This window comes from Paenibacillus plantarum (assembly GCF_013141695.1).
GTDB classification, from domain to species: Bacteria; Bacillota; Bacilli; order Paenibacillales; family NBRC-103111; genus Paenibacillus_E; species Paenibacillus_E plantarum.
In genome coordinates this window covers 1-57,671 of sequence record NZ_WHNY01000054.1, presented here as the reverse complement: position 1 = coordinate 57,671, position 57,671 = coordinate 1, and the positions used below count along the sequence as shown (strand labels likewise).

The following is a 57,671-nucleotide window of genomic DNA, read 5'->3' as shown; positions in this document are numbered from 1 at the left end:
TGAAGTGGACACCTTACCCGTCGTCAAGGCAATGGAGGGCAGGGAAGGGCTGGAAGTTGTAGGCCGAATTACGAAAACAACAATGACCAAATTGCTGCTGGATGTAGCGCTAGGTACGTAAATCAGGGGGAATTTACATGGGAGAGAAGCTGCATACCATTTTCGTATGTTCGGATTCGGTAGGAGAAACAGCAAATACGGTTGTTCAAGCAACGATTCGGCAGTTTAATGCAAGTCAGGTTGTCGTGAAGCGACATGGTTCCATTCGAACGGAAGATGAAGTAAGAACGATCGTAGAAGAAGCATCACGAGTGAAGGGGTTTATCGCCTACACGCTTGTATTGCCTGAACTAAGAGAAATGATGCGGCAAGAAGCTATCCGAGTGAACGTGAATGCCATCGATATTATGGGCCCTATGATGCAAGCCTTTATTGACACGTTTAAGGATTCGCCTAAGCGTAAAGTCGGGCTGCTCTATCAGTTAGATGAACAGTATTATCAGCGGGTTGAGGCGGTAGAATTTACAGTCAATAGTGATGATGGCAAAGATCCTAGCACAATGAAACAGGCCCATATCGTCCTGATCGGACCTTCACGAACATCTAAGACGCCGCTTAGCATATACTTGGCGCACAAAGGATTTAAGGTATCGAATTATCCTTTAGTTCCAGAAGTTAAACCACCTAGTCTCTTATTTGAGCTAGACCCGAAGAAGCTTGTCGGACTGACGATGAGTGTGGATAAATTGATTGGTATTCGTACAGAACGGCTGAAAGCCGTTGGTCTCCCTTTCGGAGCTAAATATGCGACGAAAGAGCGCATAGAGGAAGAATTAGCTTTTGCCATGAATCTGTATCGTGATCTGGGTTGTTCGATTATTGATGTGAGCGAGAAAGCGATTGAGGAAACAGCAGGTTTAATTTTGGCGGAACGATCATAACGTTTCAGACAACGAATCAAACCAATTTCGAGAGGGTGGATCGCTTATGCACAGAGACTTATCTTTGGAAATCGTACGGGTAACAGAGGCAGCAGCCATTGCATCATCTAGCTGGACAGGGAAAGGGAATAAGCATGATGCGGATGGAGCCGCAACTTCCGCGATGCGGGAGTATTTCAGTGCTGTTCCTTTTCGAGGGACGGTTGTTATTGGTGAAGGGGAAATGGATGAAGCGCCAATGCTTTACATTGGGGAAGAGGTAGGCAGTGGCGTTGGACCTGAATATGATGTGGCTGTTGATCCATTAGAGGGAACTGATATTGTGGCAAGCGGTCGGAATAATGCCCTTTCTGTTGTGGCTATTGCAGAGAAAGGCAGTCTCCTCCATGCCCCTGATATGTATATGGCGAAGCTGGCGGTTGGTCCGCGATTGGCTGGCAAGCTGAGTCTTGAAGATCCACTTGAGGTGACTATTCAGAAAGCGGCAAGCATTCTGCATAAGGAAATTTCAGAGCTGACGGTCTCCATCCTGGATCGCAATCGACATGCCGAACACATTATGATCTTGCGTAAACTCGGAGTCAAAATTTATTTACTAAGCGACGGCGATGTGGCAGGCGCGATAGCGGTGGCGTTCCCAGAAACTGGGATCGATCTGCATGTAGGTTCAGGGGGAGCTCCCGAAGGTGTCCTTGCAGCAGCAGCATTGCGTTGTATGGGTGGCGAACTGCAAGGGCGTTTGCTGCCTGAGAATGAAGAAGAATATCAACGTTGTCTAGCCATGGGGATTTCGGATCCATCGAAAGTGTTGAGAATGCAGGACCTTGTGGGCGATTCCGATATTATTTTTGCGGCAACTGGGGTCACATCAGGCGATTTCTTACATGGTGTCAAATATGGCTGGGGCGGTCGTGCGCAAACCCACTCGGTAGTGATGAGAGCGCAGACGCAGACCGTGCGTTTTATCCAATGTGTTCACCAGTTGCATGAGGAGCAACGCGGGAGTGCTTAATTCTAAAGAACAACGAAACTAGGAAGATCAACTTAGACATGTGCCAAGTTCCCCTCTGCATATACTTGTGTTGAGAAGATGCGAAAAGAGGGATAACATGAGCTTGTCTTCAATTGATTTTCTTTCCGTCGTCCGCAGTTGCATACCTGAGGAGGCCGAGATTATCGTGCTGAAGCAGGAGGGAGATCCCGCGGCGATTCTATACGCCGATGTGGATGGTGATGGGTTTCCAGAAATCACAGCCCTATATAGATATTTAGACCATCAATATTTGTTTTCCTTGAAAGAGTACTCCGGTAATTGGTTTCCAATCGGGTCGGCATCAACAGGGAAAGATCTTGCTGTGAAGGACTTTGCTGCAGCGCCAGTTTCACGCAAAGAAGGCTGGGATGTCCTGATTGGTTGGGAGCGGGCGGATGAACCGATAGCAGAACTGGATATTATTCAATGGACGCAAACAGGTTTTCAGCGCGTGATTCCACCTGGTACGACCTATTCTCATTTGGAAATCGAAGATATGCCGACACGGAATGGTCCAGATGGCTTGTGTGAAATTGCCTTGTGGACGCAGGAGCAAGGTCAAGCGTACCGGGTAGAAACGTATCGCTGGGATCCCTATCGGCTTGTGCCGACAAGTGATGTGCATGCCTACTATTTCCAAAAAGTTGCTCGCTACTACGAGAATTTAACGCAGGAACAACCGAATGAGGGGCTGTATCGAAGTTATTTGGAGGATGCTCAGAAGCGGGCAGGCGGTATTTAGGGAAGTCTATTATGTGCCAGGAGAAATTTCCTCCTGGTTTTTTTGTCGTGTTTGAGGTCTAGGGGAAGCGGAGTTTACACCCTTGATTAATAGGTTGAGATGATATGTGAGAAGCTGGTTGCGAGTAGAATTGGTTTGAGTGGAGTAGGAGTAGTGTGCTCGATTGAGTAGCTAGCTTTCAATTAACTGTAAAAAATACGGTTAAAATTGGCGTTTTATCTAAGATTTAACGAATAGATGGAAAACATACAGCTAATATCAGGGAGATTGGCCATTTGGTGGATTATTGCGGAAATTAACTGTAGGAAATCCATCTAATGCTCCCAGTTGGGGAGAAGCAGTAAAATTAACAACATAAAATCCATTAATTTGTTTAGTGCGGTGGAAAAGGCTGAATGTGAGCGCTGAGATCCAGCATCCACCCCCGTATCCGATGTCCATAATCAGTATCCCAAGACGTGTCGCAATTTCTGAGTGTCATTGTCCGAATGTTAGACTTAAAATAAGCGTTTTCATGTGCTACATTTAAGAAAGTTGTCTAAATATCATATATTTGCATGCAAGGAAAAAACCTACTGGAGGTCTTCACATGTCACGTAAGTATCGTATTGGTATTATTGGTTGCGGTGGAATTGCAAATGGTAAGCATTTGCCTAGTTTGAGCAAGCTGTCAAATGTTGAATTAGTCGCATTTTGTGACATCATCCAAGAGAGTGCAGCAACAGCTGCAACGAAATATGGGATTGAAGGCGCGCTCGTTTGCGAAGATTATAGAGAAGTATTGCAAGATGCTACGATTGATATCGTGCATGTATTGACACCGAATATTTCACATGCGGAAATTTCAATTGCTGCTCTTGAAGCTGGCAAGCATGTTATGTGTGAGAAGCCGATGGCCAAAACAGCTGAAGATGCGAAGCGCATGGTTGAAACAGCGAAACGCACTGGCAAAAAGTTGACCGTTGGTTACAACAACCGTTTCCGTCCGGATAGCCAACATTTGAAAAACGTATGTGCTGATGGTGAGCTTGGTCACATTTATTTTGCTAAAGCACATGCCATTCGTCGTCGTGCTGTACCGACATGGGGTGTATTTCTTGATGAAGAGAAGCAAGGTGGCGGTCCGTTAATCGATATCGGTACGCATGCCCTAGATCTTACGCTTTGGATGATGGACAACTACAAGCCGAAGGTTGTATTAGGTACGTCCTACCATGAATTGTCCCAAACGGAAAACGCTGCTAACGCATGGGGGCCATGGGATCCAAGTAAATTTACCGTTGAGGATTCCGCTTTTGGGATGATCGTGATGGAGAATGGTGCAACGATTATTCTTGAATCCAGCTGGGCGTTAAACACACTTGAAGTAGACGAAGCGAAATGCTCGTTGAGTGGTACGGAAGGTGGAGCAGATATGAAAGGCGGCCTTCGCATCAATGGTGAGAAGCACAGTCGTCTTTACACAACCGAGGTTGATTTGAAAGCAGGCGGAGTTGCTTTCTACGATGGCAAAACCGAAAGCGCTGCTGACGTGGAAATGCGTACTTGGATCAACGCGATTGATCAAGATATTGATCCGGTTGTTACGCCTGAGCAAGCTTACGTTGTTTCGCAAATTCTTGAAGCTATTTATGAGTCCGCTCGTACGGGTAAAGCTGTTTATTTAAACCAATAGAACTGGAAATGGAAAACCATGAGGATGATACGTCCTGATGGTTTTTCTTTACTTTTATTTTAGATGATATTTGAAAAATAGCGCAGTGATGGCGTATGCTTATCAATAGATTGCTATTATTTTGTTATTGAGGGAAAGGAAGCGAACCATATGCAATTAGGCTTGCAAAATAAGGTGGCTTTAATCACCGGGGGAAGCAAAGGGATTGGACTTGCTACCGCCATTTCTTTGTCCCGCGAAGGGGCGAAAGTGGCTATACTTGCGCGAAATGTAGAGCAGCTTCAGGAAGCTGCGATTCAAATTGCTAATCTAACCGAAGGCGAAGTTCTCACGATTGTGGCGGATGTGACATCGGAAGCTGATTGTCAGAGAGCAATTGAAGAGACGGTTCAACGTTTTGGCGGTTTACATATCCTTGTTAATAATGCAGGGACTTCCGCTGCTGCACCTTTTGAACAAGTAGGTTCGGCTGTGTGGCGCCAAGATTTGGAGTTGAAATTATTCGGGGCTATCCATTGCTCGCAATTTGCGATTCCATATATGCGAGAAGCAGGCGGCGGCTCGATCGTGAATGTTACAACATCCGCTGCCAAGACACCTCCAGCCTCATCGCTTCCGACTTCGGTTAGCAGAGCGGCTGGATTGGCTTTAACGAATGCGATGAGCAAAGATTTGGGATCGGCACAGATTCGGGTCAATACCGTGTGTATTGGAACCATTCGCAGTGACCAAATCGAGAAGGCTTGGAAAAAGCGTGCTCCAGAGCTTACATGGGAGGAGTTCGCAAGTGATCCGCGGCATGATATTCCATTAGGCCGTATTGGGAATGCAGAGGAAGCGGCGAATGTGATTACCTTTTTAGTCTCAGATGCAGCTTCTTATGTAACAGGGACATCTGTGAATATTGATGGTGGAAAAGGCGCAGCCTTATAGAAGTTCAAATAGAACAAAGCCTATGTCTCTCCGTTAACGGAAAGCCATAGGCTTTGTTCTTTCTTCTATGTTTTTTAGGGCATGGTGCTAGGATTAAATTCTACGTTTCTTTCTTAGATACCAGATGATCTCAGAGATAGCATCCCGTATTGAAGTGTTTTGGTGAAAAGCTAATGTCATTGTCATAAGCAAGAAACCTCCCTAACCCTGAAAGAATGTCATGCATGAATAGTATTACGTAAGAAAATCGACGTTGGTTCTATTTTTTTTTAGTGGGTTAAGCCTATTTTTAAAAATAAAGCACCTTACTAATTCACTTCACCGATCGGTAGTATTTGGGCATCAACGCCTCTTGTTCAAAAAGGACGTGAAAATCATTAATTTTGCTTGACAGGTTAAACGTTTCAATTTAATCTAAATATAAGTGTTAAACGTTTAACACGTTCGTGAATTTGAAGCAGGTACTGAGCAACCTATAACAAGGGATACGGAGTGATTCTATCATGTGGAAACAAGCTATTGAGGATGCTTTGCAGAAGACGAAAGTGAATATTGAGCGTTTCGGGGATCAGTTCCCTCATGTCAGTGAGAACGATATTTATCATTTGAATCCAAATACCGATTGGACGGATGGCTTCTGGTCAGGGATTTTGTGGCTGAGCTACCAGTATAGCGGTGACAAAGTATTCCAAGATGCTGCACAGAAAACGGTAGCAAGCTTTAAACAAAGACTTGAAAATAACGTTGGCTTGGATCACCATGATATTGGCTTCCTATATTCCCTTTCTTCGAAGGCGCAGTGGATTCTTGAGAAAGATGAGAACGCGAAGCAACTTACTTTGCAAGCTGCTGATGTTTTGATGAAGCGTTGGAGACCGAAGGGCCAGTACATTCAAGCTTGGGGACCTGAGGGTGACGAGCATAACGGTGGACGGATCATTATCGATTGCCTATTAAACCTACCGTTGCTTTATTGGGCATATGAACAAACCGGAGATACGAAATATAAAGAAGTAGCGATCATCCATGCGGATCTGTCACGCCGTTACTTGGTGCGTGGCGATGATTCCTCCTACCACACGTTCTACTTCGATCAAGAAACAGGGGAACCACTTCGCGGTGGAACGCATCAAGGTTATCAAGATGGATCGACATGGACAAGAGGACAAGCGTGGGGAATTTACGGCTTTGCGCTTTCGTACCACTATACGAAAAATCCATTATACTTAGAGACAGCCAAACGTTTAGCGCGTTATTTCTTTGAGCGTTTACCTGAAGACGATGTGGTATATTGGGATTTCAATGCACCAATAAATGCCGAGACGAAACGTGATAGTTCTGCTTCTGCGATTGCTTCTGCAGGGGCTTTGGAGATTCTTGAGCATTTGGCAGCAGATGATCCGGATCGTGCGTATTTGGAAAATGGCGTTCAGCGCTCGATGGCTGGATTGGTGAAATCCTACGCTACAATTGGCAAGCCGGATGCACAAGGTTTACTTGAGCGCGGTTCATACAGTGTTCGCGGCGGGGCTGCACCGGATGATTATGTTATTTGGGGAGACTACTATTACTTAGAAGCTCTGCTTCGTCTAGAAAAAGGATTCAAGGGGTATTGGTATGAGTAATTCACAACCGGCTGTGGCAACTGATCGCGCCTATTGGGTTCAGACGATGCTTCGCATCGCTGAGCCTGTCCTTCGGGCGTTAGCAAGTAGACAACTTAGAGCCACCATGCCAGTTGAATGTAAAAGAGAAGAGCAACGCGCGTTCACGCATCTCGAAGCGTTCGGTCGTACCCTCGTCGGGATGGCACCTTGGTTAGAGACACCAGCATTAGATGCCGAGGAGGAACAGCTTCGTCAGGCGTACGGTAATCTCGTTCGAGAAGCGATGGATGCGGCAACGGATCCGGAATCACCGGATTTCTTGAACTTTGCTCAGGGGATGCAGCCAATCGTAGATACCGCATTCTTAGCGCATGCTATTTTACGTGCACCGAATACGCTATGGCATAGCTTGGACCCTCGTGTTCAAAAGAATCTAGCTGCCGCGATGAAATCTTCACGGACTCGCAAGCCAGGCTTCAATAACTGGCTGCTTTTCGCGGCGATGACGGAAACCGCGCTTGGTGTTATGGGCGAGGACTGGGATCATATGCGTGTTGATTTTGCACTAAAGCAGCATGAACAATGGTATCTAGGCGACGGCATGTATGGTGATGGCGTGGATTATCATGCGGATTACTACAACAGCTTCGTTATTCAGCCGATGATGGTGGATATCATTGAGCATGTGCATACGTATTATGCCGATTGGGGCAATATGCGTGAGAATATCCTGAAGCGAGCGCAGCGATATGCGGCGGTTCAGGAGCGCATGATTTCACCAGAAGGCACTTTCCCAGCCATTGGGCGTTCGTTAGCTTACCGCTTCGGAGCTTTCCAATCGCTGGCGCAGACCGCACAGCGGAACGAGCTGCCTGTCGGCGTTCAACCGGCTCAAGTACGCGGAGCTTTAACTGCTGTCATTCGCAGATTGATTGAAGCACCAGGCACCTTCGATGAAGGTGGTTGGTTGCGGATTGGACTTTGCGGACATCAGCCAGAAATTGGCGAGCCGTACATCTCAACAGGAAGCTTATACTTATGCTCTGCGGTCTTTCTACCACTGGGCTTGGCAGCGAATGATGAGTTCTGGCAAGGTGCGGATGTACCGTGGACCTCACAGCAAGTTTGGTCGGGTCAGACGGTTGCCATAGATAAAGCGTTATATGAATAAATACCAAGCACGTACTTGTCCCGATGGGATGGGTACGTGTTTTTTTTGACAGCATAACGCTCCTTCGAAGGGACATAGGTACTGCGAAAGGGAACCACGTTCCGTTACTTTTTGAATTTGAGCTTTTTGAGGTAAATAGCGGAACCACGTTCCTCTACTTTGGCGAAGTGCATGAATGATGTAAGTACCGTTCGATGTCTATGTAAATCGGGAGATTGCCTCATTGTTTGATTCTCAGACCACCCATACAATTAGAATTATGAAGCAGGGGCAACTTCCCTAAGACCACTAAACCAAGGAGAGATCTTAATGGGCTTATTGGATGGTTTGTATCGATTTCAGGATTGCCGAACACTTCGGGTTTCGAGCTACGACCGATCGGGAGGAAATGACGATTATATCAGTATTAAAGCTGGAGAAACGGCGGTGCTTGCCCATCTTCAAAATGCGGGGATCATCAAGCATATCTGGATTACAATCAATGCGAAGGATCCTATGTACAATCGCAATCTGATTGTGCGCATGTATTGGGACGGGGAATCGGAACCGAGCGTACAAAGTCCGATCGGAGATTTCTTCGGGCAGGGTTGGGGTGAGAATTATCCATTTATCTCCTTACCAATGGCTGCGGCTCCTAGGGGAGGAAAGGGATTGAATTGCTACTTCCCCATGCCATTCGCCCAAGGCGCAAAAATTACATTAGAGAACGATTCGGAGTTTGATGTTCCTTCTTTTTATTATTACATCGATTATGAGCAGCATGCTTCGATACCGGATGATGCAGGACGGTTTCACGCCTGGTGGAATCGGGAAATAACCGAACCGTCAGGTGAGCAAGAGAACGAGTGGGGACTTATGGGTGAACCACCGAAAAATCAAACGGATGAAAGCAATTATTTGTTTGCAGAAATTGAGGGACGTGGGCATTTTGTCGGCGTTAATTACTATGTCGATAGTCCAGGACCAATGTGGTATGGAGAAGGCGACGACATGTTCATGGTGGATGGTGAACCTTGGCCGGGATCCCTACATGGCACTGGGACGGAGGATTTCTTCAATTCCTCGTGGTGCCCGAACGAGCTGTATGCCCATCCTTATTTCGGGTACGCCCGAATACCTGATAAGCTCGGCTTTATGGGACGGACCCATTGTTACCGCTTCTTATTGGAGGATGCCATTCATTTCCGCAAATCGCTCCGGTCTAGTATTGAGCATGGGCATGCCAATGTACTGACATTAGATATCGCCAGTGTGGCCTATTGGTACCAAAGTGAGCCACACAAACCGTTTCCAGCGATTCCGCAGAGATCATTGCGTCAAAATATGCCGGTTATTACGGCGAGTGACGTTCACCGTTGGCGAGATGCGTGGAGAAAGTCCAAAGGTTCTGGCAAGTTGTGGGGGAATGAGTTGGAGTGAGTTAGGCCCATTCGTAGGAGTAATCCAACCCTGATCTGCACGGCATGACACGCTTAGGCGGTTATGTATACATGAAATCACGATGAGGAGGTAAGTAGTGGATGAAAAGAATGGTCACTAGTACTTTGATCGGTATCATGATGTTGATTGCGTTATTGCTTGTTGGAAGCGCTGCAATGGCAAGTGGAGAGGGGCAGATTATTAAGCCTGCTGGAGCTGGTGCGGCGACCGGTAGCTTATTTTTCCCGTTGGATTATGCCTTTGACAGTCCGGATATCGCTCTCGATTCTACCGGAGTGCCAGTAGGCGGTGCGGGAACGAACAATGCACCTGCGTACTCCACAAGCCGGGTTGGTTATCTGGATCTAGGACCGAATTGGGCGAATGTACGAATCACGTCAACTTGGACGAAGTACAGAGCATCAAGCATCGGCGATATGACTCCTTACACCGAAATATGGTGGGACAATGATATCGACATGACGAATGACAGTGGGTTAACGGAAACTCGTATTAACTTCAACAGCGTACAAGGTCTTCCCAACACAGGAACGACAACTCCTTGGATACGTGACAATGATGTCAGCAGCAGCCCCGTTGAGCCATTGGGACGGTATATGATGCTCCGCTCTCCGATCAACATGACAAACAGAGCAAGTGAGTATGCCATAGTCGGATATCTTTTTGAAGAGTCCATCAAAGTCATTACCCCTCCCTTAGCTGGGCAGGCGAGCGGAAGTCAGTTTTTCCCAATGGACAGATCTTTTGATGGACAGCCGACGCTCAGTCCGTTAACTGGGGATCCTACGGGAGGCGTAACAGGCATAGATTCACCAGCATATGCAGACAGGGTCGGTTATATTGATTTTGGAGCGGACTGGAGCAAGGTACGAATAACTTCAACGTGGACCAAATACAGAGCCTCAAGCACAGGGAATCAGACCCCTTATGCATCACTTTGGTGGGATGATGATATAGATACTACGAATGATAATGGGTTTGCGGAAACTCGGATCAACTTTAACAGTGCGCAAAACCTTTCTACAGGATCAACTACACCATGGATAAAGGATAGTGATGTTAGCAGCAACCCTGTGGCACCACAAGCCAGATACTTGTTAGCCCGCAGTCCTCTTACGATGACCAACAGAGCTAATGAATACGCAATTGTCGGGTGGATCGACGAAAATGGTAACGGGATCCAAGACTCGCTAAATCACCCTGTTAGTGGAATAACGGTTACGGGAGCCAGTGGAGCAACCAGTATATTGACGGGAAGCACGCTACAGATGTCAGTTGCTGTACAGCCTTACAATGCGACGAATAAGAATGTTACCTGGTCGGTTGTCAACGGAACTGGAAGCGCTACCATTAATGCGAGCGGTTTACTCACAGCGGTAACGGACGGGAATGTAACGGTAAAGGCAACTGCACAGGATGGATCGGGTGTATTCGCAACTCTCGAGATTGCTATTTCACAATACAGTCAATTGATATTGCCCGTTCAAGGAGCAACATCCATCTATTATATTGATTTGCAAGCTTCTTTCCCGAATGTGAATTGGCAGACACTTGAACGTCTTTACATTCCTGCAGGTAATTATCAATACATCAAACTTGGTAATCTTCCGCAACGAACTGCCAGCAATCCTCTGATTATCAGCAACTATGGCGGGCAAGTCAAAGTCAGCGGCACGTACTCGTATACCTTATCGATCGAAGGTGGTAAGCACTGGATATTAACGGGCAAATATGACAATGCGCTCAAAACCGGAAATATCAATTTCCAAGGGCATCTGAATGGAAATTATTCGACTTCAGATGGTCAATATGGCATTGAAGTTGGTCGCAACACGTCCAACGGCATCAGTGTAGGCAAGAATGCCACGAATTTTGAGCTATCGCATATGGAGGTCGCCAATGCCGGTTTCGCTGGTCTATTGATTAAAACGGACGGTGTTCCTACAGCGACCATGGATGGCGTTAAAATCCATGATATGTACATCCACGATTCGGAATCGGAAGGCATGTACATCGGTAATACCAGCAGTGATATCAGCAAGCAGCATATCTTTACCAATCTGGAAATCTATAATAACAGAGTCTTGAGGGCGGGGACAGAAGGCATACAGCTGACTAATATGGGTGATGGCGTGAAGGTCTATAATAACGTTGTCATCATGAACGCGTTGGATTGGAAAAATCCGTTCCAGCAATGGCAGGACGGTACGTTCCAATATGGCCAAAGAACCGGCAGTGCAGAGATCTATAACAATGTATTCATCGGAACTGCGAGCACTCTCTTTACGTTACGCTTTTCTGCGGCTCCCGGCGAGACGCCGGATCCTACGGATGAAGTGGTGATGCATGATAATTACTTCTCCCATAGCAGAGATATTCTTGCCTATATTCATGATACGCCTTCCAATTATGCATCCAAATTCAGGTTTGAAAATAATGTGATTCGGCAAATCAATTTCCACTATGATGAAATTCCTGGCGGACATGTGAATTCGAACAAAATGTTCTATGTTTCGGACAATACGCACAATCCGATGGTCTTCACGAACAATACGCGAGATGGAGGTCAAGTGTTTATTGACACCCTTGCTGGAAACAATGGGACCGTAGGTAATATTTCCGCATCGGGCAATACCACAGTAACAAACTTGGCTCCAATTAAATTCAAGGATGTGGCGCCTTTCACTTCCACTTTTGACTGGAGCTTGGTGGAGAGATGGGATGACTATTCGGATTTATACGCGGTCCCGATCTATTTTAATTATGGTGATTATGTGTATGATTTCCCGACAGGCAATCTGTATCAGAACATAGAAGCGGGGACCCATACGGGTAAAAATCCTGCCACGAACCCTGCCACATGGAGTCTTCTGACACCGATGAAGAATGATTTCAGGCTGGATCCGACATCGCCTTACCAGGGAATGGGCCTTCTGCCTTAATGAGCTGGGATAATGCTGCCTCCATGTAAGATCAAGCCGTTCTGCATATGCAGAACGGCTTGTTTTGTAATAAAATCATGCTATCCCTATGCAATTCGGAAGATCTCCTCATTGTTGGGTGCAGGCAACGGCCATAGAATAAAGATAAGTGAACGTCTATTATTAGTAGGAGACATTCATGTAGGAGGAATAAAGACAATGACTAAAGAAAAACAAACGCTAATCTACGAAAACAAGCTGGCATCGATTGAGGATATTCGGGGCTTTCAGTTGGAGGGACAAGCCAAAATCTCATTTCCAAACGGCAGGATGCGGATGGAGAACGCTCTCGACCCCAACTTGGGGCAAATGGCCAACTATGTGTTCTGGTGCCCGGAGGAATTTCCTGGAGACATTCAGGTAGAGTGGGATTTCTGGCCAGTCAAGGAGCCGGGGCTGAGTATGATGTTTTTTGCTGCAGCCGGAATGAAGGGTGAAGATTTGTTCGACCCCATTCTGAACGAAAGGTACGGACAATATGAGCAGTATACCCATGGAGACATCCGCACGCTGCATATCGCGTATTTCCGACGAAGGTACCCGGAAGAAAGAAGCTTTCATATCTGCAACCTAAGGAAAAGCTCCGGCTTTCATTTAGTGGCCCAAGGAGCCGATCCGATCCCGAATGTGGAGGATTGTATGCCGCCCTATCATCTGATGCTCAGGAAGCAGGGGGCGAAGGTCCATTTTGCAATTAACGAATTGCCTATATTGGAGTGGGAGGACGATGGCAGGTCACTCGGTCCCATTCTGGGCAGTGGCAAAATTGGTTTTCGCCAAATGGCGCCTTTAATCGCCGAATACGCGAATTTACAAGTTTACCGTCTGGATGAAGACGGAACAACCCGCAAGATTTAGGAGGAGAGAAGCCTATGTATTTCGGTGCATGTTATTATCCGGAGCATTGGCCGGAAGAACGTTGGGAAACAGATGCCCGGTTGATGAAAGAAGCGCATTTTAATGTGGTTCGGATGGCTGAGTTTGCTTGGTCGAGGTTGGAGTCCTCAGATGGCGAGTTCGATTTCTCCTGGCTGGACAGGATTATGAGCATCATGGAGCATTACGGAATAAAAACCATACTCGGGACTCCGACTGCGGGTCCGCCGAAGTGGCTGATGGATAAGCATCCCGGTATTTACCAACAGGATATGTACGAACGAATGCGAGGCTTCGGTGCTAGAAGGCACTACTGTTTTAATAACTTGGATTTTCGAATGTATACAGAGCGTATCGTCACTCAGATGGCCAGTCACTATGGAACGAATACAAACGTAATCGGATGGCAGATCGATAATGAATTTGGAATGATCGATACAGCCCGGTGCTATTGCAGCAGTTGTCGCCAATCCTTCATAGGATGGCTGCAGCGGAAATATGGATCTATAGAAGCAGTGAATGAAGCATGGGGGACCGTTTTCTCCAGTCAAACTTATCGCACATGGGATGAGCTGCATCTTCCTGCATATGCCGTGCACCAGCATCACAATCCTGGCCTTGCCTTGGATTACCGCAGGTTCTCATCTGATTCGGTTAACGAGTACCAACGCCTACAGGTGAATATTCTCAGGCATTACACGACGGGTCAGTCTATTACACACAATGCGATGGGCAAGTATAACCAAGTGGATTTCTACGACATGTCCAAGGAACTGGATCTGATTTCCCTGGATGTGTATCCGAATATGAAATCGGAACCCAAAGAACGACCTGCGTATGCGGCAGAGCAGCATGATATGACCCGTGGCTTCAAGGGTGGTCGAAACTATTGGGTTCTGGAGCACCAAAGCGGAGCTCCTGGTGCTGTTGAGATGGCCCCAACTCCGATCCCAGGGGAGCTGCGCAGATGGACATTCCAATCTGTCGCCCGGGGTGCGGATGCCATCGTCTATTTTCGCTGGAGGACACTGCCCTATGCCATCGAGGAGCTTTGGCATGGCATCTTGCAGCATCATGGTGAGCCTGGACGTAAATTTGAGGAAGTGAAGCAGGTGGGGGTGGAGCTCAAGAAATTGGCTCCGCTCCTCACCGGAACCTCACCTTGTGCGAAAGTCGCACTCATTCGCTGCTACAACAATGAGTGGGCATTCGAGCTTCAGCCGCATATGAAAGGGTACGAATATATCAAGCATTTTGAGATGTATTATGCCTACTTTTACGACCGGGGCATTCCCGTTGATATTGTATCTCCGGAAGCGGACTTCACTGGCTATGAGCTGGTCGTTGCTCCTAACCTGATGATGGCCAAAGAGGAGTCCGTTCAAGCTTTGTACCGTTTCGTGGAGGACGGCGGCTATTTCATAACGGATATTCGCACTGGAGCCAAGGAGTGGAATAACCAGATCACACAGAAGCGGTTGCCGGGACAATTTCGTGATCTGCTAGGGATTGGCATTGAGGACTACGGTATTATCGAGGGAGAACAGAGGATCGGAATACATAATCTGAACAATGGTAAAATAAGTTCCGCCACGATGTGGTATGAAGTGATCGATTTACTTGCGGTAGAATCGGCTGCTGAACCGATGGCGGTATATACCAGTAATTACTTTAGGGAAACTCCGGCTGTTACTCGTAGAGCTTACGGTAAAGGCTGTGGGGTTTACATTGGCACAATTCTTGATAAGGAAGGGTTAAATAGCATCATGGATCAGATCGTCAGCGAAGCGGGCATTACGCCGATCTTGGACGGATTACCTGATGGAGTCGAGGCAATGGTCAGAGTAGGAACCGACGATAGCGGAAGAAAATTGTTATTTATCATCAACCATACCGAAGATGTAGTAACCGTTAACCTTGATACCACATATACGGATGCGATGTCGGATAGATCTGTCAGTGGAGCGATCGTATTGGCATCTCAAGATGTGCGGATACTGTGTGTTCAGCGATAAGATCTTAACAACCTAAGACGATTCCTATGCTTTTCGGTTGATCCCCTTATTGTTTCGTGTAAACGCTTCACTTACAATTTAAGTAAGAAGACATCAAGGTACATCTCAGAAAAGAGGGAGGCGAACTTCATGAGTACTGCACCGACAAGTGCGAAGGATGCGGCGCTTCAGAATAAGCACACGCGACTTGCCGGTACCCCAACATTTCGTTATATGAGGCGTTTTTGGCCATTCTACGCGATGTTGACGCCAGGTATTTTATACTTTTTAGTATTCAAGTATGTTCCTTTATTAGGAAGCATTATAGCGTTTCAAGACTACAACTTGTATGGCGGCTTTTTCCAAAGCGAATGGGTAGGCTTCAAATGGTTTCAACAGTTTTTCGAGTTTGTACACTTCCGACGGCTGTTATGGAATACGTTGGCCATAAGCTTCTATCAACTGATCTTTGCTTTTCCAGCACCGATTATACTAGCCATTCTTTTGAATGAGATCAGAAGCATGGCGATGCGCCGGACCATACAGACCATCGTTTATCTGCCTCATTTTCTATCGTGGATCATTATTGCGGGCTTCGGTTACATGCTCCTGTCCCCCCAGATCGGACTTATTAATCACATGGTAAAGTCCTTCGGTTACGAGCCCGTCTTTTTCTTGCAAGAGCCGAGTTGGTTCCGTACGATAGTTGTCAGTTCTGGCATGTGGAAGGAAGCGGGGTGGAGTGCAATTGTTTTCCTAGCAGCTATTGCAGGGATCAACCCTTCGTTGTACGAAGCTGCTCGAATCGATGGAGCTAGCCGCTGGAGACAGCTCTTGCATGTAACGTTTCCGGGTATGATGCCGGCGATCATGCTGCTTCTGCTATTGAAAATCGGGCATACTCTCGATCTGGGCGTCGAGCAAATCTATGTCTTCCTGAGTCCCATTACCTATGAAGTTGGGGACATTATCGATACGTACGCTTATCGGGAAGGCATTCTCAAAGGTGAATACAGCATGACAACGGCGATTGGATTGTTTAAGTCAATTGTCGGGTTCGTACTATTGATTGTTGCTAACCGGATCAGTCGCAGCACGACTGGCGAGCGTCTATTCTAAGAGAGGAGGAACAAGCGATGCGCTATCGTCTCACATTCGGAGAAAAAGTCTTCGATGCGCTTAACTACATCGTACTGCTCATTGCGTGCGCTGCTGTTATGCTGCCTTTCCTCTATATCATCGCAAGCTCGCTTAGTTCGCCAGAGGCGCTGATCCGGGGGGAAGTCACTTTTTGGCCCAAAGGTTTAAATGTTACGAATTATCAAGTTGTGATGGAAAATAAAGTGTTTTGGAGATCATTTGGCATCACCCTATTCATCGTCGTGGTTGGAACGGTTGTCAACATGTTCATGACAGTCGTAACCGCATATCCACTCGCTAAGCAGGGTCTTAAAGGAAAGAATATCATTCTGTTGCTGATTGTCTTCACGATGATTTTCCAAGCGCCAATGATTCCGACGTACTTAATTGTAAAAAATCTTCACTTGCTAAACACGGTATGGGCATTAATCATTCCTGGTGCGATTTCGGCCTTCAATATGTTCATATGCTTGACTTTCTTCCGGTCGCTGCCAGAGGAACTGTTCGAGGCAGCGCGTGTAGATGGGATGAAGGAGTTCTCCATTTTGTGGCGAATTGCAGTTCCTCTATCAACGCCAATCATGGTGACTTTGATTCTCTTTTATGCCGTCAGTCATTGGAATAATTACTTTTCCGCACTGCTGTACATCAACGATTTCAAACAGAGGCCACTACAGCTGTATCTTTACAATTTGATTGCACAGTTTAACATGAACGAAGAAATGGCCTCTCTTGTTGAATCCAACGTCGTCCTTTCACCGCAAGGTCTGCAGATGGCAACGATTCTAGTCGCGACAGTTCCAATCCTTTTGATTTACCCTTTCATCCAGAGGCACTTTATCAAGGGCGCACTCATCGGTTCGATTAAAGAGTAACACGCTTTGATTTATAAACAAGATCTGAGAGGAAGGTTTATATGAGAAAAGGGTTTAAGCAAACAGCATTTATATTGTCCGCTTTCTCGCTACTAGCTGCAGGGTGTGGAAACGGGGAAGAGAATACGGTCAGCACGCCAGCAGCAACTAAAACGGCAGAGGCAACGCAAGCACCTACAGCAACGCCAACGGCCCCGGTTAAAATCCGGATGTTTGCTTCCGATCAGTCTCTTCCTCCATTGGATGCGAATGATCCCAACATTCTCTTCATGGAGAAGAAAACGAACACGGATGTGGACTTGGTATCCCTACCCCATTCGCAGTATGAAGACCAGCTTAAATTGAAATTTGCATCCGGCGATTTCCCAGATGTCTATCAATCCTGGTCTGGTCCTGAAGCCGACCTGATTGCCGCAGGCAAAGTTCTCGAACTGAACGATCTGATCGATAAATTTGGTCCTAACTTGAAGAAAAATATTCCCCAAGCAGCATGGGATGCTGTATCTGTTAACGGTAAAATTCTAGCCATTCCGCAGCCTTCCAGTAATTCGAATTCAACGCTGTACGTGCGTCAAGACTGGTTGGATAAGCTAGGATTGCAAGCTCCCAAAACTTCCGATGAACTGATGACTGTGCTGAAGGCTTTCCGCGATAAAGACCCGAACGGAAACGGCAAGAAGGATGAAATCCCATTCTCCATGCGGGAGAAATTCACTTGGGGCGACAATATCTTCGGGATGTGGGGTGTCAACAACTCCTATACGGAAGTGTATTACAACAACGAAGTGATCATCCAGAATATTCATCCTAATATGAAGCAATCACTTGGATTTATCAAATCGATGGTGGATGAAAAAGTAATGGATTCTGAGTTTCTGACGAATTCCAGGACGGTTTGGGAACAGAAAATCAAATCCGGGTTGGTCGGCATGTGGTCGCACACCCAACAACTGGCATGGCAATGGCAAGCGGATCTAGACAAGACGATTCCAAACGAAAAACCGAATGTCGTCGCTATTCCGACTCCACGAGGTACAGGTTATGACGGTCCTCTGGGCACCCGCTGGAGCCCGGTTGCCAAAACGTACATCATCATGAAGAGTACCAAAACCCCTGAAGCGGTCATCAAGTATTTTGATTGGCTGATGAGCGAAGAAGGACAGATGTTCACCGATTTGGGCCAAGAAGGAGATTCGTATAAAAAGGAAAACGGCAAGATCGTAGTTGACACAGCGAAGATGGAAAAAAATAAAGCATTTAACGTGATCTTCAAGATTCATGGTACGAATCCGGCGGTAGAGGAAGCCAAGCTGAGCAATCCTGCTGCTTTCGCCAAGTTGAAGGCTGCATGGGCTGTGGGCGATAAAGAAGGGTTCAAGAATGAGGCTGTAGGTATGCCAGCTGTCAAAAACACGTACAACATCGATACGATGTTCCTTGAGGAAGGCAGCAAAATTGTACTTGGCAAAGCCCCTGTTGAACACTTTGATGAATTCGTGAAAACCTGGCGCAAGCAGGGCGGCGATCAGATGGTCAAGGAGCGTACAGACTGGTACAATAAAAATAGGAAAAAATAGGTCATTGGGTTTGGAAAGCAACCCTCGATCGGGTTTCCCGGGAGAGGGTTGTTCTTCTTCACCTTTTTGGGGGTGTAGATGCAGAAGTGTGGAAAAAAATACATGCCTCCTTAAAATGGAAGCTGGTTAGCCTGCTCATCGTTATCATTGTGTCAATGGTGTCGATGATCGGGTTTTTCAGCTATTACGATACGTCTCGGACCATACGGCAGGACGTTTCACATTTCAGCGAGCAGATCTTGCGCCAAGCCAATCTCAACCTGAACCGGCAGTACATGGAATATGAGCGTGGACTCCTGGTTCTTGGAACAAGCAATGAGTTCACGGAGTGGCTTAAAGTTGATCCAGCGGATCGCTTCGAGCTCATTTCCGGTTTTCATTCTTTGGAGCGTAATTACTTGCGGTCTTTTCTAGTGCGCCAGCCTGAGATTATGTCTATATCCATGCTATCGGATAAGGGCGGCGAATTTAATTATGCGCTCACTTCAGGGCTGTCCAAAGATTATTCGATGGCCAACGAGCCATGGCTGAGTGAAGTCGGTCGGCTTGAGAAGGTCCATCATCGTGTCGTTCAAAGTACCGCATACGTGAATTATAAAAGTAATCCGGAGCAAGTACTTATCTTGTCGATGGCTGGACAATTTGGCGAGCCTGAGGCCAAAGGGTTCCTGAAGATGGATATTTCACTGGAACCCGTGCAAACCATTCTCAATCAGATGAAGCTTGGGGATAAAGGCTTGGGACTGATTGCCAAGCCAGATGGAACCATCTTGGTTCACCAGGATCAATCGAAAGTGGGCAGCGTTCTGGAACCCGATATTACCGAACAATTGACTGCGAAAAGCGGTACGTACCTTCGGAAAGAAACGCAACAGTTGATTGTATTCGATACGATCCCTTACACCGGTTGGAAAACGGTCGCGATTTTATCCAATCAAGATATTACGTCCAGCATCAACAGGGTTCGTAACGTCACGATCGGGATCGCATCGACGGGAATTATACTTGCCATCATTCTTGTCACGTTGGTTGCCACTTCGATTACAAGCCGTTTGTCCAAACTCAGGTCCCATATGAAGCGGGCTCAGTATGGGAATTTCAGGGATCGCATTCATATTGAAGGTACGGACGAAGTGTCGGATTTAAGCCATTCCTTCAATCGGATGTTGAATGAACTCGAAGACTCGATCCAACAATTGACGGAGACACAGTTGATGCAGCAACGAGCTGTATTTTCTGCGATGCAGTCCCAGATTCGCTCTCATTTTTTATATAATTCACTAGAGTCTATTAATTCTATGGCTCATTTAGCTGGACATACGGACATCGAGAAGACCTCCATCTCGTTATCTCGCATGCTTAGATACACATCCAATTACCAGGATATGCTTGTGAAGTTGGAGGACGAGATTGCGCATGTCAATCACTATATGAATATAAGCCGGATCCGTTTTGGAGAGGAAGTCAGCTATGGGATTCACATACCAGAAGACTGCCGAGAGGTACTCTGTTTAAAGGTTATTCTTCAGCCAATTGCGGAGAATGCGATCAAACACGGCATTGAAACCACCGGTGAGCCGACGCATTTGGAGGTATCAGCGCAGCGGGACGGTGACTTCATCTCGATCATTTTTGAGGATAATGGTAAAAACTACGACGAAGAGCGGCTGGAAGCTTTCCGTACTCGACTGCTTAAGGTGACGCCATCGCAAGAAGAATACGCCTCACTCACGAATGTCGGACTCTTAAATGTTCATTTCCGTTTGCAAGCCTTTTACCAGATGAATGGTGTAGGAGTGGAAATAGATAAAGGAAGCCGTCTTGGTGGCGTTAAGGTTACCGTAAGGATTCCCCACAGATTGAATAGCCAAAAGGAGCGATAGCCGAAATGTTCCGTGTACTTATCGCAGATGACGAGCACCTTATCCGGTCGAGTTTGACTAGCAAAATCGAGCAATTCAGCGAGGAAACAGTTGTTTCAGGCTTGGCAGCCAACGGTGTGAAGGCACTGGAATGGTTGGAAGAACATTACGCGGATATCTGCGTGACGGATGTCAAAATGCCGCTCATGGGCGGACTGGATCTGATTGCGAAGGTCAACGAGAGATATCCCTGGATGATTTCTGTGGTCGTTTCCAGCTATGATGAATTTGAATTTGCCAAAACAAGCATGCAGCTCGGAGCCATCGATTATATTATCAAGCCTGTGGACCAGGAACAGTTGAATGGAGCTCTTGCCCGAGCAATTGGTGAGGTGGCCTCGCAGCGGCGAGCAGAAGCTGCCATGCTATTCATGCGATCGATTCCTCATCATCAAGACATGCTGCAACGATGGGTGCTGCAAATCCAGACGGTTCAACTTGAGACACTTCCGCTACTAGTGGTGGACACATTGGATATGTTGGAGAGTCTAGCAGGGGACCGATTCTACTTGTTAAATCCACTCTCCATGGCATGGTTGGAAATGATTGTGGAAGAGCTGAAGAAAGAAAAGGTAAAGATCGAGCTTCAAGAGGGCAAAGATTTGGGCCTGTGGGAGAAGACGATTCTACATGATAAAGTGCGCAGCTATTTTCGGTTGTGCGCTGTTCGCCGTCTGGAGGAAGGGGCACAGCGGATTTTTGCAGTGACGCAAGCCGTTAAGGACCAACCTTCCCGCAGGGCGATAGAAGAGGTAAAAGCGTTCATCAACGAACATTACGCAGATAAGCTGAATCTGCAGGAAATTGCGGATCGGGTTGCAATTAGCAGGAATCATTTCGCCCATTTATTCAAACAGGAAACGGGTACGACGGTTTGGAACTATTTGATTCAAATACGAATGGGGAAAGCGAGAGAATTGCTTCTTGGCACCGATAAGCGAATTTATGAGATCGCACACGATGTAGGATACGATAACAGTGTTCACTTTTCTCAGGTATTTAAAGAACAGTTTGGCTTAACTCCCGCCGAATTCAAAAAACGAATGGAGCGTTAAGTCAGATTCATTTTCCGACTATTCCGATATATATCGTGCCATGCCCTCATTGTGATGCAGAATGGATTCTCCTACAATGAAGTTAAAGCGTTCTCATTGATTAGCTCATAGGAGGAATAACATGAGTCAATTCTATAAAGTAGAGCAATCCAACGGAAATTGGTCGTTTATATCGCCGCAAAACAAACCCTTTTATTCCGTAGGTGTAAATGGTGTGCATAATCAGATCGTGGACCAGGCACATTGGTTGAAAACAGATCTGGTACACAAATACGGTGGGGATCGAGAATGGTTTCCCAATTGGGCTAAGGAAAAGCTAAGCCAGGTTGAGCAGTTCGGCTTCAATAGTTTAGGCGCTTGGCATGAACCCTATTATTGGGGAAACGGTACGCCGAAAACGGTTGAAATCCGCATGTCTAGATTTGCGCCAAAGGTGAATACAGATTGGGGGACAGGTTTCCCTGATGTATTCGACCCCAAATTCTATGCTTCTGTGGAACGTGCGTGTCTGGATTGTTTTATGAGTGGGCGTGGCGAAGCATTATTGAACGATCCGGGTGTTATTGGGTACTATACCGATAATGAAATACATTGGTGGGGACACGGGGGCCAATGGGGCAACAATGACCCTGGCAACGGCGCTAACGATACGAGCCTAGTTGACGACTATTTGGAACAGCCAGCAAGAGGGTACGGCAAGTTGGCATGGATCGAGATGTTGAAGAAACACCATAGCTCGATTGAGGGTTTGAATGAGACTTGGGGAGCCGAATATACGGACTTTGAAGATTTGGCGCATATTGCGGTTTACCGAGCGGATCATACGGAGGCACTGGAAGCGGATAAAATAGCTTTCCTTCGTCGGATTGCAGAGGTGTATTACCAAACGACATCGGCTGCGCTCAAGCGATATGATCCAAATCGGCTAAATCTTGGGGACAGAATGGTTGGAACGAGTACACCTGAGGTTGTTTTTGATGTGATGAAAGACTATGCAGATGTCATTACGTTGAACTTTTACAGCTTCGACTTACCCGAACGTTGGATGCGTCACATCCATGCTCGAACCGGCTTGCCGATGATGATCACTGAATTCAGCTTTTGCGCAGGTGCGGAAGCCGGATTTTTGATCAATACGAATGGTGCCCGTAATGTTATTGTCCGGACTCAAGCTCGCAGGGGAGAAACCTATCGCAACTTTGTGGAAGAAGCGGCCCGTATGCCCTTTGTTGTGGGAACGCATTGGTTCGCCATGTACGACTATGGGGATCCGCAAGGGTTGATCGGAAATTATGGGCTGCTGGATCTTGCAGACGAGCCCTATGGAGAGTTCGCGGAAATGGTCCGTCAAGCAAATGAAGATGTGCTTCGGATCAGACATTCGGAGTTATTGTAATTAGGGAAGTTGATTGTACGCGTGGCTAATACGCCGCTAGCTCATTGTTCTTGGAGCTGGCGGCGTTTTCATGTTTGAAGGAGAAGAATGGATGTTTGAGTAGGAGTATGAAACCTAATAGATTTTCGTGTACACTTAAAATGAATCCATAATGAAAGTATTTCATTAAACATATCCACAAATACTCTGATCCAGGTATTGTGGATAACTTTTGGTGAAACAAAGATCGAGAACGAGCAGAGAGAAGTGAGTTTACATGCACCAAAACTATCAATTAACCGTTGAAGAGGTATTAAGACGTCCATCTTTTCAACATGCTTATATCGCGGCTGGCAGAATGGGCTTAGGACGTTTGGTACGCTGGGTTCATATTATCGAGGTGATCCAGTTTGAACAATTGCTGCAAGGTGGCGAGATGATCCTAACGACGGGTGCTGCTTTCAAGAACGATACCGAATCGTTCATGACCTATCTAGATCAGCTAATCCACAGAAACGTAACCTGTCTCTGTATCGAGATGGGACACTACATAAGTTCAGTTCCCCAAGCATGGATGGATGCAGCCGAGGCTCACGATTTCCCGCTCATTATTTTCCCAGAAGCGGTTCGATTTATTGATATCACGCAGGATATCCATGCTCATATTATTAATCAACATCATAAAGCACTTCAGGATTTGGAGAAAATATCACGTGAATTTCATCGCATGACGTTGTCTTCCCAAGGTGTCACGCATGTACTTGCTTTATTGCAAAGCAGCACGAAGGGGCAAGTTATTTATGTGCCAGTCGATGCTGGGCCGAAATTCACTCCGCCGCTTGGCAAACGGGAGTCAGCGCAATGGCTGGCTTTCCTTGCAAGCAGAAGTACAGAAAGCGGGTATGACGAGACAGGGGCAGGGTTGTATTTTGAAGACATAGAGGGTCAATCCGTGATTGTTCAGCCTGTTGGGGCTATGGGCAAAACCTGGGCACACATCCTGCTCGTGCTGGATCGTAAGCCACAGGAATACGAGTATTTAATTCTAGATTCTGCCTCTCTGTCTATTGCGCAGGATTTGTTGCGGAAACGGTACATGGAAGAGCGGAAATTGTATTCGCAAACACTGTGGGTAGATGATCTGCTTCATATGCGCATTCAAGAGGAGGAGCAGATCAAGGAGCTGATCGGTGCCGAATTTAAACGTCTAAATGCACTAACGTATCAGGTTCTTTTGATCGAATTTGAGCAGGAGCAAGAAGACGGTATGACCGCAGAAGATGATGGGATCGAATCGGCGGGTCTGCATTTGTCGCTTGCGGCTAGATCGATTTTTGAGGGGCAGCTATTTCATCCCTTAATTACGTTAAAACATAACAGACTTGTTGTTCTTGCTTTCGATAAAGCTCCTAAGAAACCAGCGAAGGAGCGCTTGCAGCATGTGCTCGAGTCGCTTCAAGGGATGAAGGATCACGCGGCGACACGGTTGAAGATCGGCATTGGACAACCTAATCAAAGCTTCTTGAACGCGCATCGCAGCTATCAGGAAGCACTCCAAGCGTTGTCATTAACAGTTACGCTGCAGCAGAAGAACGTTATGTTTTATGATGAGCTAGGCGTATTTGAACTGTTATTTCATATCGCAGACAAAGGCATTTTGGCGTCATTCGTCCGATCCTATCTCGGTCCAATCATTGATCACGATAGCCTAAAAGGCAGCGAGCTGCTGCGAACGCTCAAAGTGTATCTCGACCATGATGGATCCAAGCAAATTGCTGCACAGCAGCTTTTTATCGTGAGACAATCTCTCTATTATCGATTGGACAAAATTGAAGAGCTGCTGGGCGCTGATTATATGCTTCCCGAGAAAAGATTGGCGCTGCAAGTGGGAATCAGAGCCTATCAGCTGCTTCATCCGGAGAAAAAATTGTGAAAAGAAAAGCGGTAGTTTTTTGACAAAATGTCTAATGGCATGTGCCACATTCTCTCTTATACTTGGAGACAAGTAGAGAGCGATCCTTCCATTAGGGGGTCCTCAAGAGAGGTTGATGGGGCATGATTATTGGCGTTCCGAAAGAAATTAAAAATAATGAGTTTCGTGTTGGCATGACACCGAGCTCGGTGCTTTCATACAAACAAGCAGGACATGAAGTACGGGTCGAAACCTTGGCAGGGCACAGCATTGGGTTCACAGACGAGGATTATGCGGCGGCAGGTGCGACAATCGTTGAAACCGCAGCGGAGGTATGGTCGTCGGAGATGGTCGTCAAAGTGAAAGAACCTCTGCCTGAGGAATATGGTTACTTTCATGATGGATTGATCTTGTACACGTATCTGCATCTTGCTCCCGAAGCGGAATTAACGCATGCCCTTGTTAGTCAAAATGTAACAGCCATCGCCTATGAAACGATCCAGCTAGACAATGGGAGCTTGCCGCTCTTAACACCGATGAGTGAAGTGGCTGGACGCATGTCTGTGCAGATCGGTGCCCATTTTCTAGAGAAGTCTCACGGCGGCAAAGGCATTCTGCTAGGCGGTGTTCCTGGTGTTGAGCCAGGTAAAGTAGCTGTGATCGGTGGCGGCATCGTCGGCGCGAATGCGGCAAAAATGGCCATTGGTCTCGGTGCTGACGTGACGATCATTGACTTGAATGCCGACCGGCTTCGTCAATTGGATGATCAATTTCACGGTCGTGTGAAAACGATCATGTCCAATCCCTACAACATAGCTGAAGTCGTACGCCGTGCGGATCTTGTGGTTGGCGCGGTGCTCATTCCTGGCGCTCGCGCACCTCGGCTCGTGACCGAGGAGATGGTGAAAACGATGAGTCCAGGCAGTGTCATCATCGACGTTGCCATTGATCAGGGCGGATCGATCGAGACGATCGACCGTATTACAACCCATGATCAGCCTACCTATGTGAAGCATGGGGTCATCCATTATGCGGTAGCTAATATGCCGGGAGCCGTGGCGCGCACCTCTACATTGGCGTTGACGAATGTGACGACCAGCTATGGTCTACAAATCGCGGGCAAAGGCTTCGCGCGTGCAGCGCTCGATAACAAAGCCATCGCCAAGGGGATTAATGTGACACAAGGTCATGTCACATATCAAGCCGTCGCAGAGGCTCATGGGTATGCGTACACGGATATTTATTCGCTAATTCGATAGAAATAAGATGAGGGGCCTCCGCGGGATTGCGGAGGTTCTTTTTATGGGCAGGGAATGGCTGACTTCAAATGGAATTGATGATGGAAGTAACGACTAGCTGCCCACAGGTTCATGATGGTGGGATGATTACACTAGCCATGTGCTTAGTTAGCGCAGATAGATGGATTTTATCCAGTTAATTCTTGATGAATCCGGTTGAAATGTAAATTAGATGGATTTTCTGAAGTTAATTTCAGGGAATTTAGCTGAATTGAGGAAAAGTGAAGAAATTAACTACATTTTTTACATCTAATCCGATTTTTCGAGGGGATTTAAGCGAAATAGCTGTACATTTTCCAGTTAATCTGTCTCCAGCAGCTCAGGAGACGAAAGGGAGCTCCTTGAAGTAGTGTAAGCAACCCAACCCAACCCAACCCAACCCAACCCAACCCAACCCAACCCAACCCAACCCAACCCAACCCAACCCAACCCAACCCAACCTGTAATCCCTTTCTGAGCAACTTCGCATTGACGCTACATTTATAAACATATAAAATTGGTGAAGTGAAACGTTTCAATCCAAGAATTTGACTTTGAATTAGAAACTAAAACAAATAAGCTTCATATGTTCCTCAATAGGAGATGACCAATTGACTACGATACAGCAACGCCAAGACGAAATTATTGCGAATATTGCGCAAGCAGCTTATAATCAGCCAGTTCTAAGCAATGGCTTTCTTTTTGAAGGGGACGTGCGTGACAATTTCTATTACGCATCGTATCTATTCGCCGCTTCTGTGGATCCCACGATCACATTCGAAGGCGATCGCAATGAGGCAAAAGATAAAGCTGAAGGTGTTTTCCTTCACCTACTTGAGATACAAGATCAAGATCCAGCTAGTAGCACTTATGGTCACTGGCCACTCAATTTAAGACCAACGCCTCAAGAGGCGTCGAAGAATACATTGCCAGTTGAGCTCATGGGAAGCTTGATGGTTTATTTTGCTCAGCGTTATCAAGAGCAGTTGAGTGAAGCGCTCCGCGTGGCATTTGATAATACGCTTCGTCATATTTACGACAGCAACTTTTATCGGAAACCGCTAACAAGTTATGGTCATCACGAAGCCAAATATACGGCTGCGAAGCTGGTTTTCGGACAACGTTATGAAGATGCTGCTTTAATCCGAGATGGTTACGAAAGTCTGCAATTGACACTCAAACGTGTCACGGCTAATGGGATGACCGAATACGGTGGACTGCCATGGTTCTGGCATTGGGTGCAGGCCTTTACCTGTGCGTGGCAGTTGATTCAAGATACAGACATCCGAAGCGAATTATCACGTATGCTGGACTATTTATGGAGTGAGCGCGCGACATTCTACTTGGGTGGCGCATGGATAGGTCCGCACGCACGGATTTGGCCGCATGACATGCCGAAGGATACGAATGTGCTGCACGATTATGTGCAATATGGGGACTTCAAGCTGCCGACGCACATGCCAAGAACTGAATATGCGGGATTTCTTGCGTATGAAGCGCCAGCACAAACCATTCAGACTGCCTTGCATCGGTCATCAGTACCCGTCGAAATTAAACGACAAATTCCTAAGCAAATCGGTCAAGCTCAGCACGAGAATGATCATCTCCACAGTTATGTATACGTCACAGAAAGCTTTGCAATGGGCGGCATGTGGGAACGAATTCGCGAGTTCGACAACGAACAGCATCGCTGGGACATTGCGTTCCCACTAGATCACGTACAAGGTGTGAATCATGCTTATTTTTTTCATCCGGATTTGGAGCAGCCAGAAGGAGATTTGCGCCATCAAAGCGAATACACAGAAGTGCTTTTTCATAAACAAGTAATTATGGCCTCTTATTCCATTCCAGAAGACCAACCTGGCTATATCAAAGGGTGCTTGCCGCTAGGTGAGTGGGTAGAGTCACCAAGTGGACTTTTTGGACGGGTAGGTAACGCCTTAATTGCCGTATACATCCAGCAACCGTATCATCGTGAAGTTCTGGAGGATCGTTGTTTTGTAACTAGTCGTGGTAGAACGAATGCAGTCGTCGTCGAATGCCTGGATCAATCAAATGCAGAGCTACTTAGCATTCGCGATGTTCAACATTTTGCAGAAATGATGACAGACAAACAACCTACATACGGTGAAAATAACACGATTACATATACTTCCTTGTCCAATCAAACGTTGTTGTTAAGCGGCGATCCAACGAAGGAAATCAGTAAGCGTATTGATGGTGAAGTCATCGATTTCAATTCGTATACGATCGCTTAAAATCATTGAAATGAGGATGGACACATGCCAGCAGTTGATTATCCATTAGAAAAGCTTCACACGTACGAAGGACGAAATCCAAGACCTGAAGATTTTGATGCGTACTGGGAGCGTGCAATCGCTGAAATGAAGGCGGTAGACCCCCAAATTGAGCTTCGCCCTAGTGAATTTCAAGTACCGTACGCGGACTGCTTTGATCTGTATTTCACAGGTGTTAAAGGTGCTCGCATTTACGCGAAATATATTCGTCCGAAGAACGTGACTGAACCGCATCCAGCTATTGTTCAGTTCCATGGCTACTCTGGTAATTCAGGTGATTGGAACGATAAACTTTCTTACGCAGCGCTGGGCTATTCCTTCTTCTCCATGGATTGCCGTGGTCAAGGTGGATTCTCGGAGGATGTTGGCGGAACCAAAGGGACGACTCTACGAGGACACATCGTTCGTGGATTGGATGATCACCCGGATCAGCTCCTGTTCCGTGATATCTTCTTAGATACCGCACAGCTTGCTGGCATAGCGATGAGTATGCCTGAAGTGGATCCTAAACGCGTAGGCGCAATGGGAGGCTCGCAAGGAGGTGCTTTAACGATTGCTTGTGCAGCACTTGAGCCACGAATCAAGAAACTAGCACCCGTCTATCCTTTCCTAAGTGACTATAAGCGCGTATGGGAGATGGATTTGGCGAAGGATGCCTACCAAGAGTTGAAGGACTTCTTCCGCCGTCATGACCCACAGCACAAACGTGAGGAAGAATATTTCACGAAATTGGGCTACATTGATATTCAATACCTAGCTAATCGTATTCAAGGTGATGTGATGATGGCCGTAGGTCTCATGGACACTGTATGCCCGCCATCTACTCAATTTGCTGCTTACAATAAAATCACTGCAAACAAAAAACTAGAAATCTTCCCGGATTTCGGACATGAAGGATTGCCAGGTTTCGGTGATTTGACTTTCCAATTTATGTCAGATCTTTAACAAATTAAAAACCACTCTCATTCAATTGATGTGAGTGGTTTTTTGCGCTCAGCTTGTTGCTGACGATATTGTCTTGGCGTGACACCGATCATTTTTTTGAAAAGCTGATTGAAGAATTTCATATCTTGATATCCGACAAGTGCCGCAATATCGCTGATTTTATAAGTGGACTCGCGTAAATACTGACAACACGCTTCCAACCGGGCATGCTGCACATAGGTTGTGAAGCTCATGCCTGTGAGCTTTCTCAATTGTCGTTGGAGCTGGCGCTCACTCAAGGAAAGTTTGGAAGCTGCCTCAACAAGCGTGATTGGATTGCTGCAATTCATTCGAATATGAGTCAGCAAATGTTCGATGCTATTCATACTAGTTTGAGGAACTTGAGGAAGCCGATCAAACTTCGCGCGATGCATATAGACGAACAATTGCTCAACACAGGCTTGCATGACAGTAATAAAACCGGCTCGTCGAGCTTTAAACTCGAAATGTAATTGCTCAAACAGCGGTTGGAACTCACCATTTTGTTCATGGAATGAAAGGAATTCTACACCGCCACTTGAGTCAGTTGCTTTTTGAAAAAATTGTGGAATTTCTTGCTCACCCATTGCCGCCGCATGCCGGAGTAATTGGTCCATCCATGCCTGTGTAAAAATACAGTTATACACGATGAGCGGCTTATTCTGATTGGTAGATGCGGGACGAAACACATGGGATATGCCAACAGGCAGGAAGAAGAGGTCGCCTTTCGTAACATTCATACGAACACTATCCATATAATGGGAGCCTCTGCCTTCTGCGACATAGCTGATTTCAATGAAATCATGCGTATGCTGTTGCAAGTCGAACGATTCATGAACACGATTTACATAAAGGGGCAGTTCGGGAACGAAATATAAGTGGCCTCCCGATTCCGTAATGCTGCGCTTCATCTTCATGCTATTTCACTTTGAAATGAACAACAGCGCTATACAGCATTTTTTCCGCATTCGGGTCGAATACGATGTTATGTTGGATGGCATACACATCAAGCATCAGCGCCTTGTTATTGTCGATTTGGTCATTGATTTTCTTTTCAAGCGTTTTTAAATCATAAGCCTGAAAAAACTCAATTTTATTTTCGATACGATCTAAAATAAAGTCCATGATCCTGCGCCTCCTATAGGTCTATGTAAATTTATGACGACTTCTCTTATTATAACGTCAATATCTGATATAGGAAGTGGAACTGAATAGGCGTATACTGGGAAATGCATGGAACGGACGTTTTTAATACATGGAGAAAGACTTACAAGCGAGTCAAAATTGTAATAGGAAGTGATGTCGTTTTGAAGCCTACACGGTTATTGGTTGACTTCTTGTTAAAGAATTGGCCGGTGTATGTCATCGCCGCACTCTTGATTTCGGTAGGGAATATTGTTCACTCGTACTATCCCAAATTGCTAGGCATGTTTACGGACCAGCTCCAGAAGGGTGGACTCAGTAAAAGTTTAATTGCGCAGTACAGCGTGCAGCTACTCATAATTGGTGTGACTTTTGGTGTATTGTGCGCGATTGGTCAGTACATGATTATGCGGAGCGGAAGACGATTTGAGTTCGAAACGAGAAATCGATTATTCGATCATTTTACCCGGCTTGGCGCAACGTTCTATTCTCAAAATGGGGTCGGTAAGCTGCTGAGTTATGTTATGAATGATGTGACGGTTATTCGAGAGTCCATCTCTTTGGGGATCAACCAGATTACAAACTCCGTCATTTTAATAGCAGCCGCAATCGTTTCGATGTTGTTTAGTTCCATTCCGTTGTACGTCATTCTGATCTGTATCGTGCCCTTATTACTCATTCCAGTGTTATCTGCTAAGTTTCAGCCAGTCATCAAGCAGCGCTCCTTACAAGTACAGGAAGCATTAGGAACGATGACAGAATCAGCCGAGGAGCAATTTGGAGGCATTCGTGTTGCTAAGAAATTCGCTGTAGAACCGATCATGATTAGCAGATTTAGTGAAACGGTCGATCGGATTCGTGACAATCAGCTTCGGTTAGTCCGACTTTCCTCGTTATTTGAAGCGTTAATTCCGTTTCTGGGTGCGGTATCGCTAATTATTGCGATTGCCTTCGGGGGCTATTTGACGATTCATGGGCGTATCACGATTGGGCATTTCGTTGAATTAACGTTGTATATTCGGATGATGGTGAATCCCTTACAACAAATTGGGCGTGTCATTAATGCGCTGCAGCGCTCACGAGCTTCTTTAGAGCGAGTCAATGAGCTGTTAGCGAAGGAATCAGACATTAAGCAAAATGAGCTTGCTCAGCCTACGCACCTAGATCAGGAAGAGATTCGGATTGAGCATCTGTCATTTGCGTATCCGGATGATGAAGATGAAGTGCTTCATGATATCTCACTGACTATTGAACCAGGGAAATCGATCGGTATTATTGGCAAAACGGGCAGCGGGAAGTCTACGTTGATGAAAATCATGCTGCGAATCTACGATCCGCCGGAAGGAACAGTCTGGATCGGAGATAGCGATATCCGTGATGTGACACTTGAAAGTCTGCGGAATCAAATTGCTTACGTGCCACAGGAGGGCTTTTTGTTTAGTACATCGATTCGGGATAATATTGCCTTCTTCAAAAGGGAATCCTCCATAGAACAAGTGGAACGTGCTGCCAATAAAGCACAAATATTGTCCAGCATCGTGACATTTCCAGAAAAGTTTGAGACAAAGTTAGGTGAACGAGGAGTAACCTTGTCAGGTGGTCAGCGTCAGCGAACGAGCTTAGCAAGAGGAATTATTAAAGATTCGCCTTTGATGATTCTAGATGACAGCGTAAGCGCTGTAGATTCGGTGACGGAAAAGCACATTATTGATGCGATTCGGAAAGAACGAACGAATAAGACGACGATCTGGATTGCACATCGGATCTCTGCGCTTAAGCACACCGATGAAATCATCGTGCTGCATGAAGGAAGAATTGTTCAGCGGGGCACCCATCATCAACTGCTAGCCCAGGACGGTTTATACGCGGAGCTTTATGCTATTCAAGAAGGAGGTAACGACGATGTTCAAGCGGAATAAACGTCCACAAGACCAGAGTCAATCGAAAGCTTCCTTTCGTTCGTTAGCTGTGTACGCCAAACCGCACAAGCTCACGTTTGCCGCTGTTGTCGTATGCGCCTTGTTAGGTATCGCGGCAGATCTATTTCAACCTTATTTGGTCAAAATTGCGATCGACGATAATCTCATGATCGGGAAAAATGATTTTAGCGCACTGATCATGATTTGCTTGCTGTACGGGGGATTATCCATCTCAAGCATGTTTTTCAGCTACATTCAAAATAATCTGCTGCAATTTGCAGGTCAAAGCATTGTAGCCAAAATCCGCAAAGATTTATTTCAACATATTTTCAGGCAGTCGATGTCCTACTATGATAAAACGCCGAGTGGAAGCTTAATCACACATGTGTCTAGTGATACGGAAACGTTGAACCAGTTTTTCACCCAAGTGCTCCTAAGCCTAGTGCGTGATAGCATGACGTTGGTTTTCATTATCGTGCTCATGTATCATTTGGATCCGATGCTGACGTTATATAGCATGATCGTCATTCCTATCATTGTTCTCATCGCGGTAGGTTTCCGCACATATATGCGCAAAACGTATCAGCTATCACGATCCAAGTTATCGCAAATGGTAGCGTTCACAGCTGAAAACTTATCAGGCATGCACCTTATTCAAGCGTTCCATCAAGAGAAGGAGCAGATGAGTCGCTTTACGGATAAGAACACTGGGTATTTCCGAGCCAATCTAAGAGAGATCCGAACAAGTGTGTTATTTAACCGCTCTTTTGACATATTGGGTAACTTATCGATCGCCTTTATTACTTGGGTGGGCGGTATTGCCGTCTTCGATAAAGCGATAGAGTTTGGTGTGCTTTACGCGTTCATTACGTATATTAGACAGTTTTTTCAGCCTATCAATAACATCACACAGCAATGGAATACACTACAATCCACACAAGTATCCATGAGTCGGATTTGGAATATTTTCTCGGCGCAACCGGAAGTCAAGGATAAAGAGGTTTCAGAACTAGTTCCGCTGGTTAATGTTCAAGGAGACATTCAGTTTGATCATGTGCATTTCGGGTATCAGAAGGATACCGCGGTCATTGAAGATTTGGACTTACATATCGCTCCTGGTGAAATGATTGGTGTGGTAGGCACAACAGGTGCGGGCAAAAGCTCCTTGATCAGTCTGCTCTGCCGCTTTTATGATGTGCAGGGAGGCGCCATACGTTTAGATGGTATTGATATTAGAGACATTTCCCAGACGGATCTCCATCGAACGATTGGCTTGGTCCAACAAGAGCCTTATTTATATGCGGGAAGTATTTTTGAAAATGTAAGGATGTTTGACCCCGCGATTTCACGAGAGACGGTCATTGAGGCTTGCAAATTGGTCGGTGCGGATGCGCTCATTACACGAATGAAGGACGGGTATGATTCTCGAATTTCAGAAAGAGGCAGCGGGTTGTCGGCAGGGGAAAGGCAATTGATTTCTTTTGCGCGTATCATCGTGTTCCAACCCAAGGTTCTTATTTTAGACGAGGCTACAGCTAATTTGGATTCACAAACCGAGCAGCTCATTCAGACGGCGTTGAGCGTTGTTGCTGAGGGAAGAACATCCATCGTGATTGCCCATCGGATATCAACCATTATGCATGCCGACCGTATTATCGTGATGAGTCATGGGGAAATTGTTGAAGAAGGCACACACAACGAGCTGCTTGCACAACAAGGTATTTATGAACAACTCGTGCATCATTCACAAGGAAGTCATGCTCAAGAGAATGAAGCGGATGGTCGTATTTCATCCATAGGCTAATGATCAGGTACTAGGAATAGATAGTACTTCTCAAATCAGTGATCTCCTGTAGAATTAGAAGCATAGTAAGAGAGGAGATGAACAGCATGAAAGCCAACAAAATCATGGTCCAACTTGGTTATGTACTGGGGGCTAGTGCTCTTTTAACTGCTATTGGTTACTTCTTTGCTTCTAACTGGGAGAAGTTGAACCGATTAGAGAAATTTATTCCTATATTTGTCCTTATATTGGGGTTTTATGGCTTATCCGTTTGGCTTTCCCGCCAGGTTGGAAGAGAGTTTTTAAGTAAGTTAAGCTTGTTTGCCAGCTGTATTTCTTTCGGAGTTGGCGTAGGGTTGATCGGTCAAACCTACAATTCACATGCGGACAGTTATAGTTTGTTTCTAGTGTGGTTTCTGCCAGCTCTTCTATATGCGATCCTAACCCGATGGCAGCCCTATTATGTCTTGAGTTATATACTTGGACATCTCGCCTATGGACTGTTCTTCTTTCCAAAATGGGGCAGTTATTCCGAATCCGAGGGAGCTACACTCCTTATCTGGTTAGGGCTTGCGATCGTGAACGGTACCTTGTTCGTCTTGTTTGAGAAAGGCCGCCTACATTCTCCATTCCTCAAGTGGGTGAGCTTTCAAGCGACACTTTGTATCTTCGTTATCATGTCCGTGTCCCATGTATTCGATAATTATGGGATTTGGATGAACTTGCCGCTCATTGCCGCGCTGGCTGCAGCCGTTCTGTATGCTCATCGGACACAGAGTAAAGTCTATCTGTTGTTCGCAGGGCTTTGGATTTCAGCCGCGATCACTACGAAGTACATTGAATTGATTATTGAGTACCATAATGAACTCTTTTTTATCGTGAGCTTGTTGTTCGTAATCGTGTTTATCGGTGCGAATGTGATGTTTATGAACTACGTGCGCGCTTGGAAGCCATCTTCTGAGAAGATAGAAGAGGGAATTGATGGGGAAGCAATGACGGAACCCAAAGGCGATGGAGACTTCACCAAGTGGATCGTACGTGTACTTACGATTTCCGTCATTATCATTGGCTCTCTGTTAGGAAGTTTCACACTGATTGGGCTTGTGACTGTCGTGTTAGGGTTTGATGAGCCTGCTAATATTTTAATCGGATATGGCTTTCTAGCTGTGATTGGGATGCTGTTGGCGCGAGGGTTCAATGTATTAGCTCGGTTTACCATTTTGATAAGCGGGCTTATGTTGGGCACTGGTACTGCAGTTATTACTGACAAATCGTTAATGCTGCTCATCTATTTAGCTTTAACACTTGTGGCTTTTGTATGTTTACAGGGATTAATTACACGGATTCTCTTCTTCCTAGTCTCGATAATTATCTTAGCCTTTGTCTTATTTGATTGGATCAATAGTGGCGTTGCCGTGCTTAGTATTCTTTCGGGTTTGCTCTTCTTGCTTTTCGCTGGTGGTCAGGTGATTCGTCTATCAACATTCCGCGAACCCGTTCTTTATAGTAGCTTCCCAGCTTTCTTGTTATCGCTGTTTGCCTTAACCTTTATGACGGAGTCAGGGTGGTACTATGCCACGAACGTGCTGTTCTTCTTACTCGTTCTAGCGGCAATTCTGATAAGCCGACAGCTTCATGTCAAATGGTTATTTAATTGGTCGATGGGGTTCTGGATCGCTTTCCTCGTATACAAATATTACGATTTGGCTTGGAAGCTCCTGCATAAATCCATCAGCTTCGCGATTATCGGTATTCTGATCATAGGAATCACCGTGTGGATTGAGAAAAAGAAAGGACTCGAACCAGACGATGCAACGCAACCGCAACTTGGGCTTGGGTCGAATCGTTGGATCATTGCTTTATTAGTCTTACTTCAAGTAGCGGCTATGTCATTACAGATTGGCAAGAGCGAGTATTTACTCAGTCACGGGAAGCTGATCAAGTTGCAACTGCAGCCATTGGACCCGCGTTCCTTGATTCAAGGGGACTATGTTCATCTGCGTTATACGATTTCAGAGCCTGAGATTTATCAGCACGTGGAAGATCTGAAGTCCAAAGGGAAAATTAGCGTTGTTCTAGCACCTGGCAGTACATCTGATATTTATGAATTCCGTCGGGAATATAAGGATGGCGAGCAACTTGCCCCTGATGAAGTCCTCTTGAACGGTGAACGAGAAGGGTATGAAGGAATTACGTATGGTATCGAGAATTTCTTTATCCCAGAAGGCACCGGGAGAGCGTATGAACAGAATGCTAAGTTTGCTGAAGTCAAAGTATCCGCTAATGGGGATGCGATCTTAGTACGATTAACTGAGAAATAATTTAGCATTTTTAGAAAAGAAAGAATGAGGTAACGAACATCATGTGGCTACTATTTTCCGTCCTTGCGGCTCTCTGTTTTGGGCTGCGAGGAATTTTATACCATTGGTCTAGTCAGCAATCGCTGAATCGAAATGTACTACTTTGTGGCACTTTTGCAATGGGGGCGGTCGTAAGTTTAGTATGTGCCTTAGTGTGGCAATCAGAATGGGAAACATCGGCGCTTATTGGGATTCAAATGGGGTTGTTCTCCTTCGGAGCCAACGCCAGCATGTTCAAAGGCTTCGCAGTCGGGAAGGCTTCCATAGTTGCTATTTTGACAGGATTGCCATCGGTTGTAGTTGTACTATTTGCATATATCCTGTGGGGTGAACGGCTGAACTTGCTTCAGCTGTTTGCTTTTGTTGTTATTGTCATTGGTATTTTATTCGTTAGGTATTCCAATGATATTACGTTGAAAAACTTACAAGGTGCTGGCTGGGGTGTGATCGCGCTCCTCTTATTCGCAGCGAACGACTTGTCCAGTAAATGGACAACCCTCGTGCATGCTTCCTTATTTCCGACCTTGTTCTTTATGTTTGCAACAGGCACGATTTGTTTCGCCATCTGGTGGTGGAAAGATAAGCAGAAGGGTGCTGCGCAGGAAACAGTGCGAAGTACTTGGACAGAACGCAAGACGTTCCTATTTGGTATGGGTGTTGGTATAACAAATGTCATGGGAATGATTCTCATTATTCATGGATTTGCGAACGGAATTACCGGATTGGTTTCGGCGGTTGTTGCTCTGAATGTTCTGATCGTGCTGTTGTATACGCGATTTATTTTGAAGGATAAATTCTCCAAACTAGAACAATCTGGTTTAGCGATTGCGATGGTTGGCATCCTTATGATGAAGTTAGTTGCTTCTTGAGATTGCATGTCGGCATGTAAATTACAACATATACTTTCTGAACTGGCGTAAATGCGTTACAATAGAATTATTCGTGCCATTAAGAATGATTCAGGAGGCTATACCACAATGACAGACAAAGATATCGAAACACAAGCAACCGAAGAGATTGAACATGATCCAGAACGTGATCAGGCCCAAGTCATTATTACATGGTTTCAACATATCCAAGAAATTGTGAAAGAACAGTTCCCTGAGTATGAAGTGGATGGGCAAATTGGCAATAACCCAACCTACGGTCCAATGTTTGCTTTTACACTCAAAAAAGACGAAAAGTCCACAGCATGCGGATTTTTCTTGAATGAAATTATGCGAAATTTCCAAACGAATCCAAATGCAGGACTGTGGATGTCCTCCTTCTTCGTTGATTTGTTGAGAAGCGAAGAGAGTCACCTTCTTCCGAATCCGCCTCAATCCGAAGATGAAGCCAAAGAACTGCTGGACAAGCATATTGTTCCTTATTGTGCGGCAGCCGTTCGCGAGGAGTTCCCTGAACAGAAGATCTACGTAGATCTAGAGCTTCATGAGGAGCATGGCCCTGTACTAGAAGCTGGATTTGTTGCTGTCGAAGATGGCAATAACACATGTGCACTTCCGCTTCAATATTTAATGACCTTATATTTATTGAATCGTGATCCAGCAGAACCGTTGATTCAAGCGATGTATCGATTGTATGAGGAAAATAATTTAGGTCAGGTTAATAATTAGTTGAACGAAAAACAGCCAGGAGGCATTCCTCCTGGCTGTTTTTCGCGTGAAAACGGTGAGAATCCGACTGCGAAGCAGGCTGTAACGTTGAAAAACACGCTTATAGCGTGAAAACGGTGAGAATCCGACTGCGAAGCAGGCTGTAACGTTGAAAAACACGCTTATAGCGTGAAACCGGTGAGAATCCGACTGCAAAGCAGGCTGTAACGTTGAAAAACACGCTTACAGCATGAAAACGGTGAGAATCTCACCGCAAAGCAGGTTGTAACGTTGAAAAACACGCTAACAGCATGAAAACGAGGGAATCCGACCGCGAAACCGGCTATAAGTTCCGATAAATCATAAAATCATCATACGTTCGAATGATGGGAATAGCCGCACTCGCCCCTAGCTTTGCATATTTCATCGCATGCGAAGTGTTGAAAAGTACCACGGAGTCCGTGGGGCGAAGCCAGCCTTTGTCACAAAGGGCAAGCATCGCTGCCCAAGTGGCCGCGCCTTCGGGAGAAGAGGAAATGCCCTCCGAGCCTAAGCTGTGTGTGGCTTGGGCAATTTGCGCTTTAGACACCGCGATGGCTGTTCCACCGCTTTGCTCGACAATCGACAGAAGCAGTTCCAAATCCGGCGGATTCGGAACACGCATCCCTGTTGGATTGGGAATAATTCTGTCTCCAACAGGCGAAGCCGTGTTACTTTCAATCGGAGGTGTTCCCCCCGACGATCTCTTCAATCCATCCACAATAGGCTGACAGCCTTCCTCTTGTACACAAACGAATCTCGGCATGTCGCAATCAATCAAGCCTAATTCCTTTAACTCCAAGAATGCTTTCCACATGCCAATAATGCCTGAACCGCCGCCCGTGGGATAGATGATCACATCGGGGAATGTCCAGCCTAATTGCTCCGCAAGTTCAAGCCCCATCGTCTTTTTGCCTTCTACACGGCCGGGCTCTTTCAATGTGCCGACATTCACCCAGCCTTGCTCGATTCGGCCAGACTCGATGATCGCGGCAGCATCATGAATAAAGCCGTCGACGAGTACAGTCGTTGCTCCGTACATCGGGCATTCATCGACAATGAGTGAGGGGCAGTCCATCGGGATGAAAACAAACGCTTGAATGCCGGCTCTTCCTGCATAAGCAGCCAATGCGCTTGCTGCATTCCCGTTGGATGGAACTGCTGCTTTCGTTGCTCCGGCTTGTTTCAATAAAGAAACCGCCACCGAAAATCCGCGTGATTTAAAGCTGCCGGTTGGATTTTGTTCCTCACGTTTGATCATCAAACGTTTGAGCGATAGCTTGCTTTCCCATTCTGGCAGACGCAGCAAAGGTGTCCAGCCTTCACCTAGGGAAATGATATGGGACGGATCGTGAATAGGGAGCAGTTCGTGATATCTCCACATAGAAGGATATCTAAGCGCTAGCGATGTTTTCGAGAACGTTTGTGCAACGTGCTCAAGATCATAGTTAACCAATAAAGTGCCGCCGCATGTGCATTTCATGTCTTGATAGCGGAAGGGCAGTTTTGCAGAACATCGTGAGCATTGCAGCTCCCACTGTTTCATATCTGGACCTCCTCGGCGTCTCTAGTAGGAACAATCATGCTTGCTTCCTACTTGCATGAAATGATTTGATTGTACGGAAGGCAGCTTTATTAGGCAGCTTCAAAAATAACTCGAGCATTGGGGCGAAGTTCACTTCGATAATCCAAACATGTCCTTGCTTATCGAAGGCCATGTCGATCCCCATCGTTTTGACCCAACGATAGGAAGGACCGAGTTTATTGGCTGTTTGTAGGGCAACCCTTCGCAGATCTGCAAGGAGTGCTGCAGTCGGCATGTTCTGAAGCTCAGAGCCTTGGATAGCCTTCTCTACGGTGACAACTCGACCGCCGCTCCTTTGAATATTGGTAATAATATAGCCTTTGCCAGCTACTTTGGCCAGCATGCCTGTCACTTGCCAGTCGGATTTCGTATGTCTTTGAACCATGACTCTTAGATCAAAGGGACGTCCATGCTTGGTCGCAAGTGGGATCCGTTGTTGGACGATATTGTTGTTTTTCACTTTCTTCTTGATATATGCGGTAATCGCATGATGGTCTGTATAGGTTCTAGTTTTGGCGCCATCTTGAACCTCGTAGGATGAGTTGCCGGAGGTTTTAACCTGAATAACACCATTGCCGCCGTAACTGCCTGTTGGTTTAATGATAACTTGACCATATTTATTTATTAGTCGCATGAAACTGTTCTCGCTCAACCATTCCGTTTCAGGCAGATGAGCACTCAGCTTCTTTGATCTGCGCAGTATTTTATGCTTGGTCCATTTACTCGTGGATAGACTACTCATCCGCTTTCACTTCTTGCCTTTGAATGACGAGATCGTGCTCTTCTACTTGAAGTAGTTGATTCTGACTATCAACGAAAACAACCTGTGGTTTGAGAACGCGTATTTCCTCTTCATCCATGAGTCCCATACTAAGAATGATTACGAGGTCTCCGGGAGAGAAGAGATGGGCAGGCGGACCGTTTAATCCGATTTTGCCGCAGCCTTCTGGAGCGGGAATGGCATACGTTTTCCAGCGGGTTGCATTGCGAAGACTAGTGACTTGAACCATTTCATACGGGTGGATATTCGCCTTGCGCATCAATAGCCCATCAATCGTGATGCTGCCTACATAATCCAAATCGGCTTCCGTTACAGTCGCACGATGTATCTTCCCTTTACACATTAGTCGCTGCATGTGCAGTAGCGCTCCTTTATGATCACATGGTGTTCTTCACAGGGTATGAGTGAGACTAGTCTCACGGTGTAGGTTAGAGCCTATTTGTATGGAAAAATGGGCACTTGACGGCAGGAAATGAACTGGTTATTTCCTGGGCAACCGCAGAATACGACAGGGAAGTCGAGTCCCATGAGACAAAAAAAGCAGAGCCAAGGGCTCTGCTTCAACGTCAAATTAATTTAAGACCGCTAATTAATACTAAGGTAGCAATAATCGTACGAAGTACAGTTGTTGGTGCTTTCGTTGCGAGCATGCTGCCGATGAGTACGCCAGGGATCGAACCAATAAGCAGATTAATAACGAGTGAATAATTGACATTTCCCATACTGGCATGAAGAATCCCTGCTGTCGAAGAGAGTAGAAAAGCATGCGCAATATCCGTGCCCACGAGCTGTACGGGTATCATACGGAAAAAGTAGAGCATGGCAATCGCATATAAGGAGCCAGAGCCAATGGACGTTAGACCAACAATGAAGCCAAGAACGCCGCCAATCGTAATCGTCAACCAACGCTTCTCTTCTAAAGATTTGTGCTGCCAACGATTCTCTTTCATCCGATGCCCGAAGAATACTTTGAACAACGTTGCGAAGGCTACCAGAATCAAGACATAGCCGAGTGCGTGTTTAATGACTACTTCTTGATTGTCGAAGAAAGAATCAAATAATTTCAGGAATACAACGGCAAGTACAACACCAGGAATACTGCCCATAGCAAGCATTTTCACAAGTTTAAAGTCGATTGTTTTCTGCCGCCAATGCTGGACCGTACCGAAAAGTTTCGTGATCGAATTATAAAGAAGATCTGTTCCTACAGCAATGGAAGGATGAATGCCTATTAAAATTAATATGGGAGTCAGCAAGGAAGCGCCGCCTACACCTGTCATTCCGACCAGAAATCCAACAATTACACCCATTAGAATAATACTCAAAGTCATGTTGTCATGTCCTCTTTTCATTACCCACTAAACATATTGGATTAATTTTATTCCCCTGAAAGCTATTTGTAAAGAGAAATTTTCCAAACTCGTCTCTATCCCGAGTAAATCGCTTGCTATTCATCAATTCTGGAATCAGGTACAATGGATAGATGTGTCAAATTCAGCTTAGGGAGGACAATTCATGCGTAATCGAACTACCGTGATGGTCAGTATCGTACTGGCCATGTTAGTCGCGTCTATGGACACGACAATTGCCAATACAACGATGCCGATCATTGTAAATGACATTGGTGGAAACAGCCTCTATGCCTGGGCGTTTACCTCTTATATGGTACTATCTACGGTTCTAGCTCCTCTAGCAGGCCGTTTATCGGATTTATTTGGGCGCAAACGCATATATGCCGCGGGTATTCTTCTATTTCTTGGCGGTTCCGTACTCTGTGGTTTAGCAGACACCATGGTGCAACTTATTATTTTCAGAGCGATTCAGGGGATCGGTGCTGGGGTGATGATGCCATTCCCATCCATTATTGCCGGAGATATCTACCCAGTGGAGCAGCGTGGCAAGGTGCAAGCTTTTTTCACAGGCATGTGGGGATTAGCGGCAATTTTAGCACCTACATTAGGCACATTTTTTGTAACGTATTTGAACTGGCGCTGGATTTTCTTCGTGAACATTCCGATTTGCCTCATTGCCTTACTAGCTCTACTGCCATACAAAGAAGTGTATCAACCAAAGAAAGCCGTCATCGATTATTGGGGCGCACTCTTGTTTGCCGCAGGGATTTCGTCGTTATTACTCATAACGGTGGTCGATTCTTATACCTATCTGTATGGAGGCGTTGGTGTTCTCCTGCTAGTTGCCTTCTTCTTGTATGAAAAAGGGCATGCAGCCCCACTCGTTCCACTGACGTTGATGAGAAATCGGCCCGTGGCTTTGATGATTGGCGGATCATTTCTCAGCTGTGCGGCACTATTCGGGACGTCCAGTTTCATTCCGTTGTTTTTGCAGAATCAAGGGCACTCTCTGTTCATCAGCGGTATTGCCCTCCTAGGTACATCCATCGGGTGGATGGTTGTTGCCGTCCCGAGCGGTAAATGGGTGATACGCTTTGGCTACAAACCGCTGCTGATAGCGGGAAACGCCTTACTTGTCGTAACCGCGGTAATGCTGTTCTTAATTGATGAAGATGCCTCATTTACGTATATATTCAGCTCGCTTACGATGCTAGGTCTTTCGTTTGGACTGCTGTTTACGGTATCAACGATTGGTGCTCAGCAGTTAGTGGAAGCCCATCAGAAGGGGATTTCAACTTCCCTGCAGCTATTCGCACGGAATATTGGTACAGCGGTCAGTGTCACGGTGATGGGCTCGATTGTAACAAGATCCGATGTGTTCTATACGGGGATTCACGGGATGTTCGTTTATGGGTTAATCGCAAGCATTGTTGCTTTTGCAGTACCTTTAGCGATTCGAACTGTGAAGCAAGATGCCTTGTCAGGATAGAGTATTCAAATACTCGTAAGTTGACAGCCTGCATGCATTAGTGGAAAATTAGAGCTATATGAATATAGAAAGAAGTGAGTGTACGTGTTACTGAATGTGAAATCCCGCCTTCATGAAGGTGATATTCAACAATTACTTGGCTATAGCTTGTTTCCAGATCCAGATAGTCTCCAAGATGCCCTCAGCCAATATGAAAATAATGAAAACACATGGTTATTTGCTTATGAGTCGGAAGGTTTACCCGTTGGCATTATCGGCTTCGAATTGAATGAGAAGCAGGAAATGATACTTCGCCACCTCGCAGTTGAGCCTGAGAGTAGAGGAGAAGGCTTTGGACGCGGCATGTTGCTTGAAATTATTGAGGACATGCAGCCTGTTCGCATTACGGTGGAAACCGATGAAGAGGCCGTACAATTTTATCGCAACGTTGGATTCGTGATTCGTAGTCTGGGTGAGAAATACCCGGGCGTAGAGCGGTTCCTGTGCACGTACGAGGTTGAGGAAGAAGACGAAGAGTAATCATCATAGGCGAGTAAAGAGAAATCCCGAGGAACTGCGAAAGGCAGCTTCTCGGGATTTTTGGTTTTTAGAATGATAAGTGCTTACATGCGGGATTTGACTGTCCTTGCATACTCGGATGGACTCATTAACGTTGCTTTCTTAAAAGCTTTGGAGAAATAGTGGACAGAGCTGAAGCCCAATTGCCTGGATATCTCAGTAAAATTATACGTTTCTTCGCGAATCAGGATTTTGGCTTGATCGATTTTCAATTTGGCGAAGTACTCCATGAGTGTATAGTTCGTATGTTTTTTGAAAAGCTCCTTGAGCTGTGTTTTGCCTACACAGAACACTTGGCTGATTTCGTTAAGAGTAAGATGCGCATCGATATGCGCTTCCATGTAGCTCATGACTTTACTAGTCAAATCATGAACTGACTTCTCCTTGGCAACCGTAGAGAGCGGCGTATCGGCCTCCACCTGCGCAGATTTCCGTAGCAGACGCACCAACAGAATTTCTAGGTAGCTTTGAATCATTTGTTCACTGCCTACAGGCGCATCTTGCCTGCGTACAAGGGGATGACCGAATGGGAATTCGAAGGCTTGTTGTCCTTCACGAACGATTTGGGCAAGGAGATTACGTTCCTCATCTTCTAAATGCAGCACTTTTTGCTCAAAAAATTGCATAGCTTTCGAATGACAGTCGAACGTCATGACGATCAAATTGGGCGCTTTTCCTTTGGTCGCATAGAAGCTATGAAATTCATTGGGTTTATGAAAAATGATAGAGCCTTGTTTAAGTAAATAGCGCTGATCATCCGCATGAACTTCCACTTCCCCGCGATCGACATAGAGAAATTCCCAGAAGTCATGCTTCTCCCCATTAAATGAATAATCCTTGCCAAACTCGAAGTAATGCATCGTAATGACTTTTTGGATGACCAGACTCATTTTCAAATGTGTCCGTTGATACTCGGGCGTTTTCGTTTTGCTTATCGTCATGGGTGTCACTCCTGATCTTTCGGTGCAATGCCTATATTTCTATCATAACACAGCAGAAATGAGAAATAACAAAAAAAACGGCTTTCAAGACAAAGAAAAGCTTGAGTGCATCTTTTATAATCAAGGTATCGCAAAGTTCGAGGGGGAGCTAGCATGAAGATAGGCGTAATTGGGTATGGACATAGGATTGAGCATGTGATTAAAGAAGTATTGAAGGCAGATGCGGACTGCCGAATTGAAGCGATTGTTGATGTACGTAAAGATCAGATTAAAGCTAAGTTACTTGAGCAAGGGTGGGATCACATTAAGTACTATGATACACCGGAACAAATGCTGGAGACAGAGCAACTAGATGGGGCCATGATTGGCACTCGTTGTAATCTGCATACAACAATGGGCTTGAAAGTGTTACAACATAATCTACCTCTTTATATCGAAAAGCCAGTAGCTACGAACTATGAAGATCTACTTCGTTTGAAACAAGGTTACGAGGCATCTAAATCGCCTGTCGTTGTATCTTTCCCATTACGAGTGACCTCCCTTGTTGAGTTGGTTAAGGAAATCATTCAATCGGGTAAAATCGGCACGGTAGAACATGTCCAAGCGATAAATAATGTCCCATATGGCCGTGTTTATTTTCAAAGCTGGTACCGAAACGAGCAAGAAACAGGGGGGCTTTTCCTCCAAAAAGCAACGCACGATCTTGATTATATACAAGCTGTACTAGGGCAGAGACCAATCACTGTCTGTGCGATGACATCCAAGCAAATTTTCAAAGGAAATAAATCCGCGGGGCTCAAATGTGTCGATTGTGAAGATAATCGTACCTGCTTGGAGAGTACGGTGCATACGGCTGAAGAGCTAGATCCAACATGGCAGTATTGCTGTTACGCCAAAGATACAGGGAATGAAGATTCAGGCAGTGCGCTGTTCCAATATGAAAGCGGTATGCATATGTCCTATTCGCAAAACTTCTTTATAAGAAAAGGTGCCGCTGCACGTGGAGCGAGGTTTATGGGGTACAAAGGTACGGTAGATTTTGATTTCTACACAGGCATTGTCAAAGTGCATATGCATCATACAGCGCGGGTGGAGACCTATGAGATCGGGGCTGGAAGTAATCATTTTGGCGGTGATGAGAAGCTGGCTCGGAATTTCACTGAAATTATGAAGGGGACGGCTAGTTCCATCTCGACGCTTGATGATGGATTGATGAGCGCTCTGATGTGTATCAAAGCGCAAGAGTCTGCACGAACTGGGACATTCCAAGCATTAAATTGGGATTAAGTAACCCATTTGAAATTTTAAACGGTGGAGGATATGTACATGAACCCTAAGGCTACTTTTCAAACCATTTGCTTGAGCTCGTTATCCAAAGTATTTGCAGATGAAGCTCCACAAGAAACGTCCTACAAACAAGCATCGGTACTGAGAGGAGAGCACTTTGCTTTTCAAATTGCCTATACTTCAAATCAATTATTGAAAAACATTGGCGTAGAAGTGACTTCGACCATAGGGCTTCCTTTTACCATTCGTGCTGTAGGTCTCGTTCCTTCTGAAATGCCTTGCTATGCGGACCATGATGGGCATGTTCTGCGGACGACTGCGGGGTTGTATCCGGACCCCTTGTATCCCCTTGAGGATTCAACCGTAACTGCACTTCCTGGCCAATGGAGATCTGTCTGGATTCACGTTGAATTAGATTCGTCTGTTCTTGCGGGTACGTATAACGTGCATGTAGGCTTCTTTTCGCCAGAGGGAGAGAAGCTAAGTGAAGAAGTGTTGGAACTTACTGTACTCGCAGCAACACTTCCGAAGCAGAAGCTCATCCATACGGAATGGTTTCACACGGATTGCCTAGCGACACATTACAACATTGATGTATTCAGTGAGGAGCACTGGTCACGCATAGGGCAGTTTCTAGAAACTGCCGTTAAACATGGTATCAACATGATTCTGACGCCGATCTTTACCCCGCCGCTAGATACTGTAGTTGGGGGTGAGCGCCCAACCGTGCAGTTGATTGATGTAAGTGTTGGTGGAAGTCATATCGATGGCAGCACAACGTATGCTTTTGAGTTCACAAAGCTAGAGCGTTGGGTTGCGCTTTGTCAGGACAAAGGTGTTGAGTACTTCGAATTCTCGCATCTGTTCACCCAATGGGGGGCTAAACATACGCCTAAGATTGTGGCTAGTATTGGCGATGTAGAGCAGCGGATTTTCGGCTGGGAAACAGATGCCACCGGGGAAGCTTACGCTAATTTCCTCGAGCAGCTCATACCAGAACTTGATCGCGTTATCCGTCGACTTGGTATTGCGTCTTGCAGTTATTTTCATGTGTCGGATGAGCCTACCGAAGCCAACTTGGATACGTATAAAAAAGCGAGCGATCTCGTTCAGAGGCTCATTCCTTCCAATTACCCGATTATCGATGCGCTGACGGAGATCTCCTTCTACGAGCAAGGGATTGTTCAGAAACCGATTCCATCGAACGATCATATCGAACCTTTTCTCAAGGCAGGTGTCCCTGATTTATGGACCTATTACTGCTGTGTGCAATACAAAGAAGTGTCGAACCGTTTCTTTAACATGCCGTCTGCACGCAACCGGATCATTGGTTTGCAGTTGTACAAATTTGGCATACAAGGGTTTCTACATTGGGGCTATAACTTCTATTACTCCCAATATTCCATTAAACCATTGGACCCGTTCAAAGTGACAGATGCCTTGCACGCGTTCCCTTCAGGAGACAGCTTCCTCGTATATCCAGGTGAAGCGGGGCCAATTGAGTCGATTCGGCTGGAAGTATTCCATGAAGCACTGCAGGACTTGAGAGCCTTACAATTGCTTGAGACGATGATCGGTAAGGAACGAACAGTTGCCTTGATTGAAGATGGCTTGTCAGAGCCGCTCACATTCTCCGAATATCCGCGCAGCACAGAGTGGATGCTCGAGGTGCGAGAGCGAATTAATCAGGCGATTGCAACGAACAGTTGAATAGATTTGAAACATGAAAAAAGCTGCTCCCAGTAAGAAAGGGAGATCAGCTTTTTTTTTGGTATTGACACATTTTTGGTGGTGATCTATAGTTATACTAACATAAAACCAAGTTAATTAATCGGAATAATAAGTTTTACGGAAGATTGCTGAAAGGAGGGTTTCAAATTGAACATTGAGAATATCGAAGCCTTCGTCTATGTTATTCATTATGGCAGCTTTAATAAAGCGGCGGAAGTGCTTTTTTTATCCCAGCCATCCGTCACAGCACGCATACAATCCCTAGAGCGTGAGCTGGATTGCCGACTATTTGAGCGGATTGGGAAGCAGATTTCGTTGACGGATGATGGGAAGAAATTTCTGCCATATGCCCAACAACTCTTGCAAACTTTTCAGAAAAGTAAAATTCAATTGAAGCAGAAACGTACCCTGCCAAACGAGTTGCGTGTAGGTTGTACCGTATCCGTTTCGAACTATATCATTCCAACCATTATCCCAAAACTCAAGATCAAATATCCCGATGTGAATTATAAGCTGACTACGGCTTCGTCCGAGGAGATTATTAATAAGGTGCTGAATCGAGAGCTTGATTTCGGATTTGTGCGAAACATTAGTCATCCGAATCTACTTTCAGCCAAAGCGTATGAAGATCCTATTCGTCTATATGTCTACGAGGGCCATCCCTTTATCGGAAACGAAGCCATTTCTATTGATGATATCGGTGAATATCCCCTTGTTTTCTTTGAATGCGGATCACTCGATTGGATGCGAATACACCGCCTATTTGCAAGTATGAAGCAACCACCGAACATTGAATTTCAGACGGATACGTTGGAGACGGCGAAGAAATTAGTGCTTGGACGTGTTGGTATTGCGTTTCTTCCTAGTCTATGTGTAGAACAGGAAGTCAAAGAAGGGAAGTTGTTCCCGATTGAGTTTCCGGAAATAGCAGGTATTTCCCTGCAAACCAACATGATTGTGCTGAATGGTGAGAACGCCTTGTTTTTCAACTCTGCTTTAGAAATATGTAAAGGAATCGCTCAGTCGATTCGGGAACCGATTTAACTTCTCGATATGCATATAGAAAAACTCTATTATCCAGTTTGAGTACTTGATGATAGATTAAAGGCATAGCCATAATTCATACAAAACAAGTAGGAATTATAAGAATTATAGAATAAGAAAATTCGGAGGGGTTCACGATGAAACAATTCACAACACTTACGGTAACAACATTAGCATTAGCTTTGGTAGCGGCAGGATGCGGTACTAAAAGCGAGACGACGAATGCTTCTCCTAAAGCTGCTGCCGATGCAACAAAAGCGCCAGTAGCCGCTGCAGCTGCAACGGCTGCACCTGTGAAAGTAAAGAAAATTATCGTAGGCACAGGGACACAATTCCCGAATGTAGCCTTTCTAGATAAGGATGGGAAACTAACAGGATACGATATTGAATTAGTGAAAGAAATCGATAAGCGCTTGCCAGAATATGAGTTCGAGTTTAAAACAATGGACTTCGCTAACCTGCTGCTTAGCTTGGAAACGAACAAAATTGATTTTGTTGCACATGAAATCGAGAAGAACAAAGAGCGTGAGCAGAAATATTTGTTCAATAACGAGCCCTATGCGTATTGGAAAACCAAAGTCATCGTAGCGAAAGATAACACGACCGTGAAAACGATCGATGATTTGAAAGGCAAGAAAGCATTAACGACGGCTACAAGCGCAGAAGCAACATTGCTGGAGAATTATAACAAAGCCAATGACAATGCGATCAAAATTGTGTATCAGAGTGGTGCAGCCAACGACTTGGTCACCCAGCTTACAACAGGACGTGCTGATGGCGCACTTGGAGCGGATTTCTTGCTTCCACTCGTAGATCCGCAAAGTAAATTAAAAGTTGTTGGACCAATTATTGAAGAAGCTGAAGTACGTTTCTTATTCCGCAAAAATGATAAAGACGGGCAAGAGCTTGCGGACAAAATTGATACTGCTTTAAAAGCTGTCAAAGCAGATGGCACGCTCTCGAAGTTGAGTACACAGTGGTTAGGCGGAGACTTTACCAAGAAAGATGATGCGAAATAGCTAAGTATTCCATGACTTTAAGAAAGGTGAGATCACCATCATGGCAACCCAATTCGATATCACCTATGTATTTGATTTCCTGCCTAAATTGCTGAATTATATCCATATTAGCCTTTTCATTGTGGCGTGTTCGATGGTGCTCGGGGTCGTCTTTGGATTTCTCATTGCCTTGCCCCGGCTTTATCAAATACCGGTTGTGCAAAGATTATCTCAGGTCTATGTCTCCTTTTTCCGAGGAACACCGATTCTGATCCAGTTATTTCTGATCTATTACGGCTTACCTGAACTGCTGAAGGCGATCCATGTGGATGTTTCCAAAGCCCCAGTCTTATCATTTGTTATTCTCACATTTGCTTTACACTCAGGCGCTTATATTTCTGAGGTCATCCGTGCAGCAGTCAAAGCCGTTGACAAAGGGCAAGTAGAAGCGGCCTATTCTGTAGGCATGACGGGCTATCAAGCTTTTACCCGCATTATTATGCCGCAGGCACTTGCGATTTCGCTGCCCAACTTTACGAACCTATTGATTGCCAACTTGAAAGATACCTCATTGGCCTTCTCGCTTGGTGCCATGGAGTTGATGGGAAAAGCACAGACACTTGGAGCGGCCACACAGCATTTTATGGAAACGTACATTGCCTTATCCATTATTTACTTCGTCATCTGCTTTGGACTGGAAAAACTGTTTATTTATATCGAGAAACGTTTGCTCCAACACGAGCAACCACTTGTGACGGAAGAACGTCAACCATTATCGCGGCGATGGTTCAAAGGTGTATGGTCCTCGCAGCCAGATAAAGGGGGCTTCCAAGCATGAGTATCGACCCTGGTTTCATATGGACAGCATTTGTTCAATTGCTTTCTGCACTGCCAACTACACTGATTATTACCGTAGTTTCTGTCTTTTTTGGATTTCTAATAGGTGCTTCCGTAGCGTTAATCCGACTATACCGCGTGCCTTTTATTCATTATTTCGCAACAGCTTATGTGACGTTTGTTCGCGGTACACCGATGCTTATGCATCTGCTGCTTATCTATTTCGGATTGCCAATGATCATTGACTCGATTGCGGTTGCTTTCGGTTGGAGCTTCCGTTCTGTGTCTATACCCATGATCGGCTTTGCCTTTCTCTCCTTCTCCATCACCGCTGGCGCTTACCTTTCGGAAGTCGTCAGATCGGGCATCGTGGCGATTAATCGGGGGCAAATGGAAGCTGCTTATTCGATCGGGATGACGACGACACAGGCATTACGACGAATTATTTTGCCACAAGCATTAGCCGTGAGTTTACCGAACTTATCCAATACGTTGATTGGCATGCTGCACGGTTCTACTCTGGCTTTTACCGTATCTGTGGTGGAAATCAACGCCAAAGCACAAATTGTCGCAACGACGAATTGGAAATTTTTCGAAGCTTATATTGCAGCAGCCCTGCTGTTCTGGGGGATCACCTTCTTGATCGAACGAGCCACGGGCTTACTAGAGAAACGAATCAATCTGTATAACCGAGGTGGCGTATCATGATTCAACTGACGAATATCACCAAATCGTTTGGTAAAAACGACGTGCTGAAAGGGATCAACCTTACCGTGCAAAAAGGAGAAGTCGTCTGCATCCTTGGTCCCAGCGGTTCAGGTAAAACAACGTTACTCCGTTGCTTAAACTATTTGGAAAAGCCGAGTCTTGGTGAAGTGAGAATCGGCGATTTCACTGTGAATTGCAAGCGTCCCAGCAAAGGTGAGATTCATGCGCTCAGACAAAAAACCGCGATGGTGTTCCAGCATTACAATTTATTCAAGCATAAAACGGTCCTCGAAAATGTCATGGAAGGCCTTGTGATTGTCCAAAAGCAATCGAAGGAACTGGCAAGAGCGACCAGCGTAAAAGTGTTGGAGAAAGTGGGTTTGGGAAGCAAGTTAGACGCTTATCCAAGTCAACTATCTGGCGGACAGCAACAACGTGTAGGTATTGCCCGTGCGTTGGCGCTGAATCCTGAAGTCATTTTATTCGATGAACCGACATCCGCACTCGATCCTGAACTTGTTGGTGAAGTGTTGGACGTGATCCAGAAGATTGCGAAGGAAGGTATCACGATGATTATCGTCACCCATGAAATGGGCTTTGCCCGAGAAGTGGCTAATCATGTGGTCTTTATGGATGAAGGTGTCATCGTGGAAGAAGGCAAACCGAGGGATATTTTCGGCAATGCCAAAGAAGAGCGGACGAAACAATTCCTGAAGCGTATTACGCCTGAATGGAGCTACAACATATAGCATTAAGTTAGTTATGGAAATGGAGTGTTGGAACATGGGGATTAAATTAAGCATTTTAGATCAAAGCGTCGTATTTCCAGGCGAAACGGCCTATGACGCTTTTCAGCATACGATTGAGTTAGTACAGAAAGCGGAGGCGCTCTCGTATAACCGATTCTGGGTATCCGAGCATCACGATTCCGAGCAAGTAGCGGGTTCTTCGCCCGAGGTATTAATTTCACATTTACTGGCCAAAACAGAGCGCATTCGCATTGGCTCCGGCGGCATCATGCTGCAGCACTACAGCCCCTATAAGGTGGCTGAGAACTTCAATGTATTAGCTTCTCTAGCTCCAGGCAGAGTAGATCTCGGCATTGGCCGTGCTCCAGGCGGATTACCTCGTTCAACGAAAGCGTTGCAACAGGGGATTACAGAAGCGGCTACCTTGGCGGATAAGTTGGAGGATCTACAGCAATTTGTGACAAATCAACTGCATGATGAGCATCCCTTGAAGGGATTGAAAGTCTCGCCAATTCCTACAGTGCCTGTGGATATTTATATCCTAGGTGCAAGTGCCGCGAGTGCACAATCGGCAGCTGAGGCTGGTTTGCCTTATGTTTTTGCCCAATTCATTAATGGGGATCATGCAATTGCTGAAGCGGCTTTTGAAGCTTATCATCAACATTTTAATACCGAAAAAGGCACACAACCCAAGCTTCTCTTGGCACTCTCACTTATCGTAGCAGATACGGAAGAAGAAGCTATTGAGCTTGCAGGCGAATACAAGAATGTCAAAATTCATTTGGAAAACGGCAAGACGTTAACCGTGGGAACGCTGGAGCAAGCGGAAGAATATGGTCGTCAAACGCAGGCCAAATTTACCGTTGAGGAGAAGCAAGCGGAAATTACGAAGGGTACGAAAGAGACTGTACGCCAAAAACTGATCGAGATTCAGCAGAAATATAATATCGATGAATTTATTGTAACGACATCTGTGAAAGATTTTAGCAAACGCCTGCGTTCCTTTGAACTGCTGAGTGAAGCATTCGCAGAATTGTTAGTGTAAGCCCGAAGGAGGCATGTGAAATGAGTGCAACAACTTTCCAACAGACGTCATTGGATTTGGCACAGAAGTTGGTGGATATCCGACGTCATTTACATCAGCATCCCGAATTGTCGCATGAGGAAATTCAAACAACTGCTGCGATTCATGGTTGGCTCACGGAAGCGGGAATTCGTATTGCAGATTTCCAGCTGAAAACGGGTCTTATTGCAGAGGTCGGCGGCTTGCAGGAAGGGCCGATTATAGCCATACGGGCTGATATCGATGCCTTACCAATACAAGAAGCTACAGGGCTTCCTTATGCGTCGCAGGTTGCAGGTAAGATGCATGCATGCGGTCATGATTTTCATACAGCTGCTGTGTTAGGTGCTGCGATATTACTCAAACAACATGAGAGTGAGCTAAAGGGAACCGTTCGATTCATTTTTCAACCAGCGGAGGAGAAGGCGCAGGGTGCGGAGCAGGTGATAAGCAGCGGCGCACTTGAAGGAGTTCGTGCAATTTATGGCATGCATAACAAACCTGATCTTCCTGTCGGGACGATAGGGATCAAAGACGGGCCTCTGATGGCGGCTGCTGATGGATTCGTGATCGAAGTGGAAGGACGCGGCACACATGCGGCTGTCCCGGAAGCGGGGATCGATCCGATTGTAACGGGAGCGCATATCATCACGGCACTTCAATCTATCGTTAGCCGCAATGTTAGTTCATTGCACAGTGCCGTCATTAGTGTGACACGCATCCATAGTGGAACTGCGTGGAATGTGATTCCTGATAAAGCCATTTTGGATGGCACACTGCGCACATTTGATGAGAATGTCCGCGCACTCGTAATTGAGCGATTGGAGCAGGTTGTGCATGGTGTGGCCGCTGCTTATGGGACGAAGGCTGCTGTTCGATGGATCAAAGGACCACCTTCTGTGCGCAATGATAAACAATTAACACTGTTGGCGAAAGAAGCTGCGGAGCAAGCTGGTCTGGATGTCATTACACCAGTACCGTCACCAGCAGGCGAGGATTTTGCTTTTTATCAGAAGAAAATTCCCGGAGTTTTCGTATTTATGGGCACATCAGGTCCACAAGAGTGGCATCATCCTGGTTTTGATATTGATGAAAGAGCTTTGCCGATTAGTTCGCGATATTTTGCTATTTTAGCTCAAAAAGCCTTAGAAAACCTATCATCCGACAACCCATTGGAGGTATCCATATGAGTACAACAATTCCTGATTTATCAGCCTATTTACACACGCATCAACAACTTCAGGAAGCTATCCAGGGACTGAGCGAAGGGCAATTGGTTTGGAAGCCAGCGCCGGATAAATGGAGTGTAACGGAGGTTCTCTCTCATTTGGCCGACCATAACATTGTCGTTTCCTTCCGAATCCGCGCTATTATTTCGGGTGCATCGGCCATTTTGCCGGCTTTTGATCAAGATCCATGGGTCAGCAGCGCCAAAGCCAATGAAGGATTAGCGTCCGATATTTTAGTTTTATTTCAGTCATTACTGGTTTATAACCACGAGCTATTTGGACGATTATCTCCTGAGGATTGGGAGAAAACAGGCGTTAATTTCAAAGGACAAACACTTACACTCAAAGATGTTGTTGACTCCTTTATTGCACATGTGCAGGTTCATTTGGCACAAATTGCACGAATCAAGAATGCGTTGGAAGCGCACGTATAGGAGGGATTCGGTATGGCGGATGCAAAAGAGATTCACATTCGGGAAGCCAATGAGGGTGACCGCGAAGCGATTCGAAGAGTTCTAGAAGATGCTTATGGTCAATATCGGGAAGTACTGCCTCCAGAAGGCTGGGATCAATATAAAGAAAATATTATCGCATCAGTGGATAGTAATAAACCCATCGCGCGGATTATTGCACTAATTGACGATGAAGTTGTGGGTAGCTCTCAGTTGTTCCAGTCCTCAGAAGCCGCATACGGAGCACCGGAGCTTGAGATTGAGTCACCTATCCTTCGTTTACTAGCGGTTTCGCCAAGTGCAAGAGGCAAGGGAATCGCTACCGCACTAATAAAAGAAAATGTGAGACGCGCTGCCGAGTTAGGTGCTGCTACACTACATTTGCACACTTCGGATATGATGGAATCGGCTGTGAAGCTTTATGAACGTTTAGGCTTCGAACGTGCTTACGACAAAGATATCCAAAAAGGTGAATTACTCGTGAAAAGCTATCGGCTGCACATACAGACTGCAGCGATCTTGTGAAAGGACGGAGAGAACGATGACGAAACCAAAGCAAATCAAACTAGGTGCAATCATTCACGGCGTAGGTGGTCATGTGTCAGGCTGGAGACATCCTGAGGCGATTACGGATGCCAGTGTGAATTTTGGCTTTTATAAACAACAAGCTCAGAAAGCTGAATCCGGTAAGTTCGATCTGTTATTTATCGCGGATGGCCTATATATTACCGAGAAATCGATTCCCCATTTCCTTAATCGGTTCGAACCAATTACCATACTTTCAGCGTTAGCATCGGTCACCTCGCACATTGGATTGGTGGGGACGCTATCGACGTCATACAGTGAGCCTTTCACCGTGGCCCGTCAATTTGCTTCCATTGATCTAATCAGTGACGGACGTTCCGGTTGGAACGTAGTTACCTCTCCACTCGAAGGTTCTGCCAAGAACTATAGCAAAGCGGAGCACCCGACTCATCCAGAGCGCTATCGCATCGCGAATGAATATTTGGAAGTGACACGCGGGTTATGGGATTCGTGGGAGGATGATGCGTTTGTTCGAGATAAGGAGAGCGGTGTTTTTTTTGACCCAAGCAAGCTTCATACATTGAATCATAAAGGTGAATATTTCTCCGTCCAGGGGCCATTGAATATCGCTCGTTCAAGACAAGGGCAGCCGGTCATTTTCCAAGCAGGCGCTTCAGAGGATGGCCGAGCGTTTGCTGCGAAAGTGGCGGATGCGATTTTTGCAGGACATGAATCGATTGACGAAGCGAAAGCTTACTATGCGGATATCAAAAAAAGAGCCGCCTCCGAAGGCCGCAATCCGGATGAAGTTGTGATTCTACCGGGTATTGCCCCGATCATCGGACTCACAGAAGAAGAAGCCGAGCGCAAATATCAAGAAGTCGCGAACCTCGTCACAATTGACAAAGCGCTCGATTACCTAGGCAGATTCTTCGAACACCACGATTTCTCTCAGTATCCGTTGGATGAACCATTTCCTGAGCTAGGTGATTTTGGCAGCAATAGCTTCCGCAGCGGAACCGACAAAATTAAGCAAACAGCCAAAGAGAAAAACCTAACACTGCGCCAAGTCGCTTTAAATGTGGCTACACCTCGTAACGAATTCACAGGCACGCCTAAATACGTTGCAGATCGCGTGCAAGCATGGTTTGAAGAAAATGCCGCAGATGGTTTTATCATCGCCGCTGCTTTGCCAAAAGGATTGGACGACTTCGTTGATCACGTAGTACCGATTCTACAGGAGCGCGGATTGTATAGAACAGAGTATGAAGCAGATACGCTTCGAGGAAATCTCGGTATACCAGTACCAGCGAATCGATACACGAAGGTGAATGTGGAGGCGTAAGTATTACCCCTTGCCTACACTAGGCACACCGATCTTTTCATCAACGTATATTAACGTTTACCGCTAGGTATCTGTAAGGCTGTCCATTACGCTGAAAAGCCAGTGGGCAGCTTTTTCAGTATAATTAACGTATCCAAAACATTAGCAGCTAACTTAACCACACATCCCATTCAATTCCTTCTCAAACGTCATGCGTGAAACGAGTTAATCTACTCAAACCACGAGATTCACTCAATTCACGCTAGTCCGTGTACTACTCCAAGCTCAACGAGCGCCCAAAGCATTCCACACATACCAGGCACCTCAAGCACACCTAGCCGCCAATGTACTCCAAGCACACTGCGCCACCTAAGTACTCCAAGCACATCTAGC

48 protein-coding genes (1 of these 48 running past the window's edge) are annotated in these 57,671 nt (G+C 45.8%); 41 read left to right on the top strand and 7 right to left on the bottom strand.

Going from position 1 to position 57,671, the window contains the following annotated elements; all coding sequences use genetic code 11:
* The 22 genes from GC096_RS16800 to GC096_RS16695 form a co-directional block, all read left to right on the top strand.
* Positions 1 to 121, top strand: partial view of a helix-turn-helix transcriptional regulator gene (locus GC096_RS16800; protein ID WP_171631748.1) — the 3' portion only. It extends 533 nt beyond the left edge of the window; 121 of the gene's 654 nt are visible here — the last part of the coding sequence; its start codon lies beyond the left edge, outside the window; the stop codon is at positions 119 to 121.
* Between the two features lie 16 nt (positions 122 to 137).
* Entirely contained in the window at positions 138 to 941 is an 804-nt protein-coding gene (locus tag GC096_RS16795) for a pyruvate, water dikinase regulatory protein (RefSeq protein WP_171631747.1), read from the top strand.
* Between the two features lie 46 nt (positions 942 to 987).
* Positions 988 to 1,953: a class II fructose-bisphosphatase gene (gene glpX / locus GC096_RS16790; RefSeq protein WP_171631745.1), complete on the top strand. Its 966-nt coding sequence runs from the start codon at positions 988 to 990 to the stop codon at positions 1,951 to 1,953.
* A 97-nt stretch (positions 1,954 to 2,050) separates the two neighbouring features.
* Positions 2,051 to 2,716: a hypothetical protein gene (locus GC096_RS16785; protein ID WP_171631744.1), complete on the top strand. Its 666-nt coding sequence runs from the start codon at positions 2,051 to 2,053 to the stop codon at positions 2,714 to 2,716.
* Positions 2,717 to 3,305: 589 nt separating this feature from the next.
* Positions 3,306 to 4,391 carry a Gfo/Idh/MocA family protein gene (locus GC096_RS16780; RefSeq protein ID WP_171631743.1) on the top strand — a complete coding sequence of 362 codons (1,086 nt, stop codon included), beginning with the start codon at positions 3,306 to 3,308 and terminating at the stop codon, positions 4,389 to 4,391.
* A 150-nt stretch (positions 4,392 to 4,541) separates the two neighbouring features.
* Complete coding sequence (locus GC096_RS16775; protein ID WP_171631741.1) at positions 4,542 to 5,324, top strand: SDR family NAD(P)-dependent oxidoreductase; 783 nt, start codon at positions 4,542 to 4,544, stop codon at positions 5,322 to 5,324.
* A 503-nt stretch (positions 5,325 to 5,827) separates the two neighbouring features.
* The gene (locus tag GC096_RS16770) at positions 5,828 to 6,949 is read left to right on the top strand and encodes a glycoside hydrolase family 88 protein (RefSeq protein ID WP_171631740.1); all 1,122 of its coding nucleotides are present in this window, start codon (positions 5,828 to 5,830) and stop codon (positions 6,947 to 6,949) included.
* On the top strand, positions 6,942 to 8,102 hold the full coding sequence (locus tag GC096_RS16765; RefSeq protein WP_216626156.1) for a DUF2264 domain-containing protein: 1,161 nt from the start codon (positions 6,942 to 6,944) through the stop codon (positions 8,100 to 8,102). Before GC096_RS16770 ends, GC096_RS16765 begins: the two co-directional genes overlap by 8 nt.
* Before the next feature lie 309 nt (positions 8,103 to 8,411).
* Positions 8,412 to 9,521: a glycoside hydrolase family 172 protein gene (locus tag GC096_RS16760; RefSeq protein ID WP_171631738.1), complete on the top strand. Its 1,110-nt coding sequence runs from the start codon at positions 8,412 to 8,414 to the stop codon at positions 9,519 to 9,521.
* 101 nt (positions 9,522 to 9,622) lie between these two features.
* On the top strand, positions 9,623 to 12,484 hold the full coding sequence (locus tag GC096_RS16755; RefSeq protein WP_171631737.1) for an Ig-like domain-containing protein: 2,862 nt from the start codon (positions 9,623 to 9,625) through the stop codon (positions 12,482 to 12,484).
* A gap of 198 nt (positions 12,485 to 12,682) precedes the next feature.
* A complete protein-coding gene (locus GC096_RS16750; RefSeq protein ID WP_171631736.1) occupies positions 12,683 to 13,381 on the top strand; it encodes a DUF1961 family protein in 699 nt (232 codons plus the stop codon).
* 14 nt (positions 13,382 to 13,395) lie between these two features.
* Positions 13,396 to 15,414: a beta-galactosidase gene (locus GC096_RS16745; protein WP_171631734.1), complete on the top strand. Its 2,019-nt coding sequence runs from the start codon at positions 13,396 to 13,398 to the stop codon at positions 15,412 to 15,414.
* Positions 15,415 to 15,543: 129 nt separating this feature from the next.
* Positions 15,544 to 16,512, top strand: coding sequence for an ABC transporter permease (locus tag GC096_RS16740; RefSeq protein WP_246302793.1), 969 nt, complete (start codon positions 15,544 to 15,546; stop codon positions 16,510 to 16,512).
* Between the two features lie 17 nt (positions 16,513 to 16,529).
* Positions 16,530 to 17,408 (top strand): carbohydrate ABC transporter permease, encoded by an 879-nt coding sequence (locus tag GC096_RS16735; RefSeq protein WP_171631733.1) that lies wholly within the window; start codon positions 16,530 to 16,532, stop codon positions 17,406 to 17,408.
* A 41-nt stretch (positions 17,409 to 17,449) separates the two neighbouring features.
* The gene (locus GC096_RS16730; protein WP_171631732.1) at positions 17,450 to 18,985 is read left to right on the top strand and encodes an extracellular solute-binding protein; all 1,536 of its coding nucleotides are present in this window, start codon (positions 17,450 to 17,452) and stop codon (positions 18,983 to 18,985) included.
* A gap of 86 nt (positions 18,986 to 19,071) precedes the next feature.
* The gene (locus tag GC096_RS39345; protein ID WP_171631730.1) at positions 19,072 to 20,868 is read left to right on the top strand and encodes a cache domain-containing sensor histidine kinase; all 1,797 of its coding nucleotides are present in this window, start codon (positions 19,072 to 19,074) and stop codon (positions 20,866 to 20,868) included.
* A gap of 5 nt (positions 20,869 to 20,873) precedes the next feature.
* The gene (locus tag GC096_RS16720; protein WP_171631729.1) at positions 20,874 to 21,962 is read left to right on the top strand and encodes a helix-turn-helix domain-containing protein; all 1,089 of its coding nucleotides are present in this window, start codon (positions 20,874 to 20,876) and stop codon (positions 21,960 to 21,962) included.
* A 121-nt stretch (positions 21,963 to 22,083) separates the two neighbouring features.
* Positions 22,084 to 23,358, top strand: a complete 1,275-nt coding sequence (locus tag GC096_RS16715; RefSeq protein WP_171631727.1) for a hypothetical protein — start codon at positions 22,084 to 22,086, stop codon at positions 23,356 to 23,358.
* Between the two features lie 256 nt (positions 23,359 to 23,614).
* On the top strand, positions 23,615 to 25,270 hold the full coding sequence (locus tag GC096_RS16710; protein ID WP_171631726.1) for a PucR family transcriptional regulator: 1,656 nt from the start codon (positions 23,615 to 23,617) through the stop codon (positions 25,268 to 25,270).
* A 122-nt stretch (positions 25,271 to 25,392) separates the two neighbouring features.
* Positions 25,393 to 26,508, top strand: coding sequence for an alanine dehydrogenase (gene ald, locus GC096_RS16705; protein WP_171631724.1), 1,116 nt, complete (start codon positions 25,393 to 25,395; stop codon positions 26,506 to 26,508).
* Between the two features lie 629 nt (positions 26,509 to 27,137).
* The gene (locus GC096_RS16700) at positions 27,138 to 28,784 is read left to right on the top strand and encodes a hypothetical protein (RefSeq protein ID WP_171631723.1); all 1,647 of its coding nucleotides are present in this window, start codon (positions 27,138 to 27,140) and stop codon (positions 28,782 to 28,784) included.
* Positions 28,785 to 28,808: 24 nt separating this feature from the next.
* Positions 28,809 to 29,768, top strand: coding sequence for an acetylxylan esterase (locus GC096_RS16695; protein WP_171631721.1), 960 nt, complete (start codon positions 28,809 to 28,811; stop codon positions 29,766 to 29,768).
* 17 nt (positions 29,769 to 29,785) lie between these two features.
* Here GC096_RS16695 and GC096_RS16690 read toward each other — a convergent pair whose 3' ends face one another.
* The gene (locus GC096_RS16690; protein ID WP_171631720.1) at positions 29,786 to 30,703 is read right to left on the bottom strand and encodes a helix-turn-helix domain-containing protein; all 918 of its coding nucleotides are present in this window, start codon (positions 30,701 to 30,703) and stop codon (positions 29,786 to 29,788) included.
* A 1-nt stretch (position 30,704) separates the two neighbouring features.
* Positions 30,705 to 30,911 carry a YrzA family protein gene (locus tag GC096_RS16685; RefSeq protein ID WP_171631718.1) on the bottom strand — a complete coding sequence of 69 codons (207 nt, stop codon included), beginning with the start codon at positions 30,909 to 30,911 and terminating at the stop codon, positions 30,705 to 30,707.
* 182 nt (positions 30,912 to 31,093) lie between these two features.
* Between GC096_RS16685 and GC096_RS16680 the strand changes: the two genes are divergently transcribed.
* The 5 genes from GC096_RS16680 to GC096_RS16660 all read left to right on the top strand — a co-directional run bounded on the left by GC096_RS16680 (position 31,094) and on the right by GC096_RS16660 (position 38,607).
* Positions 31,094 to 32,848 (top strand): ABC transporter ATP-binding protein, encoded by a 1,755-nt coding sequence (locus GC096_RS16680; RefSeq protein WP_171631717.1) that lies wholly within the window; start codon positions 31,094 to 31,096, stop codon positions 32,846 to 32,848.
* Positions 32,832 to 34,652, top strand: coding sequence for an ABC transporter ATP-binding protein (locus tag GC096_RS16675; RefSeq protein ID WP_171631716.1), 1,821 nt, complete (start codon positions 32,832 to 32,834; stop codon positions 34,650 to 34,652). Before GC096_RS16680 ends, GC096_RS16675 begins: the two co-directional genes overlap by 17 nt.
* Positions 34,653 to 34,738: 86 nt before the next feature.
* Complete coding sequence (locus tag GC096_RS16670) at positions 34,739 to 36,952, top strand: GDYXXLXY domain-containing protein (RefSeq protein ID WP_171631714.1); 2,214 nt, start codon at positions 34,739 to 34,741, stop codon at positions 36,950 to 36,952.
* Positions 36,953 to 36,993: 41 nt separating this feature from the next.
* The gene (locus GC096_RS16665) at positions 36,994 to 37,860 is read left to right on the top strand and encodes an EamA family transporter (RefSeq protein WP_171631713.1); all 867 of its coding nucleotides are present in this window, start codon (positions 36,994 to 36,996) and stop codon (positions 37,858 to 37,860) included.
* Positions 37,861 to 37,968: 108 nt separating this feature from the next.
* Positions 37,969 to 38,607, top strand: coding sequence for a hypothetical protein (locus tag GC096_RS16660; RefSeq protein WP_171631711.1), 639 nt, complete (start codon positions 37,969 to 37,971; stop codon positions 38,605 to 38,607).
* 322 nt (positions 38,608 to 38,929) lie between these two features.
* Here the strand turns inward: GC096_RS16660 and GC096_RS16655 are convergent, their stop codons facing one another.
* The 4 genes from GC096_RS16655 to GC096_RS16640 all read right to left on the bottom strand — a co-directional run bounded on the left by GC096_RS16655 (position 38,930) and on the right by GC096_RS16640 (position 42,322).
* Positions 38,930 to 40,171, bottom strand: coding sequence for a threonine synthase (locus GC096_RS16655; RefSeq protein WP_171631710.1), 1,242 nt, complete (start codon positions 40,169 to 40,171; stop codon positions 38,930 to 38,932).
* A 34-nt stretch (positions 40,172 to 40,205) separates the two neighbouring features.
* Positions 40,206 to 40,952, bottom strand: a complete 747-nt coding sequence (locus GC096_RS16650) for a YheC/YheD family protein (RefSeq protein WP_171631709.1) — start codon at positions 40,950 to 40,952, stop codon at positions 40,206 to 40,208.
* Positions 40,945 to 41,346, bottom strand: coding sequence for an aspartate 1-decarboxylase (gene panD / locus GC096_RS16645; RefSeq protein WP_171631708.1), 402 nt, complete (start codon positions 41,344 to 41,346; stop codon positions 40,945 to 40,947). Before panD ends, GC096_RS16650 begins: the two co-directional genes overlap by 8 nt.
* 211 nt (positions 41,347 to 41,557) lie before the next feature.
* A complete protein-coding gene (locus tag GC096_RS16640; protein ID WP_171631706.1) occupies positions 41,558 to 42,322 on the bottom strand; it encodes a sulfite exporter TauE/SafE family protein in 765 nt (254 codons plus the stop codon).
* 184 nt (positions 42,323 to 42,506) lie between these two features.
* Between GC096_RS16640 and GC096_RS16635 the strand changes: the two genes are divergently transcribed.
* Together GC096_RS16635 and GC096_RS16630 are read left to right on the top strand one after the other, a co-directional pair.
* The gene (locus GC096_RS16635) at positions 42,507 to 43,832 is read left to right on the top strand and encodes an MFS transporter (RefSeq protein ID WP_171631705.1); all 1,326 of its coding nucleotides are present in this window, start codon (positions 42,507 to 42,509) and stop codon (positions 43,830 to 43,832) included.
* A gap of 84 nt (positions 43,833 to 43,916) precedes the next feature.
* Positions 43,917 to 44,351, top strand: a complete 435-nt coding sequence (locus GC096_RS16630) for a GNAT family N-acetyltransferase (RefSeq protein ID WP_171631703.1) — start codon at positions 43,917 to 43,919, stop codon at positions 44,349 to 44,351.
* Positions 44,352 to 44,434: 83 nt separating this feature from the next.
* Here the strand turns inward: GC096_RS16630 and GC096_RS16625 are convergent, their stop codons facing one another.
* A complete protein-coding gene (locus tag GC096_RS16625) occupies positions 44,435 to 45,331 on the bottom strand; it encodes an AraC family transcriptional regulator (RefSeq protein WP_171631702.1) in 897 nt (298 codons plus the stop codon).
* 153 nt (positions 45,332 to 45,484) lie between these two features.
* Between GC096_RS16625 and GC096_RS16620 the strand changes: the two genes are divergently transcribed.
* The 12 genes from GC096_RS16620 (at position 45,485) to GC096_RS16565 (ending at position 57,299) form a co-directional block, all read left to right on the top strand.
* Positions 45,485 to 46,618 (top strand): Gfo/Idh/MocA family protein, encoded by a 1,134-nt coding sequence (locus GC096_RS16620; RefSeq protein ID WP_171631701.1) that lies wholly within the window; start codon positions 45,485 to 45,487, stop codon positions 46,616 to 46,618.
* Between the two features lie 39 nt (positions 46,619 to 46,657).
* Positions 46,658 to 48,328 (top strand): DUF4091 domain-containing protein, encoded by a 1,671-nt coding sequence (locus GC096_RS16615; RefSeq protein WP_171631699.1) that lies wholly within the window; start codon positions 46,658 to 46,660, stop codon positions 48,326 to 48,328.
* 168 nt (positions 48,329 to 48,496) lie between these two features.
* The gene (locus tag GC096_RS16610) at positions 48,497 to 49,393 is read left to right on the top strand and encodes a LysR substrate-binding domain-containing protein (protein ID WP_171631698.1); all 897 of its coding nucleotides are present in this window, start codon (positions 48,497 to 48,499) and stop codon (positions 49,391 to 49,393) included.
* A 137-nt stretch (positions 49,394 to 49,530) separates the two neighbouring features.
* A complete protein-coding gene (locus tag GC096_RS16605; protein ID WP_171631696.1) occupies positions 49,531 to 50,412 on the top strand; it encodes a transporter substrate-binding domain-containing protein in 882 nt (293 codons plus the stop codon).
* Between the two features lie 40 nt (positions 50,413 to 50,452).
* A complete protein-coding gene (locus GC096_RS16600; RefSeq protein ID WP_171631695.1) occupies positions 50,453 to 51,229 on the top strand; it encodes an amino acid ABC transporter permease in 777 nt (258 codons plus the stop codon).
* Positions 51,226 to 51,936 (top strand): amino acid ABC transporter permease, encoded by a 711-nt coding sequence (locus tag GC096_RS16595; RefSeq protein WP_171631693.1) that lies wholly within the window; start codon positions 51,226 to 51,228, stop codon positions 51,934 to 51,936. Before GC096_RS16600 ends, GC096_RS16595 begins: the two co-directional genes overlap by 4 nt.
* Positions 51,933 to 52,685 carry an amino acid ABC transporter ATP-binding protein gene (locus GC096_RS16590; protein WP_171631692.1) on the top strand — a complete coding sequence of 251 codons (753 nt, stop codon included), beginning with the start codon at positions 51,933 to 51,935 and terminating at the stop codon, positions 52,683 to 52,685. Before GC096_RS16595 ends, GC096_RS16590 begins: the two co-directional genes overlap by 4 nt.
* Before the next feature lie 34 nt (positions 52,686 to 52,719).
* Positions 52,720 to 53,730, top strand: a complete 1,011-nt coding sequence (locus GC096_RS16585; protein ID WP_171631690.1) for an LLM class flavin-dependent oxidoreductase — start codon at positions 52,720 to 52,722, stop codon at positions 53,728 to 53,730.
* 20 nt (positions 53,731 to 53,750) lie between these two features.
* Positions 53,751 to 54,938 carry a M20 peptidase aminoacylase family protein gene (locus tag GC096_RS16580; protein WP_171631689.1) on the top strand — a complete coding sequence of 396 codons (1,188 nt, stop codon included), beginning with the start codon at positions 53,751 to 53,753 and terminating at the stop codon, positions 54,936 to 54,938.
* Positions 54,935 to 55,411, top strand: coding sequence for a DinB family protein (locus GC096_RS16575; protein WP_171631688.1), 477 nt, complete (start codon positions 54,935 to 54,937; stop codon positions 55,409 to 55,411). The genes GC096_RS16580 and GC096_RS16575 overlap by 4 nt, the downstream gene beginning before the upstream one ends.
* A gap of 12 nt (positions 55,412 to 55,423) precedes the next feature.
* The gene (locus GC096_RS16570; protein WP_171631686.1) at positions 55,424 to 55,954 is read left to right on the top strand and encodes a GNAT family N-acetyltransferase; all 531 of its coding nucleotides are present in this window, start codon (positions 55,424 to 55,426) and stop codon (positions 55,952 to 55,954) included.
* Positions 55,955 to 55,970: 16 nt separating this feature from the next.
* Positions 55,971 to 57,299, top strand: coding sequence for an LLM class flavin-dependent oxidoreductase (locus tag GC096_RS16565; RefSeq protein WP_171631685.1), 1,329 nt, complete (start codon positions 55,971 to 55,973; stop codon positions 57,297 to 57,299).
* Positions 57,300 to 57,671 lie beyond the last annotated feature (372 nt).

Coding starts and splice junctions, on each gene's coding strand:
- GC096_RS16795 (WP_171631747.1), top strand. CDS start 138: ATGGGAGAGAAGCTGCATACCATTTTCGTATGTTCGGATTCGGTAGGA.
- glpX (WP_171631745.1), top strand. CDS start 988: ATGCACAGAGACTTATCTTTGGAAATCGTACGGGTAACAGAGGCAGCA.
- GC096_RS16785 (WP_171631744.1), top strand. CDS start 2,051: ATGAGCTTGTCTTCAATTGATTTTCTTTCCGTCGTCCGCAGTTGCATA.
- GC096_RS16780 (WP_171631743.1), top strand. CDS start 3,306: ATGTCACGTAAGTATCGTATTGGTATTATTGGTTGCGGTGGAATTGCA.
- GC096_RS16775 (WP_171631741.1), top strand. CDS start 4,542: ATGCAATTAGGCTTGCAAAATAAGGTGGCTTTAATCACCGGGGGAAGC.
- GC096_RS16770 (WP_171631740.1), top strand. CDS start 5,828: ATGTGGAAACAAGCTATTGAGGATGCTTTGCAGAAGACGAAAGTGAAT.
- GC096_RS16765 (WP_216626156.1), top strand. CDS start 6,942: ATGAGTAATTCACAACCGGCTGTGGCAACTGATCGCGCCTATTGGGTT.
- GC096_RS16760 (WP_171631738.1), top strand. CDS start 8,412: ATGGGCTTATTGGATGGTTTGTATCGATTTCAGGATTGCCGAACACTT.
- GC096_RS16755 (WP_171631737.1), top strand. CDS start 9,623: ATGAAAAGAATGGTCACTAGTACTTTGATCGGTATCATGATGTTGATT.
- GC096_RS16750 (WP_171631736.1), top strand. CDS start 12,683: ATGACTAAAGAAAAACAAACGCTAATCTACGAAAACAAGCTGGCATCG.
- GC096_RS16745 (WP_171631734.1), top strand. CDS start 13,396: ATGTATTTCGGTGCATGTTATTATCCGGAGCATTGGCCGGAAGAACGT.
- GC096_RS16740 (WP_246302793.1), top strand. CDS start 15,544: ATGAGTACTGCACCGACAAGTGCGAAGGATGCGGCGCTTCAGAATAAG.
- GC096_RS16735 (WP_171631733.1), top strand. CDS start 16,530: ATGCGCTATCGTCTCACATTCGGAGAAAAAGTCTTCGATGCGCTTAAC.
- GC096_RS16730 (WP_171631732.1), top strand. CDS start 17,450: ATGAGAAAAGGGTTTAAGCAAACAGCATTTATATTGTCCGCTTTCTCG.
- GC096_RS16720 (WP_171631729.1), top strand. CDS start 20,874: ATGTTCCGTGTACTTATCGCAGATGACGAGCACCTTATCCGGTCGAGT.
- GC096_RS16715 (WP_171631727.1), top strand. CDS start 22,084: ATGAGTCAATTCTATAAAGTAGAGCAATCCAACGGAAATTGGTCGTTT.
- GC096_RS16710 (WP_171631726.1), top strand. CDS start 23,615: ATGCACCAAAACTATCAATTAACCGTTGAAGAGGTATTAAGACGTCCA.
- ald (WP_171631724.1), top strand. CDS start 25,393: ATGATTATTGGCGTTCCGAAAGAAATTAAAAATAATGAGTTTCGTGTT.
- GC096_RS16695 (WP_171631721.1), top strand. CDS start 28,809: ATGCCAGCAGTTGATTATCCATTAGAAAAGCTTCACACGTACGAAGGA.
- GC096_RS16690 (WP_171631720.1), bottom strand. CDS start 30,703: ATGAAGATGAAGCGCAGCATTACGGAATCGGGAGGCCACTTATATTTC.
- GC096_RS16685 (WP_171631718.1), bottom strand. CDS start 30,911: ATGGACTTTATTTTAGATCGTATCGAAAATAAAATTGAGTTTTTTCAG.
- GC096_RS16675 (WP_171631716.1), top strand. CDS start 32,832: ATGTTCAAGCGGAATAAACGTCCACAAGACCAGAGTCAATCGAAAGCT.
- GC096_RS16670 (WP_171631714.1), top strand. CDS start 34,739: ATGAAAGCCAACAAAATCATGGTCCAACTTGGTTATGTACTGGGGGCT.
- GC096_RS16665 (WP_171631713.1), top strand. CDS start 36,994: ATGTGGCTACTATTTTCCGTCCTTGCGGCTCTCTGTTTTGGGCTGCGA.
- GC096_RS16660 (WP_171631711.1), top strand. CDS start 37,969: ATGACAGACAAAGATATCGAAACACAAGCAACCGAAGAGATTGAACAT.
- GC096_RS16655 (WP_171631710.1), bottom strand. CDS start 40,171: ATGAAACAGTGGGAGCTGCAATGCTCACGATGTTCTGCAAAACTGCCC.
- GC096_RS16650 (WP_171631709.1), bottom strand. CDS start 40,952: ATGAGTAGTCTATCCACGAGTAAATGGACCAAGCATAAAATACTGCGC.
- panD (WP_171631708.1), bottom strand. CDS start 41,346: ATGCAGCGACTAATGTGTAAAGGGAAGATACATCGTGCGACTGTAACG.
- GC096_RS16640 (WP_171631706.1), bottom strand. CDS start 42,322: ATGACTTTGAGTATTATTCTAATGGGTGTAATTGTTGGATTTCTGGTC.
- GC096_RS16635 (WP_171631705.1), top strand. CDS start 42,507: ATGCGTAATCGAACTACCGTGATGGTCAGTATCGTACTGGCCATGTTA.
- GC096_RS16625 (WP_171631702.1), bottom strand. CDS start 45,331: ATGACGATAAGCAAAACGAAAACGCCCGAGTATCAACGGACACATTTG.
- GC096_RS16620 (WP_171631701.1), top strand. CDS start 45,485: ATGAAGATAGGCGTAATTGGGTATGGACATAGGATTGAGCATGTGATT.
- GC096_RS16615 (WP_171631699.1), top strand. CDS start 46,658: ATGAACCCTAAGGCTACTTTTCAAACCATTTGCTTGAGCTCGTTATCC.
- GC096_RS16605 (WP_171631696.1), top strand. CDS start 49,531: ATGAAACAATTCACAACACTTACGGTAACAACATTAGCATTAGCTTTG.
- GC096_RS16600 (WP_171631695.1), top strand. CDS start 50,453: ATGGCAACCCAATTCGATATCACCTATGTATTTGATTTCCTGCCTAAA.
- GC096_RS16595 (WP_171631693.1), top strand. CDS start 51,226: ATGAGTATCGACCCTGGTTTCATATGGACAGCATTTGTTCAATTGCTT.
- GC096_RS16590 (WP_171631692.1), top strand. CDS start 51,933: ATGATTCAACTGACGAATATCACCAAATCGTTTGGTAAAAACGACGTG.
- GC096_RS16585 (WP_171631690.1), top strand. CDS start 52,720: ATGGGGATTAAATTAAGCATTTTAGATCAAAGCGTCGTATTTCCAGGC.
- GC096_RS16580 (WP_171631689.1), top strand. CDS start 53,751: ATGAGTGCAACAACTTTCCAACAGACGTCATTGGATTTGGCACAGAAG.
- GC096_RS16575 (WP_171631688.1), top strand. CDS start 54,935: ATGAGTACAACAATTCCTGATTTATCAGCCTATTTACACACGCATCAA.
- GC096_RS16570 (WP_171631686.1), top strand. CDS start 55,424: ATGGCGGATGCAAAAGAGATTCACATTCGGGAAGCCAATGAGGGTGAC.
- GC096_RS16565 (WP_171631685.1), top strand. CDS start 55,971: ATGACGAAACCAAAGCAAATCAAACTAGGTGCAATCATTCACGGCGTA.